The sequence below is a fragment of the Halocola ammonii genome (assembly GCF_049334165.1).
Taxonomy (GTDB): Bacteria; Bacteroidota; Bacteroidia; order Flavobacteriales_D; family Sanyastnellaceae; genus JBEGHD01.
The window spans coordinates 403,700-461,370 of the sequence record NZ_JBEGHD010000001.1; the positions used below are offsets into that span (position 1 = coordinate 403,700).

The 57,671-nt window shown below is 45.4% G+C and carries 44 protein-coding genes (2 of these 44 running past the window's edge); 27 read left to right on the plus strand and 17 right to left on the minus strand.

Annotation, left to right across the window (positions count from 1 at the left end; translation table 11 throughout):
- The 7 genes from ABHV44_RS01625 to ABHV44_RS01655 all read right to left on the minus strand — a co-directional run.
- A protein-coding gene (locus ABHV44_RS01625; RefSeq protein WP_459072891.1) for a peroxiredoxin family protein crosses the window boundary here: on the minus strand, nt 1-744 show its 5' portion. Its footprint begins 372 nt before the window's first position; the window shows 744 of its 1,116 coding nt (coding positions 1-744); it begins with the start codon at nt 742-744; its stop codon lies off the left edge, out of view.
- Between the two features lie 209 nt (nt 745-953).
- Entirely contained in the window at nt 954-2,507 is a 1,554-nt protein-coding gene (gene amaB, locus ABHV44_RS01630; protein WP_459072892.1) for an L-piperidine-6-carboxylate dehydrogenase, read from the minus strand.
- A 576-nt stretch (nt 2,508-3,083) separates the two neighbouring features.
- On the minus strand, nt 3,084-4,955 hold the full coding sequence (gene mnmG, locus ABHV44_RS01635) for a tRNA uridine-5-carboxymethylaminomethyl(34) synthesis enzyme MnmG (RefSeq protein WP_459072893.1): 1,872 nt from the start codon (nt 4,953-4,955) through the stop codon (nt 3,084-3,086).
- A 58-nt stretch (nt 4,956-5,013) separates the two neighbouring features.
- Entirely contained in the window at nt 5,014-5,442 is a 429-nt protein-coding gene (ybeY, locus tag ABHV44_RS01640) for an rRNA maturation RNase YbeY (RefSeq protein ID WP_459072894.1), read from the minus strand.
- A complete protein-coding gene (locus tag ABHV44_RS01645; RefSeq protein ID WP_459072895.1) occupies nt 5,443-5,880 on the minus strand; it encodes an ATP-binding protein in 438 nt (145 codons plus the stop codon).
- Nucleotides 5,881-9,273: a DUF4175 family protein gene (locus ABHV44_RS01650; protein WP_459072896.1), complete on the minus strand. Its 3,393-nt coding sequence runs from the start codon at nt 9,271-9,273 to the stop codon at nt 5,881-5,883.
- Between the two features lie 143 nt (nt 9,274-9,416).
- The gene (locus ABHV44_RS01655) at nt 9,417-11,177 is read right to left on the minus strand and encodes a T9SS type A sorting domain-containing protein (RefSeq protein ID WP_459072897.1); all 1,761 of its coding nucleotides are present in this window, start codon (nt 11,175-11,177) and stop codon (nt 9,417-9,419) included.
- Nucleotides 11,178-11,478: 301 nt separating this feature from the next.
- Here ABHV44_RS01655 and ABHV44_RS01660 point away from each other — a divergent pair, with 301 nt between their 5' ends.
- The 9 genes from ABHV44_RS01660 (at nt 11,479) to ABHV44_RS01700 (ending at nt 22,918) form a co-directional block, all read left to right on the plus strand.
- On the plus strand, nt 11,479-14,163 hold the full coding sequence (locus ABHV44_RS01660) for a T9SS type B sorting domain-containing protein (protein ID WP_459072898.1): 2,685 nt from the start codon (nt 11,479-11,481) through the stop codon (nt 14,161-14,163).
- Nucleotides 14,164-14,403: 240 nt separating this feature from the next.
- Entirely contained in the window at nt 14,404-18,153 is a 3,750-nt protein-coding gene (locus tag ABHV44_RS01665; protein ID WP_459072899.1) for a PKD domain-containing protein, read from the plus strand.
- A gap of 144 nt (nt 18,154-18,297) precedes the next feature.
- Nucleotides 18,298-18,879 (plus strand): DUF502 domain-containing protein, encoded by a 582-nt coding sequence (locus tag ABHV44_RS01670; RefSeq protein ID WP_459072900.1) that lies wholly within the window; start codon nt 18,298-18,300, stop codon nt 18,877-18,879.
- Between the two features lie 70 nt (nt 18,880-18,949).
- Nucleotides 18,950-19,648, plus strand: coding sequence for an outer membrane beta-barrel protein (locus ABHV44_RS01675; protein ID WP_459072901.1), 699 nt, complete (start codon nt 18,950-18,952; stop codon nt 19,646-19,648).
- Nucleotides 19,649-19,674: 26 nt separating this feature from the next.
- A complete protein-coding gene (locus ABHV44_RS01680) occupies nt 19,675-20,247 on the plus strand; it encodes a hypothetical protein (RefSeq protein WP_459072902.1) in 573 nt (190 codons plus the stop codon).
- Between the two features lie 77 nt (nt 20,248-20,324).
- Nucleotides 20,325-20,981, plus strand: coding sequence for a porin family protein (locus ABHV44_RS01685; RefSeq protein ID WP_459072903.1), 657 nt, complete (start codon nt 20,325-20,327; stop codon nt 20,979-20,981).
- The gene (locus ABHV44_RS01690) at nt 20,978-21,460 is read left to right on the plus strand and encodes a hypothetical protein (protein ID WP_459072904.1); all 483 of its coding nucleotides are present in this window, start codon (nt 20,978-20,980) and stop codon (nt 21,458-21,460) included. Before ABHV44_RS01685 ends, ABHV44_RS01690 begins: the two co-directional genes overlap by 4 nt.
- A gap of 448 nt (nt 21,461-21,908) precedes the next feature.
- Nucleotides 21,909-22,220 carry a hypothetical protein gene (locus ABHV44_RS01695; RefSeq protein WP_459072905.1) on the plus strand — a complete coding sequence of 104 codons (312 nt, stop codon included), beginning with the start codon at nt 21,909-21,911 and terminating at the stop codon, nt 22,218-22,220.
- Entirely contained in the window at nt 22,217-22,918 is a 702-nt protein-coding gene (locus tag ABHV44_RS01700; RefSeq protein WP_459072906.1) for an outer membrane beta-barrel protein, read from the plus strand. The genes ABHV44_RS01695 and ABHV44_RS01700 overlap by 4 nt, the downstream gene beginning before the upstream one ends.
- 67 nt (nt 22,919-22,985) lie before the next feature.
- Here ABHV44_RS01700 and glmS read toward each other — a convergent pair whose 3' ends face one another.
- Genes glmS through ABHV44_RS01715 form a run of 3 tightly spaced genes read right to left on the minus strand, consistent with a single transcriptional unit; the run spans nt 22,986 to nt 27,107 of the window.
- Nucleotides 22,986-24,830: a glutamine--fructose-6-phosphate transaminase (isomerizing) gene (gene glmS / locus ABHV44_RS01705; RefSeq protein WP_459072907.1), complete on the minus strand. Its 1,845-nt coding sequence runs from the start codon at nt 24,828-24,830 to the stop codon at nt 22,986-22,988.
- A gap of 49 nt (nt 24,831-24,879) precedes the next feature.
- Complete coding sequence (locus tag ABHV44_RS01710; protein WP_459072908.1) at nt 24,880-26,262, minus strand: DUF4270 family protein; 1,383 nt, start codon at nt 26,260-26,262, stop codon at nt 24,880-24,882.
- Nucleotides 26,263-26,276: 14 nt separating this feature from the next.
- Nucleotides 26,277-27,107, minus strand: coding sequence for a glycogen/starch synthase (locus ABHV44_RS01715; protein ID WP_459072909.1), 831 nt, complete (start codon nt 27,105-27,107; stop codon nt 26,277-26,279).
- Nucleotides 27,108-27,234: 127 nt separating this feature from the next.
- Between ABHV44_RS01715 and panC the strand changes: the two genes are divergently transcribed.
- From panC to ABHV44_RS01740, 5 genes are all read left to right on the plus strand, one after another.
- Complete coding sequence (gene panC / locus ABHV44_RS01720) at nt 27,235-28,113, plus strand: pantoate--beta-alanine ligase (RefSeq protein ID WP_459072910.1); 879 nt, start codon at nt 27,235-27,237, stop codon at nt 28,111-28,113.
- Between the two features lie 79 nt (nt 28,114-28,192).
- Nucleotides 28,193-28,396: a twin-arginine translocase TatA/TatE family subunit gene (gene tatA, locus ABHV44_RS01725; RefSeq protein WP_459072911.1), complete on the plus strand. Its 204-nt coding sequence runs from the start codon at nt 28,193-28,195 to the stop codon at nt 28,394-28,396.
- A gap of 237 nt (nt 28,397-28,633) precedes the next feature.
- Nucleotides 28,634-30,175: a lytic transglycosylase domain-containing protein gene (locus ABHV44_RS01730; protein ID WP_459072912.1), complete on the plus strand. Its 1,542-nt coding sequence runs from the start codon at nt 28,634-28,636 to the stop codon at nt 30,173-30,175.
- Nucleotides 30,176-30,179: 4 nt separating this feature from the next.
- Nucleotides 30,180-31,223, plus strand: a complete 1,044-nt coding sequence (locus ABHV44_RS01735; RefSeq protein WP_459072913.1) for a DUF4837 family protein — start codon at nt 30,180-30,182, stop codon at nt 31,221-31,223.
- 34 nt (nt 31,224-31,257) lie between these two features.
- Nucleotides 31,258-31,752, plus strand: a complete 495-nt coding sequence (locus tag ABHV44_RS01740) for an FKBP-type peptidyl-prolyl cis-trans isomerase (RefSeq protein ID WP_459072914.1) — start codon at nt 31,258-31,260, stop codon at nt 31,750-31,752.
- On the opposite strand, the gene uvrC is transcribed toward ABHV44_RS01740, so the two are convergent.
- A complete protein-coding gene (gene uvrC / locus ABHV44_RS01745; RefSeq protein ID WP_459072915.1) occupies nt 31,753-33,558 on the minus strand; it encodes an excinuclease ABC subunit UvrC in 1,806 nt (601 codons plus the stop codon).
- Nucleotides 33,559-33,795: 237 nt separating this feature from the next.
- Here uvrC and ABHV44_RS01750 point away from each other — a divergent pair, with 237 nt between their 5' ends.
- From ABHV44_RS01750 to ABHV44_RS01760, 3 genes are read left to right on the plus strand one after another with little or no spacing between them, the layout of a single operon-like run.
- A complete protein-coding gene (locus tag ABHV44_RS01750) occupies nt 33,796-34,164 on the plus strand; it encodes a response regulator (RefSeq protein ID WP_459072916.1) in 369 nt (122 codons plus the stop codon).
- A gap of 20 nt (nt 34,165-34,184) precedes the next feature.
- Nucleotides 34,185-34,889, plus strand: a complete 705-nt coding sequence (locus ABHV44_RS01755) for a sensor histidine kinase (protein WP_459072917.1) — start codon at nt 34,185-34,187, stop codon at nt 34,887-34,889.
- A 5-nt stretch (nt 34,890-34,894) separates the two neighbouring features.
- Nucleotides 34,895-37,060, plus strand: a complete 2,166-nt coding sequence (locus tag ABHV44_RS01760; RefSeq protein ID WP_459072918.1) for an ATP-binding protein — start codon at nt 34,895-34,897, stop codon at nt 37,058-37,060.
- On the opposite strand, the gene ABHV44_RS01765 is transcribed toward ABHV44_RS01760, so the two are convergent.
- On the minus strand, nt 37,057-39,321 hold the full coding sequence (locus tag ABHV44_RS01765; protein WP_459072919.1) for a DUF349 domain-containing protein: 2,265 nt from the start codon (nt 39,319-39,321) through the stop codon (nt 37,057-37,059). The two genes, ABHV44_RS01760 and ABHV44_RS01765, sit on opposite strands and share 4 nt — an antisense overlap.
- Nucleotides 39,322-39,533: 212 nt before the next feature.
- Here ABHV44_RS01765 and ABHV44_RS01770 point away from each other — a divergent pair, with 212 nt between their 5' ends.
- Entirely contained in the window at nt 39,534-40,007 is a 474-nt protein-coding gene (locus ABHV44_RS01770; RefSeq protein WP_459072920.1) for a regulatory protein RecX, read from the plus strand.
- 97 nt (nt 40,008-40,104) lie between these two features.
- Here ABHV44_RS01770 and ABHV44_RS01775 read toward each other — a convergent pair whose 3' ends face one another.
- Complete coding sequence (locus tag ABHV44_RS01775; RefSeq protein WP_459072921.1) at nt 40,105-40,878, minus strand: DUF2189 domain-containing protein; 774 nt, start codon at nt 40,876-40,878, stop codon at nt 40,105-40,107.
- A 122-nt stretch (nt 40,879-41,000) separates the two neighbouring features.
- On the opposite strand from ABHV44_RS01775, the gene prfB reads away from it, so the two are divergent.
- From prfB to ABHV44_RS01800, 5 genes are all read left to right on the plus strand, one after another.
- Nucleotides 41,001-42,105 (plus strand): peptide chain release factor 2 gene (gene prfB, locus ABHV44_RS01780; RefSeq protein WP_459072922.1). Its coding sequence is split into 2 segments (ribosomal slippage): nt 41,001-41,063 and nt 41,065-42,105, totalling 1,104 coding nucleotides; the frame shifts between segments, so codons are not numbered across the junction.
- 11 nt (nt 42,106-42,116) lie between these two features.
- Entirely contained in the window at nt 42,117-42,464 is a 348-nt protein-coding gene (gene arsC / locus ABHV44_RS01785; RefSeq protein WP_459072923.1) for an arsenate reductase (glutaredoxin), read from the plus strand.
- 10 nt (nt 42,465-42,474) lie between these two features.
- Entirely contained in the window at nt 42,475-43,872 is a 1,398-nt protein-coding gene (gene fumC, locus ABHV44_RS01790; RefSeq protein ID WP_459072924.1) for a class II fumarate hydratase, read from the plus strand.
- Nucleotides 43,873-44,352: 480 nt separating this feature from the next.
- Nucleotides 44,353-47,454, plus strand: a complete 3,102-nt coding sequence (locus ABHV44_RS01795) for an amidohydrolase family protein (protein WP_459072925.1) — start codon at nt 44,353-44,355, stop codon at nt 47,452-47,454.
- An 18-nt stretch (nt 47,455-47,472) separates the two neighbouring features.
- On the plus strand, nt 47,473-48,780 hold the full coding sequence (locus ABHV44_RS01800) for an amidohydrolase family protein (protein WP_459072926.1): 1,308 nt from the start codon (nt 47,473-47,475) through the stop codon (nt 48,778-48,780).
- 200 nt (nt 48,781-48,980) lie between these two features.
- Here the strand turns inward: ABHV44_RS01800 and trpS are convergent, their stop codons facing one another.
- Nucleotides 48,981-49,973 carry a tryptophan--tRNA ligase gene (trpS, locus tag ABHV44_RS01805; RefSeq protein WP_459072927.1) on the minus strand — a complete coding sequence of 331 codons (993 nt, stop codon included), beginning with the start codon at nt 49,971-49,973 and terminating at the stop codon, nt 48,981-48,983.
- A 115-nt stretch (nt 49,974-50,088) separates the two neighbouring features.
- On the opposite strand from trpS, the gene ABHV44_RS01810 reads away from it, so the two are divergent.
- The 3 genes from ABHV44_RS01810 (at nt 50,089) to ABHV44_RS01820 (ending at nt 53,011) form a co-directional block, all read left to right on the plus strand.
- Nucleotides 50,089-50,856: a lysophospholipid acyltransferase family protein gene (locus ABHV44_RS01810; protein WP_459072928.1), complete on the plus strand. Its 768-nt coding sequence runs from the start codon at nt 50,089-50,091 to the stop codon at nt 50,854-50,856.
- Between the two features lie 253 nt (nt 50,857-51,109).
- A complete protein-coding gene (locus ABHV44_RS01815) occupies nt 51,110-52,075 on the plus strand; it encodes a T9SS type A sorting domain-containing protein (protein WP_459072929.1) in 966 nt (321 codons plus the stop codon).
- A 12-nt stretch (nt 52,076-52,087) separates the two neighbouring features.
- Entirely contained in the window at nt 52,088-53,011 is a 924-nt protein-coding gene (locus ABHV44_RS01820) for a T9SS type A sorting domain-containing protein (protein ID WP_459072930.1), read from the plus strand.
- Nucleotides 53,012-53,319: 308 nt separating this feature from the next.
- Here the strand turns inward: ABHV44_RS01820 and lysS are convergent, their stop codons facing one another.
- Nucleotides 53,320-55,035, minus strand: coding sequence for a lysine--tRNA ligase (gene lysS / locus ABHV44_RS01825; protein ID WP_459072931.1), 1,716 nt, complete (start codon nt 55,033-55,035; stop codon nt 53,320-53,322).
- A gap of 227 nt (nt 55,036-55,262) precedes the next feature.
- Between lysS and ABHV44_RS01830 the strand changes: the two genes are divergently transcribed.
- Nucleotides 55,263-56,246 carry a bifunctional phosphoglucose/phosphomannose isomerase gene (locus ABHV44_RS01830; RefSeq protein ID WP_459072932.1) on the plus strand — a complete coding sequence of 328 codons (984 nt, stop codon included), beginning with the start codon at nt 55,263-55,265 and terminating at the stop codon, nt 56,244-56,246.
- Between the two features lie 437 nt (nt 56,247-56,683).
- Here ABHV44_RS01830 and ABHV44_RS01835 read toward each other — a convergent pair whose 3' ends face one another.
- Together ABHV44_RS01835 and ABHV44_RS01840 are read right to left on the minus strand one after the other, a co-directional pair.
- Nucleotides 56,684-56,965, minus strand: a complete 282-nt coding sequence (locus ABHV44_RS01835; protein WP_459072933.1) for a DUF3098 domain-containing protein — start codon at nt 56,963-56,965, stop codon at nt 56,684-56,686.
- A 62-nt stretch (nt 56,966-57,027) separates the two neighbouring features.
- Nucleotides 57,028-57,671: the 3' portion of a cell division protein FtsX gene (locus ABHV44_RS01840; protein ID WP_459072934.1), read on the minus strand. The gene runs 232 nt beyond the window's last position; only the last 644 of its 876 coding nucleotides appear in the window; the start codon falls outside the window, past its right edge; its stop codon occupies nt 57,028-57,030.

The following is a 57,671-nucleotide window of genomic DNA, read 5'->3' on the forward strand; positions in this document are numbered from 1 at the left end:
ATTTGGACACCAGCTTCCCATAATTTGAATTATAGTAACCTGACCCTGAAAGTCCTGGTCGTTGAAAGAGACCTCTTCGTTATTGAGATTTGTGACCGAAAACTGAATGGAGTCTGAAATCGCTTGAGTCAGGGAATCGGGGTGTGTGAGTTTTACAGAACTATTGCGCTCACCTATGAAAGTTTCCTTCCATTCTTTGCCGGCCAGGAATGTGCCTGCAACGCTATCTCGCGAAAAAAATCCTTCGAAAAAAACCAGGTGTCCACCGTCAAAAGCGCTCATCCAAAAAGTATTGTCGTCATGTTCTCCTTGAAGAAATCTTGAGTCACCCATTTGTGTGAGAAATGTTCCTGTAAATTGATTGTTGTCTCTTTTATTGAACTGACCGATTGCTGGATACGGATCGTATCCCGGAGCAAAAAAAGTGACATCGTAGCGTTTCGGATCTTGAGAGGATTCCGATTGAATTACTTCAAATGCATCTGATTCGTGGACGGCATAAAATGGAATCATGTAGTCGGGACCGGAAGTGATGCGATGCCAGCTTCCAGAAATTGAATCAGGGGTATGGATCTTTGCTTTACCGAGATTTTCAAAAACTGGCATTGCGAATTGTAAACTATCACCAGAAAAAGTGATGTCTTCCACACCAATTACTTCCAGAGAATTGTAAAAAGTCATTGAGTCATTTTCAACTTCAAAGCGAACTGGAATAGTGCCGTTTTCATGTGAAAAGTAAAGCATCCACTGACCATTTTTGAGATGTGAATTATCTGATGTTTGATCAGAATTATTCTTGGATTGGTTGTCACATGAGAGGAGTAGGAGAGCTAAACTCAATGCCAGTAGGAGAGAAGGAAATTTGAAAGACATTCGAAACGAGGGTTAGTAAATAAAAAAGGCCCATTCCAATTTTGGAACAGGCCTTAAAAGTAGGTATTTTATGCTATTCCTTACAGGTCAAATTTAATGCCCTGCGCCAATGGAATCTGGTCAGAATAGTTGATGGTGTTGGTCTGTCTGCGCATGTAAACTTTCCATGCATCAGAACCAGACTCGCGTCCACCACCGGTTTCTTTTTCTCCACCGAAAGCACCACCGATTTCAGCTCCTGAGGTACCAATGTTTACGTTGGCAATTCCCGTATCTGAACCTTCGTGAGACAAGAACATTTCAGCTTCTCTCAGGTTGGTTGTCATAATCGCTGAAGAGAGACCTTGAGGAACACCGTTTTGCTGAGCAATGGCATCGTCAAGATCAGTGTATTTCATCAAGTAGAGGATAGGTGCGAAAGTTTCGTGCTGAACGATTTCGAAATCGTTTTTAGCTTCTGCAATAGCTGGTTTTACATAGCATCCGCTCTCGTAGCCTTCGCCTTCCAGGACTCCACCTTCAACAACCATCTTTCCGCCTTCTTGCTGCACTTTCTCAATAGCATTCAGGTAGTTGTTGACTGCGTCTTTGTCGATTAGTGGACCAACGTGGTTGCTTTCGTCTAGTGGGTTACCAATTGAAAGTTGCTTGTAAGCGTCCGCTAATTTCTGTTTTACTGTGTCGTAAATAGATTCGTGAATGATGAGCCTTCTTGTAGATGTACAACGCTGACCACAAGTTCCAACTGCTCCAAACACAGCTCCAATAATTGTCATTTTCAAATTTGCATCGGGAGTGATGATGATAGCGTTGTTACCACCAAGCTCAAGAAGTGACTTACCAAATCTTTCTGCTACTGTAGTTCCAACTTTGCGACCCATTGCTGTAGATCCGGTTGCAGAAACCAAAGGAACTCTCTTATCGGTAGTGAGGAATTCTCCTACTTCGGCTCCTCCAGTAAGCATGCAAGAAATTCCTTCAGGCATGTGATTTTCAGCGAATACGTCTGCAATCATTTTTTGGCAAGCTACTGAAGTAATCGGAGTTTTTTCAGATGGCTTCCAAATGCAAACGTCTCCACAAGCCCAGGCTACGGCTGTGTTCCATGACCAAACTGCTACCGGGAAGTTGAATGCTGAAATAATTCCAACAGGACCAAGCGGGTGGTACTGTTCATACATGCGGTGATCGGGACGTTCAGAGTGCATTGTCAATCCATAGAGTTGACGAGAAAGACCAACAGAGAATTCGCAGATGTCGATCATCTCCTGAACCTCACCATAACCTTCTTGAAGTGATTTACCCATTTCGTAAGAAACGAGTCTTCCGAGAGGCTCTTTCATTTCTCTCAAGCGATCACCAATTTGACGGATAACATCACCGCGTTTTGGTGCTGGAAGTTTTCTCCAGTACTTGAATGCGTCTTGCGCAGTTGAAATTACTTTTTCGTAGTCTTCTTTTGTGGTGGTAGAAGTTTTTCCAATTGATTTACCATCCACTGGCGAGAAGGACTCAATAGGTGCTCCCGAGCCGAAGTTGTTCTTTCCGGTGGAAGTTCCGTGATTGGTCTCTTCAATGCCGAGCTTTTTCAAAGTTTCAGCAATGCTGAATTTGTCTAATACTGCTTCTGCCATTTCTTATTTTTTGTTTTTTGCAAAAGTAGCAATTCATACAGGATTGAAGGTAACCTGGGTTTAAAGAATTGAAAATCAGCCTTATTTCGGAAATGGAAAGTTTAAGTTACAGGTAATCAATCAGTTAAAATTTTGCTATAAAACCACCCAATTTTATGAGATCTAGGATTTTTGGTATAGAGATATGTTCTTTTTGGTGATCGTTGAAATTTGAGGCCCTTTTAGCGATTTTTTAAGTGAATAAAGTGATTGCTCGTTAAAAAACTATGTGATCGGATTTCTGCTCGGTACTCGGTGGTCAGAATTCGTGAATGATCTGGAACTTATTTTTCTCCTTTAAAAAGTACACTCGAATTTTTCGAGTCTGCCATCTGATCTTTGAATAAGTGCAAAGCCATTTTTTACTGAATGCGGGATGACTGTAGTTTTAAGTCCAGAGCTTATTGGTGGTTTTTATAAACGGTTAGTAGGAGGATAGCTCTTTCGAGAAATAGAAAAAGCGCGATTCAATTTCCAGAAAGAAATCGAAACGCGCTTTAATGCTTTATCGTGGTTAGAAATGTTCCACGTGGAACATTATCGTCCGAGGTAGATCAAGAGCACCGAAATATCGGATGGGTTTACACCGCTAATTCGGGATGCCTGGCCTAGAGTGGTCGGTTTTACGTTCGATAGTTTTTGAACTGCCTCAGCGGAAAGCGAAGAAAATTTGCTGTAATCGAGGTCGATCGGAAGTTGAACTTCTTCGAGACGCGAAAGCTTGTCAGCCATTTCTTTTTCCTTATCAATGTATCCAGAATATTTCATCTGAATTTCTGCCTGCTCCAAAACAATCTCTTCCTGGTCTCCGAGTGTGGATGCAAATTCTTTAAGTGAATTGCTGACTGGAAACAGGTCATCCATATTTATTTCTGGTCTTGCCAGTACGGAATGAAGTTTTACTTTTTGAGAAAGGGGAGCAGATTTTTTCTCTTCAAGAAGAGGGTTCACATCTTCCGGAGCAATGCTCTGATCTCTCAAAAAATCTTTGACCAAATTGGTTTTTTCCATCTTTTCCTGAACGCGTTTTAGACGTTCATCTGATGCCAATCCAATAGCGTGAGAAAGTGGAGTTAGTCTTTCGTCTGCATTATCCTGGCGAAGCAAAATCCTGTATTCAGCCCGCGAGGTAAACATGCGATATGGCTCTTCGGTCCCTTTATTAATAAGATCGTCAATCAATACTCCGATGTAAGCTTCAGATCTCTTCAGGATCACTGGATCTTCTTCGTTGATGTTTTTGTGTGCATTGATGCCTGCCATCAATCCCTGGCAAGCAGCTTCTTCGTATCCTGTGGTTCCGTTTATCTGTCCAGCAAAAAAGAGGTTTTTAACGAGCTTCGTTTCCAGCGTCAGCTTTAATTGGGTAGGAGGGAAGTAGTCGTATTCGATGGCATAACCTGGGCGAAACATTTTGACGTTTTCGAATCCAGGAATATGTTTGAGTGCTTCCATCTGGATTTCTTCCGGTAAGGAAGTCGAAAAACCATTTACATAAACTTCAACTGTATTCCATCCTTCCGGTTCTGCAAAAATTTGATGCCGTTCTCTTTCTGCAAAGCGTTCGATTTTGTCTTCGATTGAAGGACAATACCGTGGACCTTTTGATTGAATTCGACCATTGAACATCGGAGATCTGTCGAACCCATCTCGTAGAATTTCGTGCACAGTTGGGTTGGTATAGGTAATGAAACAGCTGCGTTGTTCTGTGAGTTTTTTACCCGGCATAAATGAGAAATGTCCCGCAGGTTCTTCACCTGGTTGCTCTACCATTTTGGAATAATCAAGTGAACGACCGTCTACTCGAGGAGGCGTTCCCGTCTTCATTCTACCAGCCTCAAAACCTAGCTTAATCAAATCAGCAGTAATGCCTGTAGATGCTCTTTCGCCCGCACGACCTCCGCCAAAGTTTTTCTCTCCAAGGTGGATCAAGCCATTTAAAAATGTCCCGTTTGTGAGCACAACACTTTTCGCTTTTACCTCGATTCCCATGGAAGTTTTTACACCAGTAATACGATCATTTTCTACTATCAATCCGGTCACCATATCTTGCCAAAAATCGACATTGGGTGTTTGCTCCAGCATCAGTCTCCATTCTTCGGCAAAGCGCATTCTATCGTTTTGCGTTCTGGGACTCCACATCGCTGGTCCTTTGGATCTGTTGAGCATTCTAAACTGGATGGCAGATCGGTCTGCTACAATGCCTGAGTAGCCTCCCATGGCATCAATTTCACGAACAATTTGGCCTTTGGCGATTCCGCCCATAGCGGGGTTGCAACTCATTTGCCCGATGGTGTTCATGTTCATGGTGATCATGAGCACTGATGATCCCATATTTGCGGCAGCAGCTGCAGCTTCGTTGCCGGCATGTCCGCCTCCAACTACGATTACGTCATATTCTTTCAGCATGAAGAATGGGGTTTTGTTCCACGTGAAACATTCGAGATGTAACTACAAGGTAGTCAATCTAAAAATCGCGCAAAGATAGGCAAAAATCCTCTTTTTGTCGCATTTCGACCTTGTCCTCCGGCTGCTTGTCAGAATAGCCAAGAAGGTGCAAAACACCGTGAATAATCACACGGTGGAGTTCATTTTCGAAAGTCGATTTGTGCGTCTTGGAATTCTCTTCAACGCGATCTACACTAATGAAAATATCACCGCTGATGGAGTCATCTTCCGAATAGTCGAAAGTGATGATATCGGTGAAAGTGTCGTGGTTGAGATGCTCTACATTGATTTTGTGAAGATAGTTGTCAGAGCAAAAAATGAAATTAAGAAACCCGATCAAATGGTTTTCTGACCGGGTTGTTTTTTCGATCCAATCGGAAACTTGTTCGGGATTGGAAAGTTGAAAGGAAATGTCTTCTGAGAAAAACTGAATGAGTTCTTCGTTCATTTAAGAGATGGCTTTAAACTCGAGTTTTACGATACGACCGTCTTCTTCAAATGAACAACCATCAGCCAAATTGCGCATCAGAAATACACCTCGTCCATTTGGCTTTTCAATGTTTTCGGGAGCGGTTGGATCGGGAAGATTGTCGTAGTCAAAACCCGGACCTTCGTCTTCAATTTCGAAATTGAGTGTTTTGTTGGTTGATGTAAATCTCACTTTCACCGATTTCTCCGGGTCTAGTTTATTGCCGTGAACGATTGCGTTGTTCACTGCTTCTGTTAGTGAGATAAGGATGTTTCCGTAATGTTCTTCACTGATTTTATATCGCTCACAAATTTCGTCTACGAGTTGTTCTGCAATGGCGATATTTTCCGTCTTCGAAGCAAAAGAAACTTCTTTTTCAGTTTCCGTCATGAGTTCCTGTTTCAGATTGTCAATCATCTATTCGGCTTCTAATTTATTAAAATATTCGTTCACCCTTTCTTTGTAGTAGGGTTTGAGACTTGGAGGCATTGTTTTGAGCAACTCAACCTCTTTTTGCTGCTGTTTCTGATACTCCAAATAATCCAAAGGGTTACTTTTCAAACTTTGATCACCGGTTAGAGATTTGCGCTTTTCATCCATTTCTCGTTCTCTTTCAGCGTTTTCCGCTTTTAGCAATCTGGAGAGAATTTCCTGCTGGCGATTCATGATCTCAGTGTCGAACTTTTTGTTGACCATGTCTTTTTCCTGCTCCTCCATTTCTTTGGCAATCTCTTTTAGGCCGTTTCCTTTACCGGAACCATCCTCGTTGAGTTCTTCAGCCATCTTTTCAATTTCCTTGCGGATAGCTGCTTGTTTGGCTGCCATTTGAGCGATTTCCTTGCTCATTCCACCACTGCCTGGTTTGGGCTTACCGTCTTTTCCTTTCTTGCCCTTGCCCATTTGCTCTTTCATTTCCTGCAGTTGCTTACTGAGGGCTTCCTGCATTTTCTTGATGTCACCGGCAGAAGGTTTTTTGCCACTGCCTCCTGGCTTCTCACAGTTTCCTTTTCCGGGCTGCTGATTGGCCATTTGCATTTGCATTTGCTGCAGAGCCTCATCCAGAAGAAGTGCCAGATTGTTGAAAGAAGTCATCACATACTGCTGGTGAGTTGTAGCTTCCGGAGTTCTCCGTTCACCGATTTCAGCGAGCGCTTTTTTCATGTTTTCGTTCACCTGGTTAATCTCGCGGTTGACGATTGACTGGATTTGAGTGACGCGTTTACTCAGTGCAAAAAGTGAGTCCTCAACCATTTTCGCATCATCCTTAAGTTTTCGCTGCTGCTGGCCGTACTTCACGTACTTTGGATCTTCAGCTTCGATGGATTTTAAATCGTCCATCAATTCTTCCTGATCGAAAGAAAGCTGGATGATGTTCTCGAGCAAATCGCGAAGCGCATCCATGTCTTCCTGCATGCTCTCGGCTTGCTGCTGCTGCATCATCATGTCCATTTTCTGAGACATCTCCTGCATTTTTTCACCTGCATTCTGCTGCGATTCGGATGCTTTGTTCTTGTTGTTTTTCTCTAGCTCTTCAGAGCTCTTTTCCATCTCCTCCTCAACCTCTTTTTGATCTTCTTCGGAGTCAGGCATAGAGTTCGGATTCTCGAGTTCTTCGTTCATCTCTTCGAGTTTCTCCAGATCTTCTTTCACCTTCTCGAATTCTTCGTTGAGTTTCTCCTGTTCTTCCTTGAGCTCTTCACTGTCGCTGTTTTTCTCTTTAGATTTTTCAGCGAGCTCCTTTTGTTTTTTACCGAGTTCGTCAAGCTCTTCGATGGTCTCTTTCATTTTTTGCTCCCACTCAAGTTGCTTGAATTGTTCGAGAGCACGGTCGAGTTCTTTCTCCACATCCTCGTTGGTGATGTTCATCTCTTCCATCTGCTTCTGGAGTTCCTCTTTGTCCATGTCCTCCATCAGCTTTTCGAGCTCCTCGTACATTTTCTTCATTTCATCGGTCATCAACTCATCAAAGAGTTTTTGCAGTTGTTCCTGCTTTTCTCTGATCGACTCTGACTGCTTTTGGAATTCAGAGCTCTTCTTGTTGTTCTGCTGGTTTTGTTTCTGAATGTTCTCAACGTTTTTCTGCAGCTCTTTTTGGCGCTTCAGCAGATCGTCAATCTTTTGCTTGTCCTGCCAGCTCAGTTCTTGCTTTTGGAGCATTTCTCTTCTGGCCTCATCGAGTTTCTTTTGAATTTCCTGAGCTTCCTTGATGTTCTTCTCGAGGTCGTCTTTCAGCTTTTCGTTTTCCTGCTCTTCTTCGCGGTCGAGTTCTTCTTCGGTAGGAACATTAAAGCTTTTGGTGGTGGTACGGCTCGCTTTGCTGCCGTTCACTCCGTCATTGTCGCGCACCTCAAAGTAGTAGTTCAACTGGTCACCCGGCTGAAGATCAACACCTTCGAGGTCCCAGTGATAGAAAAACTGATGGGCAAGAACGTTTCTTTTCACATCGAGCTGAACAGATTGAGGATCGCCAACCTTTTCACCTTCTTCATTGATTTTGAAGTAGTTAAAAGTCAGTGAGCGAAAGCCATAATCGTCTTTCACCTGACCGGTGAAGTAAAGGTGCTTTCGACTTGTAGAGTCGCGTCTTTCTTCAACTGCGATTTGCGGATACGCATCCGGAATTACATTCAGCTGGTAGACGATGCTGTCGCGATTTTTCAAAAACTCGTTGCTCGAGTGAAGCGAATAATCCTGACTTTGCGTGAAAGCGTTTTCGTAAAAGTACTCATCAGGTCTGTCGCCTTCGAGCTGAACCGTGGTGTCGGGAAAGGCAATTGAAAACTGCTCTGTGTTTTTAGTTTTAAATTTCCAAACAACCTGTGTTCCTTCTGGGATGGTGAGATCACCAGTGTTTTTGACTGTCTCGTCTTTCTTCTGCGTGTAGTCGGGATAGTCCAACTCAACTTCGAAATTCAGCAAAAGAGGTGTTGGCAGTGTGTTCAGGGTAAATTCCTGAGAGTAGAACCCTCCTCCGTAAAGTTGAAAGGGTGTGTCTTTTTGAACGTTCTTGAAGGTATGCGAGAAAGTGACGTTGTTTTTTCGTTCCAGCTTAAATCGCGATCCATTCATCACGATGTACATTTTCTCGGGAATTTCATTTCCAGACAATTCAACTTCGAGTTGAAAATCTTCATTTTCTGGAACGTCCAGGTTTTCGTTGAGTAGGGAAATGCTGTAAGGGGCTTCAGGTACGATCTCCTCGTTGAACTTAACGAGCCTTCCTGTAGATTCAGTAAGAATTGTTGGTCTGGCAAAGAGCAAAAGAATGATAAGTGAAGCTGGAATAATGGCGAACTTCAAGTACTTCTTGTTCTGCCCAAAATCGATGGCAGAAGTAAAAGGAACCGGTTTTAGATCATCAATTTTCTGATTAATCCCCGCCTCAATCAATTCTGCTCTGCCGGGGTTCATGGCTGCCTGCTCTTTGAGCTGAAGTGTGTTGAGAAGCTTATCCTTGATTTCAGTGAAGTGCGTTCCGATAATTCGCGAAGCCTGTTCGTGGCTAATGGTCTCTCCCAGACGGAAGAGTTTAAGCATTGGCCAGGCGATAAACCTAAAAAGCACTGCACCGGCAGAAAGGATGAAGAGGAAGAAAAAGACTGTTCGCACAGTCGAGTTGAATCTTCCAAAATATTCGAGCAGCACTAGTAAGATGTAAAAACCGAGCAAGATGGCAAGGCTGTAAATCACGCCTCGGATCATCTGGTTTTTGTAGTACTTCCGGATGAATTCATCCAGTTTATTTATGAGTAATTGATATCCCGTTTCCATAGTGTTTTTTCCTTCTACCTCTTTTTCAGTACAATCCACTCAAGCAACGGTTCAACCGAAGCGCCTATTGCCGAAGTCGGATCGATACAAATGATCTCAAAGATAACGAATTGTTGTGCCGCTTTGTAGGAGTTGATCTGAGCCTTCCTTCTGCTTTAAAGAAACTTAACGTTTAGAAGGGGTCAATGAATGACCACTTTTCGGTAAAACACCCCGAGTGAAGAGTGAACCCGAAGGGAGTAAACACCCTGATTGAGAGTTGGAGTGCGAATTTCAAAAATACTTTTTTGGCCCTCGTGCCTTATACTTTTTGAAAGAACCAGCGAGCCCTTTGAGTCATAAAGCCGAACCGTCAGCTTTTCGCCCAAATTGCTTTTCCACTCGAACTGAAAGTCACCATCAGATGGATTGGGAAAAACCTTCAGCCCGACAATTTCCAGGAGATTTTCTACTCCCAGAATGAAAACCTCTGAAAGCACCTCGCATCCGTAGTTGGTGGTGATTTGCACAGAGTAGTTACCCTCGGTCACCGGAGTGATGGCGTTTTCCGTTTCGCCCTCGATTGGTGTACCATCCAAAAACCACTGGTAAGAGAGAAAGCCCTCGGTCACAAAAAGCTGATTGTTTTCTTCATCGAATTGAATCTGTGGATCCGGGCACAGCACAAATTCCTCCGAAGTAGCCGAGCAGCCGTAGAGGTTTTCCACTACCGCTGTGTAAACGCCAGGGTTTTCGAGCGTGAGAACAGAATCGCTTTCTTCAGTGAGTTGCTGACCATTTAAAAACCAGTAAAAGGTCGTCAAGGTGGTGTCAGAAAAAGTAAGTGTGTTGTCGTTTTCATCAAATTGGAATTCGGCATCTGGCAAAGGGAAAACGGTTACGGTTTCTTCGTTGTAGAAACTGTTGAGGACTTCGTTTCCGACAAAAAAAGCACCTTCGGTTCCACTGTTTGAAAAATTCTGACTTCCAGAAATAGCCGAAAGTGAAACGGTTTCTATGAGATCGTCTGACGAGAGTTCATCGAAGTCGAAAAACTGGACGGTGTAAGGTGGATTATCCAGTGGCAAATCGATCCCTGTCCAGAGAAATGAATTGACGTCTTCTTCGCTAAAGGAAGTGTAGACGCTGTTGTTATCTCCATCCCGCACCACGAAGTAAGGGTCTGGGTAGTAAGGAAAGAAGTCAAACGGTTCTTCCAGATCTCCAGACCAGCCGCTGCCAATGTCGGTGAGCTGCACCGATTGAAGGATGGGCTGAACGACTTGAGTTTCCAGACTGGCGATGTGTTCGCCCGGTTCTGTGTAAAGTTGCGTTGGCGGATTCGGCAGGCTGCTCGTGTTTCCGTTTCCAAAATCCCAGAAGTAGAGCGTTTCGTTGGGTGATCCGTCAATCGTGGCTTCAAAGTTTACCCACAAACTGTCGCAGGCAGCCAGGTTATCGAATGAAAAACTGGCGTTCGAAGATTCCCCGGGCAGCACAGTGAAGGGACCTGGAAATGATTGGCTGACCTGGGACTCAATTGAACCAAAAACGATAGCAGTAGCCAGAATATTCGTTTGTGTAATGTAGTCACCGGCAACGAGCGGAGTTCCGCAAACCGTGGCGCAACCGTAGTTTTGTCCCTCATCGGGCTGATAGATTCCATCTTCATCATCCAGCGTTACCTCCAGGCCAAAAGGCAGCCCCGTGATTCCCTCAAGTAAAACTTCTGTGAGTTGCACATCCAGCCCAGACTCGGGGTCCTGAAAATTTTCCGGCAGATAAAAAGTGAGCGTTTCTTCGTAGTACTCCCCCGCAGTGGCCGGAGGAAGTATTTCTGGACAGACGGTGGGAATGTCGGACGTTTCTCCACAGTCCAAATTTGGCTCACATTGAGGACACTGGGCCTTTGCTGACAAAAAAGCAAAAAATAGCACCACTGTAAAGCCGATCCGTGTTTCCATTTTTCTTTTTGGTTGGTGTAAGAATGAAGACAAAAGGTAGCTTAAATTTAAACGAGTCAGAATTTCGGGGACTAAAATTTTGGTCAACCTTGTTCTATAGAGTAATCTAAAAATGCAAGCCAAAACTGTGACGAGAGGAAAGTAAACCTCAGCCAACAAACGGTTACCCTCCATCCCAAGCCAGGCAGAAACTTCTAATGGGATGATTTAGCACAAGGCATTGGGTTTTCAACCTTTGCGCTACTATTGTCGTGAACCTCAAAAGAATCAACCAGTTATTAGATGGATTGAAGTTGATGACATGAAGAAAATTTATCTCCGACATTTTATGGCCCTGCTGGCGACTTTCTTCTACCTGAGCATGGGGTATTCTCAAGATTACGTAGGAACAGACTTCAGGGTAGCCTATCTTAAGAACGTTAACCCCATTTTTAACACTCCGCCAAAATTTGATTTTTCTATCGAGGCTCTCGAAGATGCGCAGATCTTAATCGAATATGGAACTCCAGCCGATCCCTATTATGAGACTTTGGATCTTTTCCTTTTAGCTGGTGGCCAGGGAACGCTAACTTTTAATACTGGCGAAAGCCTCAATCAGGAAAATTTGGGAGTAGCTGAAACCAGAGTCTTTCATGTTACATCAACGGGCGACATTAGAATCAACACTGTACACAACAGGCTTTATTTTGCAGATGGCACATCGGTTTTGCCCACCAGCTCGCTGGGAACCGAGTACAGAGTGATGTCTGTCGGAAACTATTCTCAAATGCCTACTCCTTCGTTGTTTAATATCGTGGCTACTGCAAACGGCACAGAAGTGGAGGTTACTACCACTGCCGCCACATCGTTCGGTCCAGCAGGAACAACCTTTAATTTAACACTGGACGAGAACGAAGTGATTTCTATTGCTTCCGATGATGATCTCACTGGTTCGCAAGTAACTTCTTTGAATGGAAATCCAATTGCAGTTTTTGGAGGCAGGCAGAACACGGTGCTACCAGCTGGATGTTCGGCCGACAGTCATCTTTTTGATCAAATGATACCGCTGGAAGACTGGGGGACGGTGTACTCCATTGTGCCCCTTCAGAACGGAGGAGGAGACTTCGTAAGAATCTTAGCATCTGAAGACGACACGGAGGTTTTCTCAGGTTGCGACCTGATCGCTACCCTTGACGAAGGAGAAGTTTACGAAGGCTTTTTTGACGAGGCGACTTTAGTTTCTTCCAATAACCCTGTTTTGGTGGCCGCATACCTGGTTTCTCTGAGCTGCTCCAATACGAATTCGGGAGACCCCAACATGAGGATTTTACTTCCTCTGAATCAGGCCAATACCAAAATTCAGTTTCGTACAGGCCTGGATTTTCAGGGATTGGATGATGATGATCTCAAATTGCGCTATTTCCATGTTGTGATGCCATCTGACATCGCAGGGTCACTTTTTTACAATGGCACTCAGGTTGGCGGCTGGCAACCCCTTCCAAACTCCGAAATGTCATTTACCCGAATTGAAATTAATTTAATGACAGATCTGAATGTGTTGGAATCGGCTTTTCCCTTTTGGTGCGAGTTTGTGGGGATTAGCTACGCTGATGCTATAACAATGAACCTTGGCGCTTCAACCACAATGGAAGTTGAACCTCCAAACAATGTAACTGTGGATCTCGGACCAGATCAAGGCCTTTGTCCGGGAGAAACCATTGTGCTGGACCCGGGCCTGGAAGATGAAGGTGAGTGGCAGGACGGATCGGTTCAGCAAACTTTCGAGGTCACTGAACCCGGAGTTTATTCGGTCACTTTTCAAAATGCCTGCGGTGATGGCACAGATCAGGTAGAGATTTTGGAAGCCGAAGTTCCAGAGGTCGATCTTCAAGAAAACTATGATTTGTGTGATGGAGAGGAAATAGAAATCGGAGTGGAACCGGAGCCCGAATATGAGTATCTATGGAATACAAATCAAAGTACCCCTTCCATCACAGTGTCTGCTCCCGGAACTTACACCTTGGAGGTTACTACAGGCGATGGCTGCAGCCAAGAGGCGAGCACGGAGGTTCAACTTGCAGAAACGCAGGAAATCAGCATTTCAGGCCCTGATGAACTTTGTATAGGAATTCAGGACACCTTGAATGCTTCAGGACCGGTGGGCGATTTTACATGGGGTGACGGAACTTCTGGTAATTTATTGGTGATCAATGAGCCTGGTGTTTACGAGGTTACCTGGGTTGCTGATGGAGAATGCGCTGTGACTGAAGAGATTGAGGTTGAAATCGCTGATGGTCCTCTCTTGAGTTTGGAGGGCCCAGAGGGTCTTTGTGAAGGAGACACGGCTATTATTGAAGCAACAGGCGAAGAAGGCTCAATTAATTGGAGTGACGGGAGCTCCGGACAAACCCTTCAGGTGAACAATCCAGGAGTTTACAATGCAACACTAACAGCGCCATCGGGCTGCGTTACTTCAAAAAGCATTGAAATTGATCCTTTATTGACTCCGGTTTTGTCTCTTAGAGATACGGTGAAGTGTCAGGGTGATGACGCTGTGATTACTATTCAATCTTACAATTCTGACGTCTTCTGGCCTGAGTTTTCGGAAAACAACACAGCTCTTATTTCTCAGCCAGGCATCTACGAAGTTATCGGGAGCAATTCGTGCGGAACCACTTCGGGATTTGTGAATGTGGAAGACGAAGACTGCGACTGTTCCGTGTTTGTACCCAACGCCTTTTCGCCCGATTCTGACGGAATCAATGAGGTATTTAAGCCCATCTTTTCCTGCACTCCGCAAGAGTATCAGCTGAAGATTTTCGATCGATGGGGTCAACTTGTGTTTCAAACAGCCGAATTTCAAAAATCTTGGAATGGCTCTGGAAGTGCCGGTAGCGACTACTTTGCTCCCAACGGAGTTTATACCTATCAGATTGAGTACGATAATCCAAAAAGACCTGCAGAAGATTTGCAGGTTTTAACAGGGCATCTAACACTAATTCGCTGAGGACCCAATTATCTGCATTGAAGTTCTTTCCGAACTCCGAATTTTTTTTGGATTCTAACAATTGTGCAAAACGAGGAACTCAACCGATTGATAATCTGCACGGGAAAGAGTAATTTGCCTGTTTGAAAACAAGTCAGGCGCCTTTTCTGTAGCTAAGTTTAACCCAGCGTTAAAGTTGACGGCTGTCAGAAATACTAATTTTGGCGCTGCAAATTCAAATGCTCAAAAAAAAACGTACTCATGAGAAAAATTTTACCATTAATTTTATTTGCGATGTGCAGTTTTGGCCTGATGGCTCAAAACCCGCAGATCGTCATGGTAGACGCTGTGAACAATCAGCTCACCATCAAAAACTTTTCAGCAACGTCTGTAGACATCTCGTCTTATCAGCTTTGCTCAAACTTTCAATACACGTCAATTTCAGTTGCTACTATCGAATCTGGTGATCTCGATTTGGCACAGGATGAAGAAGTAACTCTGAGCTGGGCTTCAGGTTCAGCGATGGTTGAGTTTGCTTCTGATTTGGCCATTTACAACTCTTCAAGCTTTACCGACCCTTCGAGCATGCTAGACTTCGTTCAGTGGGGTGAAGGTGGTCAGGCTCGCGAGAGCGTTGCCGTTTCCGCTGGAATCTGGACTGCTGGAGAGTTTGTAGACCAGGCTTTCCCGATCGTTTACACTGGAAATGGTAACGAAAACGGCCCAGAATTCTGGGAAGCTGATACTTCTGGTGACACTCCAATTGTGATCAACGAAGTGGATGCCGATACTCCGAGTAGTGATGTTATGGAGTTTGTTGAACTTTACGGACCGAGCAATGCACCACTTGATGGCCATGTGCTAGTAATGTACAATGGGAGTAATGATCAGGTTTATGGAGTCTATGATTTAGATGGATATACACTCAACGGACAGGGGTTTTTCGTAGCAGGAAACGAAGCTGTACCAAATGTTGATCTGGTTTTTCCAAGCAATGGTCTTCAGAATGGAGCCGATGGAGTTGCACTTCACATGGGTGAACCAACAGATTTTGAAGGTGGCACAGTGACTAACACTGGGTTAGTGGATGCACTTGTTTACGGAACGGGTGACTCTGATGCCACTAGTCTTTTGGATGTTCTTACCCCAGGTCAGCCTCAAGTGGATGAATCTTCAAATGGACAATCAGACTTGGATGCCAACGCGCGCATTCCTGACGGTGGAACTCCACTTGTAACGACTTCTTACGTGCAACAAGCTCCAACTCCAGGAATGCCAAACCAACCAGCTTGTGCCGGTGGTGAGGTAGGAATCGTGAATAGCGAAGAGACTTCATTGACGCTTTGTATTGATGAAACGCTTGATGTAATCGAACTGGAAAACACCGGTGGTGGTTCTGACGACACTTACGTTTATGTTGTTACTGACGAAAACAACATCATCATCGAAGTGCTTGCAGGAGCTTCTGCAGACTTCAACGGAGACAATGCGGGAATGTGTCGCATTTGGGGTCTTTCTTACTCTGGAACACTAGATGCTTCTACTGCAGAGCCAGGCGATGATGCCACTATGGTGCAAACAGATGGCGAATGCCTGGAGCTTTCTTCAAACTTTATCGAAGTAAACAAAATCGATTGCTCAGTGCCAGTTTGCGATGGAGGAGAAGTAACTTCCGATCAGGGCAACGAAGTAATTGTTTGTCTAGATGAAACTCCAGACGAACTTAACTTCTCAACTACATCTGAAGGAGTTTCTACCGAATATGGTTACGTTGTGACTGACGAAAGCAACCTGATCGTTGAAGTTTACACTGCTGGTGTAATCGACTTCAACACTTTCGAAGAAGATGTTTACCGCGTTTGGGGTCTTTCTTACGATGGAACGCTTGACCCATCAACGATCGAAGTAGGTGATGATGCTACCATGGTAGCTACTGATGGAGAGTGTCTCGAGCTTTCTTCAAACTTCGTGACAGTTACCACTCAGCCTTGTGATGTACCAGCGGACTGCGGTATTTTCTTCTCAGAGAACATCGAAGGTGGAGGCTTGAACAAGGCTCTTGAGATTTACAACCCTACTACAGTTCCAGTTGCTATGGCAGATTACCAGTTGGTGAACTGCTCTAATGGATGCGATACTCAGGGACAGTTTGATTTTATCAATGACATTTTCGGTGTAGATGACGTTATCATGCCAGGTGATGTTTACGTAATTGCTCACCCAGATGCGGATCCGGCAATTCTCGCTGAAGCGGACATCACTTTCCAGTTCCTAGGAAACGGAGATGATGCATTCGGTCTTCAGCACATTGCTTCTGGTGAAGTTGTTGACCTCATTGGAACACTTGATGAAACACCACCAGCAGGTGGTGGTTGGACCGTTTCTGGTGTTGAAAACGCAACTCAAAACCACACAATCGTTAGAAACTTTGAGGTGACTCAAGGAACTGACGACTGGACAGTAGGTCAGGATCAGTGGGAAGTTTACGAGCAGGATGACCTTTCTTTCCTAGGTAGCCACAACGGAGCTTCTTGCGTTGCCAGCGATGCTACAGTAGTGAGCTTTGTAACTGGTGGGCAAACGGTAACGGAAGATGCCGGTGAGGTGACTTTCGATGTTGAGGTAGAAAACCCAGGAGAGTCAGAAATTACTGTAGAAATTGTACTCAACGGTGGCTCAGCTACACTTGGTGATGATTTCACGGGATCGTTCCCAATTTCACTCACTTTCCCAGCTGGTTCAACTGATCCAATCACAAGCTCTGTAACAATTACAGACGACATGATGGAAGAAGGCCTTGAAACCATCGAGCTGATGCTCAATGGTTCTGAAGAGGGTTACGAATTCGGAATTCAGATGCACACCATCACCATCGAAGCGAGCGATGTGCCTATCGATGTTTACACAATCGGTGAGGCCAGAGCCAACGATGAAGACGGTGTTCCTGAATTGATCGACACTCAAATGGAACTTCGTGGAATCGTTCACGGGTCGAACCTTAACCCAGGTGGACTACAGTTCTCATTGATTGACGAGACAGGGGCGATCACTGTATACAGCAATGAGGCACTCGGATACACAGTAACTGAGGGAGACAGCATCCATGTAGTTGGAACACTCGACCAGTTCAACGGACTTGCGCAAATTGCCGCTACCGAAGTTGAATTGATTTCTTCGGACAACGAATTGGTAGAGCCGGACCTCGTTACTGATTTGAATGAAGTGACTGAGTCTGACCTCATTCGCATCAATTGTGTTCAGCTTGTTGATCCACTAGAGTGGACCACGGGAGATGGAAACGGTGGCTTCACTGTAGAAATTAGTGATGGCGACAATACGTATTTGCTTAGAATTGATTCGGCTGTGGACCTCTACAACGAGCCTGCTCCAACCGGAACATTCAGCATTATTGGAACTGGTGGTCAGTATGATACGAGTTCCCCATACGATGAAGGTTACCAAATTTTGCCACGCTACTCGGCTGATATCTTCAACGAAATCAGTGCTTCAATTGACGCTCCGGCAACGATTGAAATTCCAGAAGGTGGTTCAGCTGATGCAGATTTCATGAGCACCGGTTCTGGAGCTTCTTACGAGTGGGACTTTGGCGATGGAAACACTTCTGACGAAGAAAACCCAACTCACACTTACGAGTATGATGTTGAAGAGCCAGCGAGCTACACAGTTTCGCTCACAGTTACCGATGCAGAAGGTATCTGCTCTGTTTCAACTTCTACTGTTGTAAATGTTGATTACGTGGTTTCTGTAGGTGAAAACGAATTTCAATTTGATGTTTATCCAAATCCATTCAAATCTGAGTTCACTATCGAATCAAACCAGTCGGTAGAAAAAGTTGTGATCTACGATGCAGTTGGTAAAATCGTTAAAACGATTAACCAAAAGTCAACTGGCAAAACAATCGTAAACATGAGTGACATGAACGCAGGAATCTACGTGATTCAGGCGCACTCAGGAGGAACTGTTAAAACAGCCCGCCTGATCAAAAAGTAATATTACCCTGTCGATAGACAGTTCTTTAAAAAATGGCCCGCTTTCGACCTCGAGAGCGGGCTTTTTTCATGTTTATTCTGGCGAGTAGCAAATCGATTTCAAGTTTGATCGCCTAACTTTACACTCATCTAAAAGCACAGAAAAATGAAAGAATCACTACCAAAACGGATCCTCAATTATTTTCTTAAAGGACTGCTCTACACGCTACCCATCACCATAGTTATCTACATGCTTTACCAGATCTTTGTCTTTCTGGATGATTTGATTCCACTAGGCGATAAGTTTCCAGGCGCAGGTGTTTTGCTGTTGCTGGTAATCATCACCTTTTTTGGAGTTCTGGGCTCTACTTTAATTGCCAAACCGATTAAGAGCTGGTTCAACAAAATCCTGGACCGGGCTCCACTTTTGAGAACCATCTACATGGCAATCAACGATTTGCTATCAGCGTTTGTGGGGCAAAAGAAATCGTTTAGTAAACCTGTGCTGGTGAAGATGTACAAAGGAACAGACATCGAAAAACTGGGTTTTGTTACCGATGAGGATCTGAGCGAACTGGGCGATAAAACCGGTAAGGTGGCCGTGTACTTTCCACACTCTTTCAATTTCTCAGGGAACCTCTACATCGTGCCCCGAGAAAATGTAACCCCCGTTCCTCGCAATGCTTCTGACATTATGAAGTACATTGTTTCGGGTGGTGTGGCCGACATTCACGAACGTGAGGATTAGGTGCAGCGTGAGCCTTTCATAACGCACTAAATAATGGGAAAACAGAAAGATTTCTCACAATTACTAAATTGTGAAAGATTCTACTACCATAGTTATGAGAATATTTGTGTTGTCCTTTTTCATTTTGCTTTCGAATTTGAGCGCTCTGGCTCAAATGGAAACCAGCGTCATTGCAGGAATCAACATGGGCACACATATTGAAAAAGGAGGCCGACAGAGCAGTGACATCTCTATTGACTACAATCCGGGTTTTAACATTGGTTTTTCCGCTGTCAACCAGGTAACTGACCAACTTTCTATCGATTGTGCCCTACTATTGGAGCAGAAAGGAGCTACTCGTGAAGAGGTGATACCACTTGCATCTTCCAGCATAATAAACACAAACGATGTAAGACTCTACTACGCTACGGTGCCACTGAGAGCTCAATTTCGCCTCGAAGTTTCGGAGGAAAACTTCTTGATCGTTGGAGCGGGCTTTTACGGGTCCATCGGGCTGCTGGGCAGAGGAGCTTACACCACTAAAACCAACGATGACGAGATCACTCGAAACTACAAGGTGGACTGGTGGAGTGGCGATGTTAGAAGCAATGATGAGTTTTCGAATCTAGACTTTGGGCTTACAGCGCAGCTAGGCTTTCAGTTTAAGAGAGTTCGCATCGAATTGAATTACGACCGAGGTATAAGAAATATCTATTCGGCTCCTACCAGACAATTGCGCAAGTACAATCAGACTTTCCGCTTGAGTTTGGGATATGAGCTAAGGCTCTGAAAATTGAACTAGAAAAGTACGCAGATATGAAGAATTTCCAGTTTTATTTCAATTTCGCTTTACTCCTGGGGGTGCTTTCAGCTCTGGCTGGTTGCGAAAAGGATGATGAAAACAAAGAGGACACAGAAGACTTATACGAAACCTATTTCGTGGGCAAGGTAAATGGCGAGAACTTTGAAACCTACGGCTATTGGAGTTGTTCGAGCATCTATGGAACCTACTATCCAGATGGCTATCTGGATTTTGAGAGTGGATTTATGACTTTTACAGCAAAAAACTGCAACACAAGCCAAAGTGTTATTATCGGAAAGGTGTCAAATCTGGAAGAAGGAGTTTTCACTTCGACTGATACTTCAGACATTGAAAGGCCCTGGTGCACTTTTGCGGATTTGGACTACGACTTTGAAACACCAGAGGGCGAATCGATAAACCTGAGTGCAAACCACCGTAAACAGATACGGCTCGAGATCACAAGGTTTGAGCAACTGGAAGACTTTGGCAACTACTATGTTGAGGGAAAGCTCGATGCCATTGTACAGGACACTGTGATCGACAGTACAATTGTCCTTTCCGATGTAAAATTCGGCTATGAGTTTTAATGACTCACCTGAGAAGGAAATTAAGTATTTCCGCGGTTTGATCACTATATTTACCTTTAACTAATACGCCTTAATCTATGAGATTTGCTTTAACTGTTCTTTTCTGTCTGAGTGTTCCGTTAATCAGTTTCGGTCAAAATTATTATCTGGCAGGTGGACTCAATGTGTCTAGCTATGTTCGCAACACTTTTGACCCTGACGGAGATGCCGTGTTCAACTTTCGCCCTGGCTTTCACCTGGGCATTATTGGAGATACTTATTTTTCTGAAAAACTGTTTGTAGAAACCGGTGTTGTCTTCAGTCAAAAAGCCTCTCGCTTGCAGGTGACGAGAACACTCACGACTTCCAAATTATACACCGATGATCGATTGACCTTGCATTACCTCGAAGTTCCACTTCGTATTGGATATGAAGTGAAGCATTTTGAGGAGGTAACTTTAATAGTGAGTGGAGGGATTTTTGGGGGAATGGCTCTTTCTGCCAGAGGCACATATGAGACCAGAATTCATGACTATGAGTTTGAAGAGCGATACAAAATTCCCTGGAACGACTTGTTTGGGAGCCAAAAGTTCAACAGCCTGGACTACGGATTAACTGCGAGTGTTGGGGCATCACACAAAGACTTTCAACTACACCTCTTATACGCAAGGAGTATGGCAAACCTGGCGCTTCCAATAGGCTTCAACCAGTGCTTTAGAATATCGTTGAGGTATCAATTAAACAACCAATTATGAAAAAGACAATAAGCCTCTTTGCTCTCTTATTCATTTTGATAGGCTGCGGAAGTGAGGAGTTCGATTATCGAGAATACTTCGAAGCGCGAGTTAATGGAAAGGAATTTCATCCAAAAGGTCAATTCTGGGTATGCACGGCCATTTCTTCAAGAGGGGGCAAGAATGGGATATTCATTGAAGCTGAGAATTGTGATACGGACGAGAGTATCATCTTAAGGAAGTCGCATCAATTATCGGAGACGGTCTACACCTCGATTGACACTGCGGAAGCTTCAAGGCCTGGTTGCACTTTCTCTAACTGGAATGATGACTTAAGCGCCAACCAAGAGCAGGAGATTCGCCTTGAAATAACCAACATAGAATATATCGAAGGCGATGATCTTTATTTCATTGAAGGTGTTTTGGATGCAGTGCTTTATGATCCAACTCTGGATAGCACTGTCGTTATTTCTGACCTTCGGTTTGGACGTAAATTTTGAACCCTACTCCACCGTCACCGACTTCGCTAAATTCCTTGGCTGGTCTACGTTGCAGCCTCGCATGAGCGCAATGTGGTAGGAGAGCAACTGGAACGTAACTACGGCTACCAGTGGCACTAGCAAGTTGTCCGTCTTAGGAATTTCGATGATGTAGTCGGCAAGTTTCGGATATTTGTTAATATTTTAACTAAATGAGTTTGTCGTTGAATTCCCTTTTAAGTATCACTTTGTTCTGTACAATAGTATTTGGGGCTTTCGTTTCATGCAATAAGGATGACGCTCAAGAGAAAAGAAATTATTTCAGAGGCCGAATCAATGGCGTACAGCTGAGACCTGGGGGAGAATTCAATTGTACAACGGTTTCGGGGACTTATTATCCTGAGGGATACTTAGACTTACAGGAGGGTTTTTTAATTATCATGTTGAGAATTGCAACAACGGAAAGGCCTTGATTTTTGGAAAGGGGGCAGATCTTTCTGTAGGAACTTTCACGTCAGCAGACCCAGATGATTTAAGTGCCCTTTCATGCAGCTTTATTGACTTTGAGAGCACCTACCTACTGCCGGACGGAGAAATACATAGATTGAATGCTAATGTTGTTGAAGAAATTCGATTAGAAATTGTGACACTAGAATTCCTCAATGAACATAACCTTGTCTACATAGAAGGGTTTCTCGATGCTGTGGTGACTGATACAATGTTAGACACCACAATTATCGTTTCAGACATTAAGTTCGGTCATAACTTTCAAATACCATGAACGAGCGAAATCAAACTGTCATAATAAACCTCAAGACTGTTACTCTGGCCTGTTTGTTCTTTGTTTCATTCTCAACCTTGGGGCAAGGCAATGGAATTGTTGGTGGGTTTAGCTATTCCAATCAAGTTGAAGTTGGCACTGCAGCATCAACAGATTTGAGAATGAGGTTTATTCCCGGTTTTCATTTGGGTTTTACAACGAGCTTGCAATATTCTGATCACTTATTTTTTGACGGAGCTTTACTATTTGAACAGAAAGGAGTGGTGAGAAATGAGATAAAAAAATTATCATCGACTTCCCTTACCATTGAAGATCGGGTCAGACTTTATTACTTGAATGTCCCGGTACGAGCTCAGTACAGGTTTTCCGTTTCCGAAAAATCAGAACTGCTTTTAGGTGCAGGAATATATGGGTCTGTAGGCACACTTGGGAGAGGAAAGTATCGGTCAGAAGTAAAGGGTGAAACGCGTGAAGTCATGTACAAAGTGGACTGGTGGGACTTTGACATTAGGAGAAACGACTACTACTGGTTGTTGGATTTTGGACTTGCAACTCAAGTGGGTGTTGTGTTCGATAACTGGAAAGTAGAAATCAATTACGACCGTGGTTTGATGGATATTTCATCATTGCAATCTGGAGACTACAAGCTTTACAACCAGAGTTTTCGTCTCAGTGTGAGTTACAAATTTGGACCGTAGTTTCTTTCAAGGCCGATGAACTCCTTTAATCTCTGAGACAACAACTTTTATTCAGGGTGTAGGTTAACTACTCCACCGTCACAGACTTGGCCAGGTTTCTCGGCTGGTCTACGTTGCAGCCTCGCATGAGCGCAATGTGGTAGGAGAGCAACTGGAACGGAACTACGGCTACCAGTGGCACTAGCAAATTGTCCGTCTTAGGGATTTCGATGGTGTAGTCGGCAAGTTTTTTAACCTGTTCATCACCGTAAGTCACAATCGCAATCACTTTCCCTTTTCGGGCTTTTACTTCCTGAATGTTGCTAACGATTTTCTCATAAGACTCATCCTGGGTGGCGATCACAAACACAGGCATATTTTCGTCAATGAGTGCAATTGGGCCGTGTTTCATCTCCGCAGCTGGATAGCCCTCAGCATGGATGTATGAAATTTCCTTGAGCTTCAGAGCTCCTTCAAGAGCCACAGGGAAGTTGTTTCCCCGTCCAAGGTAAAGAGCGTTTGCCACGTCTTTATAGATCTCAGAAATCGATTCAATCTGATCGTTCGACTCCAACACTTGCTCCACCTTGTCTGGCAACGAGTTGATTTCGGCCATCAGTCTGTAGAGGCGTTCGTTCGAAATCGTCTCACGCATCTGTGCCACAGAAAGAGCGATAAGTGATAGCACAGTGATCTGCGCAGTAAATGCTTTAGTTGAAGCAACACCAATTTCTGGCCCAGCGTGGGTATAGGCTCCGCTGTGAGTGGCACGAGAGATCGTACTGCCCACCACGTTGCAAACTCCAAAAATGTGAGCGCCTTTTTTCTTGGCGAGCTCGATAGCTGCGAGTGTATCTGCAGTTTCTCCAGACTGGGAAATCGCAATCACAATATCGTCCGGATAGATGATCGGGTTGCGATAGCGGAACTCCGAAGCGTATTCCACTTCAACCGGAATTCGCGCCACATCCTCAAACATGTACTCAGCCACGAGTCCCGCATGCCATGAAGTTCCACAAGCCACAATGATAATTCTTCGGGCGTTGATCCATCGATCTTTGTTGTCATCAATCCCGCGCATCTTGATAAAACCCTTCTGGAGGTTCATTCGCCCGCGGAAACAGTCTTTAATCGACCTCGGCTGCTCGTAGATCTCCTTGAGCATGAAGTGGTCGTAGCCGCCTTTTTCGAGCGCCTCGAGCTGCATTTCCAGCTCCTGCACATAAGGAGTTACCTTTTGGTTTTGCAGGTTCATGATTTTGAGCTCCTGGTCGCGGTTGATCACGGCAATTTCCTCATCTTCGAGGTAGATCACATTTTTGGTGTACTCCACGATTGGCGTAGCGTCAGATGCGATGTAGTAATCACCGTCTTCGCCTATTCCGATTACCAGTGGGCTACTCTTTTTAGCAGCTATCAACTGGCCTGGGTTTTCGCGATCCATCACCACAATGGCGTAGGCACCGACAACTTCGTTCAGCGAAATCCGAACGGCTTCTGCCAGGCTTACATTGGCGTGGCGATAAATGTCCTCGATGAGGTTGACCAGTACCTCGGTGTCCGTCTCACTTTGGAAAGTATGACCACGATTGATCAGCTCCTCTTTGAGTGTGCTGTAATTTTCGATAATTCCGTTGTGAATAATCGCGAGGTTGCTCTTGTTAGAAAGGTGTGGGTGAGCATTCTCATCGTTAGGCTGGCCGTGTGTAGCCCAGCGGGTGTGGCCCATGCCAATGCTACCATGATGGCTGTTTTTACCAACGTGATCTTCAAGCTCAGAAACTTTTCCCTTGCATTTGTAGACCTGAATGTCGCCTTCGTCAATCAGCGCAACACCGGCACTGTCGTATCCGCGATATTCGAGCCTGTGAAGGCCTTTTATTAGAATTGGGTAAGCTTCTTCCTTACCCAGGTACGCTACAATTCCACACATAATTTTTCAGTCGATTGTTTCAGATTAGCGAAGGTAACGAATCAGAAGTTTAATCAGTGTAAGTGAGCACCAGTCGAGGACGATTTTCTTCGTCTTCCAGACCGTTGATCACACTCCTGCGCACATCGAAAGGAACACTTGAGCGGGGTGAAGTAGTCCCAAACCTAGGGTGTTCTGCTTCCAGGTAAATGACGCTGTTTTCTACAGTCCCTTCGAATACGCCTTGTATATGCCTTGTGATATTGAATCTGTATTCGTGTTTCGTTGTATCGTAAAGCATATTTACATATTGAGCTCCTGTTGGTGCGAAGAAATCACGAATTGGCAGTTGATCTTCGCCATCATTGTAGTCGGTTAGAGGTACAACTTTAATAATAGGGAAGTACGGCTCTTCCGTTCCCTCCTCGAGGGGAATCACGAGCTCTGCGCGGTTGATAATTCGGGTTGAAGGATCCGCGTAATCCATCAGATTCGGGAATGAAATTTTTGTTCTCACACCACCTTGAGACTGAATGTAAAGTCTTTCAGCTCCAGAAATAGAATCCTGCCCATTTTGCAATGGTTGCAAGTCGGTGCCAGAATAGTCGAACTCCACATTAGTGAAGTACGCACAGTTGGAATTAATTAGGAGCTCAAACTCGAGTTCTGTCTCCGGCTCTTCGTCACCTAGATCACGGTAGTGCATGGTTATGCTCGACCTGGTGCTTGTGGGGCTAATTTCGAAGGTGTTGGCTGCTTCAGAGTTACTGCTAATTCGAATACCGTTAAAAAACTGGATAAAGTTCTCGTTGTTTTGCAGGTCTTCAGTACCGCTTGCGTCCAGAAGTACTTGAGCTAGTTCATTGGTAAGGTGAAATCTAACCCGAATAAGAGTTTGATCATCAACAACCTCAGTATCAGCTGTATCAACAGTTTGAGTTATCCAATTGGGGTCAATTAGGTTGTTGCCAGTAACCGCTAACTGAGATTCTGTAGTATAACTGGAGTCAATTGAAAGTGGTTCGGTAACTCTTTCGACCACAAAGTCTTGAGGAACAATGTCACCGTACATTTCACCTGTGAGAAGAAGCTCCATCACAACGGAATCCACGACTATGTTTGACACATCGCCAAAATCAACATTGTTCGTTGACAGTCTGAGCTGAGTGTAGGTGGAGGTCTTTACACTTCCGAATATAGGATCTACATAATTTCCAATCAGGCTTCCGAAAATACTGCTTTCATCTGTGCGAACGGGCTCCACACCCTCAGTCACCATCTGCAACGTAGTTGTGTCGGTTGTTGTGAGGTCTATGTTGTCTTCCTCTGGCTGCACGCCTATCCCGACCTCGTTTTCTGGTTTTTCGCAGCTGCTCAAAACTGTCGTTAGTGCAGTTAAAAAAAAGAGAGCGGCCAAAACTGGCCGCTGTCCCTTAAAAATACGATATGTCATTTTCATCATTTTCATCACTCTTCAACCATCACCGACTTTCCCTCCAAAATCGAATCGTAGAATTGTGAAATTTCACCTACGTAGGCATCTTCGCCTGGGAACTCGAGTGTTGGCTTGTCAGTTTTTTCAGAGAACGTCTTAAACTCAGCCGGTACATCTTCAGTACCCATGATCACCGCATCTGAGTGCTGGATGGCCAGTTTGTTGATGTTTTCAAAAGTAGGATCGGTAATTACATCCATTTGGTCTTTGTCAATCCCGTCAAATGCAATCTTGTCGATCAGGTTCTTATCTAGTGTACCCTCGAAGCCCTGGTCGTATGCTGAGTAAACCACTTTGGTATCAGCAAAATGTGGATCTTCGTTGTACATGTTTTTTACATAAAGCGGCATCAAAGCCGACATCCAGCCGTGGCAGTGGATGATGTCCGGTGCCCATCCCAGTTTCTTCACGGTTTCTAAAACTCCGCGAATGAAAAAGATTGAACGTTCGTCATTGTCTTCAAACATTTCACCTTTTTCGTCTTTCAAAACGGCTTTTCTCTGAAAGTATTCTTCGTTGTCGATAAAGTATACCTGCATGCGTGCAGTTGGGATAGAAGCTACCTTTATTATTAGTGGGTGATCAGAATCATTGATGATCATGTTCATCCCAGAGAGGCGAATAACCTCGTGGAGTTGGTGCCTTCTTTCGTTAATTTTGCCATAACGCGGCATGAAAACACGTATTTCTTTTCCTTTTTCGTGGATCCCCTGTGGCAGGTTTCTGCTGATTGAAGAGATTGGATTCTCTGGTAAGAATGGGGTTATTTCCTGGGATACATAAAGGATTCTTGCTTTATTCATAAAAGAGGAGTTGTTTAGGATACAGTTCGCACAAAAATTCAGGCAAAAATACGAAAAAAAGCCCCAGGGTTCAAGTAAAACTTTTAGCTTTGACAGCTTTTTTCAATTCGAAATGAGCCATTGAGGCATGGAAAAAATTGAGCAGATAGACATATTGCAGGAGCGGATAAGTCGCTTTAGATCAGCGGGAAAGAGGATCGGCTTCGTGCCCACCATGGGCGCTCTCCACGAGGGTCATTTATCTCTCTTAAAAAGTGCTAAAGAAAGCTGTGATGTGGTAGTCGTGAGCATCTTTGTGAACCCGACTCAGTTCAATGATCCTTCCGATTTTGAGAAATATCCCCGCGATTTGGAGCGTGACCAAAAGCGCCTCAGCGATAGTGGCTGCGATGTGCTTTTTGCCCCGAGCCGAGAGGAAATGTATCCTTGTGAATACAAAGAATCGTACGATTTTGGGAAACTGACTGAAGTGCTCGAAGCTGCTTACAGGCCCGGGCACTTTGATGGAATGGCAACCATCGTCAAACGACTACTCACTGTGGTGAAACCGGATGCTGCTTTCTTCGGAGAAAAAGACTTTCAGCAGTTGGCAATTGTCCGCTCGCTGGTAGAAAAGGAAAACCTGAAGGTCGAAATAATCGGCTGTCCAATTGTTCGCGAAGAAAGTGGCCTTGCCATGAGTTCTCGAAATGAAAGGCTTTCGGCCACCGAAAAAGAAACGGCTACAGCGCTTTCTCAAACTCTCTTTGCCATGGCTGACATGGTGGGAGAGTACTCACCTGAGGAGCTTCAGGAGTGGGGACGAAGCCAACTTGAAAACGCACATGGTTTGCGACTCGAATACCTCGCTGTTGTGGACGGCACTACTTTCAGCCAACCTCAACACTGGAGCGATGCCAGCGAGCCAAGAGCCCTTGTTGCTGCCTATGTGGGAGAGATCAGACTCATAGACAATTTGAAACTGAGCCCCGTGACTGAAAATTTTGAAGCTGTTTCAAATGCTTAAAAAAGTCGCTGTGCAGTTAAAAAATGTACCTTTGCCGCAAAATCTAATTTTATAAGTTAATCAAAGAACTAGTAGTTTTATGGGAAGCATTGGACCCTGGCAAATCGTTCTTATCGTTCTAGTTGTGCTGTTGTTGTTTGGTGGAAGAAAAATCCCCGAACTTATGAAAGGACTTGGAAAGGGAATGAAAGAATTTAAAGATGCCACAAAAGGCGATGAAGACGAGAATGGAAATTCGAACAGTTCTTCGTCTGACCGATCGAATTCAGAAAACAAGAAATAACAGCCTCCGAAGGCTTGTAAAGAAAATTGGGCACACCCGAATTTATTTTCGAGGTGTGCTTTTTTTTGTTGTACTCTCAGCGCTTTAAGGAAATCTAACGCAACGTTGATTACAACAAATCACGACTTCTTTCCGTATTTTATAGATATGTGTCCGATTGAACAGATATTTTCAATCTTGTTTTATTTTCGTGGGACACCTTTTAGGAAATAAATGACCTTTAAACACTCAAAATTCATGAAACTCCGATTTATTCCGGGAATCATTTTTTCAATCACTTTGGCCTTGCTGTCAACCGACCTCAGAGCACAGGAAGAAAGTAATGAAGACTCACTGACCATTGCTCCAGACGACCCGGTAGTTGCAATGCTGGATAGCCTGCTCTATTCGGGATACTGCAATGCGAATTGTTTTTCAGCCGACACAGGTGTTTTAAATGTCTATGGCTATGCACCCGATTCTGTTCCGGAGTTTTCGGAAGAGGTGCTTCGCCAAAGGCTGGAAGAGCTCAACAGGCTCACACCCATGGAGATCACATACAATCGTGACGTCCACAACTTCATAAACCTCTATGCCAACAAAAAGAGAATTCTCACAAGCCGTGCCCTGGGATTGAGCGAGCTGTACTTTCCGATGTTCGAAGAGCTCTTTGACAGGTACGACATTCCTTACGAAATGCGCTACCTTGCTGTAGTGGAGTCGGCACTAAACCCAAGAGCAAAATCCTGGGCCGGTGCAGTTGGAATTTGGCAGTTTATGTACTCTACAGGAAAAATGTATGACCTAAGAGTTTCATCTTACTACGATGAACGCATGGATCCTTACCAGGCTACTGAAGCTGCGTGCAAATACCTCAAATATTTGCACAGTCTTTATGATGACTGGAACCTCGCATTGGCGGCCTACAACTCAGGCCCGGGAAATGTGAACAAGGCAATTCGGAGATCTGGTGGAAAGAAAGATTTTTGGGAAATTCAAAAAAGACTTCCCAGAGAAACTCAGAGCTATGTGCCCGCATTTATTGCTGTAAACTACGTGATGCACTATGCCTCGGAGCACAACCTCTATCCGATTCCTCCGGACATGAGCTATTTTGAAACGGATACGATTTACATCACAAAGGAGTTGAAGTTCGACCAAATTGAAGCGTTCACCGATGTTTCGGAAGAAACTCTGGCGATGCTCAATCCTAGCTTTCGAAGAAACGTAATTCCGCAGGACGGCTACCGACACATTCTCAGGCTTCCGTACGATGCCGTTGGAGATTTTATTGCCAACGAGGAGGAAATCTACAAGTACAATGAAGACGAACCACAGGCCGTGGACGGTTACATCACTCGCGAGGAAATGATTTATCACCGTGTTAGAAGTGGCGATGTTTTGGGCGTAATTGCTGAAAGATACGGTGTTGGACTGAGTGAATTGCGCTCCTGGAACGGTATCCGTGGCAACATGATTAGAGCTGGAGATCGCCTGGTGATTTACAAGGAAACGAAGATAAAAGTAGAAGACGCGAGGTCAGAGGAAAAAGAAGAATCAGAAGCTACAACAGAAAATAAGACTTCTACAGAGGAGAAAACTTCAGAGAAAAACACAGTTCAAGCAGAGGTGGACGACCCTTCGCAGTTTAAGTACCACACTGTTCAGCAGGGTGATACGCTCTGGGATATTGCCAATAAATACGATGGTGTTACAGTGAATGATTTGAAGCGATTGAACGGTGCAGTCAACACCAAAAGACTTAAATTGGGTCAGAAAATTAAAATTCAAAAGATCTGACTCAATGAGCCGTACCCTTTTTCTTTTTTCAATTGCATTTTTTTCCATCACCTTATTTAGCTCCTGCGATGAGCAAGCCGCGCAAGGAAACGGTAATCGAGCTTACCTGCCATCTTACATCGGACAATCTGGCGAAGTAGCTATAATTGTCGAAACCGACCTGTGGAACGGTTCGGTTGGCGACAGTCTTAAGAAAGAGCTCAGAAGGCCCATTCCGCTAATGCCGGCATACGAGCCGATGTTCGATTTGTATCAGCATCCGCCAAGCACGTTTACCAAAACGCTCAAGCCTTTTCGGAATATCATTCACATCGATATTGCCGACAACATTAACTATAAGGATCCGCAGCTAAAAGTTGTTAAGGAGAAATACGCGAAGGATCAGCTGATGTTCAAAATTGGCGTGACTTCAAAGAAAGCGTTTCACGAGCTTTTCCAGGATAACGTAGACGAAATTATCCGCATGATAAACGAGGCTGAGGTCGAGCGTACTATCAAGTATTTCAAGCGCTTCAACAATGCTGAAGTGCGCGAGAAAATTGCCAAAGATCACAATGTCAGAGTACTGATTCCAGACAACACAGACTTGCTGGAGAACAGAGAAAATTTTGTGTGGGCTTCGCGAGATATGTCCAGGAACAAGGATGGCCGAATGCACGATGTGCAGCAGGGTATTTTGATTTATCATTATCCATACGTGGACGACAGCACATTCACTAAAGATTACTTGCTCAATGTTCGCGACTCTGTGCTGAAAGCCAATGTTCCGGGTCCGGTCGATAGCAGCTGGATGACGACCTCATACGTCTACGAGCCGGCTTATGAGCCAATTAATCTAAACGATAAATACGCGACAGAAATTCGCGGACTTTGGCGGGTTGAGAATGCTTTCATGGGTGGTCCGTTCATTTCTGTTTCGCAAGTAGATGAAAAAAGAGGCCGCGTAGTCACCGTAGAAGGATATGTTTTCGCACCCAAATTTGACAAGCGAGAATATATGCGTGAGTTAGAAGCTGTGGTGAAAAGTATTGAGTTCGAAGGAGAATGACTACTTTTGCACGCTCAAATAAACAGCTGAATTTATGAAGATTGAAAAAGGAAAACTAGTAGAGCTCGAGTACAGTCTTTTCCTGGACGGCCCTGATGGTGAGTTGGTTGAAGAGACAACGGATGATTTGCCATTCACTTTTGTTTTCAAGGTAGAGGCGATGATCGGCCGCTTTGAAGAAGAGTTGGAAGGCAAAGAGCCGGGAGATAAATTCAGCTTCGAAGTTCCGTGTGCTGAGGCGTACGGTGAAGAATCCGAAGATTTTATTGTTGAATTTCCAAAGTCTGCCTTTTTGGTAGATGGAGAGCTCGATGAGGAGGCCATTGCTGAAGGAGAAGTTGTGCCGATGACTGATGAAGAAGGCAATATGCTGGAAGGAGTCGTTGTTGAGAACAAGCTCAATTCAGTAATCATCGATTTCAATCACCCGCTTTCAGGAGAAGACCTTTATTTTGATGGAAAGGTTTTGGATGTTCGCGAACCGACAGAAGCCGAATGGCCGCACCTGAATGGCGCCAGTCAGAATTGATCACTCCGCTTCCCTAAAATGCTCCCAAACGGTCTCGGCAATTCTCTTGTTGACGGCCTGTTGCAGCTCTTCAAGAGTGGCCGTTTTCACGTTTTGAACTGTCTTAAATTTCCAAAGAAGCTGTTGTGCGGATCGAAATCCGACTCCTTTGATGTCGGTTAGCTCAGATCGTAAGGCAGCTTTGCTTCTTCTATCCCTGTGGTGCTTTAGACTAAAGCGGTGAGCTTCGTTTCGAAGCTGCTGAATCAATTTCAAAGATTCCGATTTCTTATCGATGTAGAGCGGATACTTATCACCGGGGAAATAAATCTCTTCCAACTTTTTGGCAATGCCGATAATCGTCATTTTTCCACGCAAGCCAAGATCGTCCAATGCCTTCACAGAAGCCGATAGCTGGCCTTTGCCTCCATCGATGATGATCAGTTGAGGAAAACTCTGCTCCTCATCACGAAGGCGCTTGTATCTGCGATAAACAACTTCGTACATCGAGGCAAAATCATCCGGACCTACAACGGTTTTGATGTTGTACTTCCGATAATCTTTTTTACTTGGCTTTGCTTGTTTGAATACCACACAAGCCGAAGCCGGATTAGTTCCCTGAATGTTGGAGTTGTCAAAGCATTCGATGTGTACAGGTAAGTCTTTCATTCGCAAATCCTCCTGAAGAGTGCGCATAATTCTTTGCTGATGCTCCTCGGGGTTCACCAGCGACTGTTGCTTGTGCTTGTCGCGCATGTAGTAAGTGGCGTTGCGCTGGCTCAGCTCAAGGAGCTTTTTCTTGTCGCCTCGTTGGGGGACGTGAAAGTAAACTCCCGGTAAATCGATTTGTGGTTCGAAAGGAACGTAAACCTCTGAAGACTGGCTGTTAAACCGGCTGCGCATCTCCACAATTGCATACTCCAGCATTTCCTCATCCGTTTCTTCCAGCTTCTTCTTAATCTCCGAAGTGTGCCCCTGAACAATTGTTCCGTTGTTGATCCGCATGTAGTTCACGTAGCCACTTTTGTGATCGCTCACGATGCTGAAAACATCCACATTGTGAATGTTGGGGTTGACGATCGTGCTTTTTGCCTGGAAACGCTGCAGCACATCCAGCTTGTCTTTTAGCTTTTGGGCATCTTCAAACTCGTACTTTTCAGAGTGCTCGGCCATTCTGGACTTAAGCTCGCGAATGAGTTCGGAGAGATCTCCGCGAATAATTTTTCGAATTGCCGCAATGTTTTCGTTGTGATCTTTTTCGGTTTGTTTGCCTTCGCAAGGGCCGAGGCAGTTTCCCAGGTGATATTCGAGGCAGACCTTAAACTTTCCTGCTTCTACGTTTTCTTTGCTCAGGTTGTACTTGCACGTGCGGATTGGATAAAGCTGGCGGACCAGGCCGAGGATCGTATTCATCATCTTCACCGAAGCATATGGACCGTAGTATTCCGAACCATCCTTAATCACATTTCTCGTGGAGAAAACTCTGGGAAACCGCTCTTTTTTGATGACAATCCACGGATAGGTTTTGTCATCCTTCAGCATCACATTGTAGCGCGGCTGGTGTTTTTTTATTAGGCTGTTTTCCAGCAACAGAGCATCGAGCTCGGTGTCGACCACAATGTATTTGATGTCGGAGATTTTTCTTACCATCAACCTCGTGCGCCCACTCTCGTAGCGGTTTTTATTGAAATAAGAAGAAACCCTGTTTTTCAGATTTTTGGCTTTGCCCACGTAGAGCAACCGGCCATCTTTGTCGAAATGCTGATAAACACCGGGCTTCTTAGGCAGGCGCTTTAAGATTGATTGTATGTTTTCTGGAGTTTCCAAGGCTGGTTTCAAAGAAAACAAAAAACCATCAGTGGAGGTTTGGTAATTTCTGAGTAAATCGGTTGTGACTGAGAATGAAGTGAATAATAATCCTTTGAATGCGGAATCCTCGATTTTTGTAACTATTTTGGAGGAAAGCTGTAAGAATAATCCTACAACCGATAGCGTGTGGCTCTTACTCCTTGTAGCAAAAGGAAGAATAGCTTTACAGTTGAAAGACAGACAATTATATTAACGATGAAAAAACGAATCCTCCTAATTGACGATGAGGTGATCACCCTCAAAACAACCAAGATGCTCCTCGGGCAGCGCGGGTTTGAAGTGGAGGCAGCTCAGAATACTTCAGAAGCAATTTCTGTTTTGACTTCTACCAAAATCGACATGATTCTGCTCGACATTTCTATGCCGACCATAAGTGGATTCGATTTCATTAAATTGATGAAAGCCCTGAGAATAGATGTTCCAGTAGTTTTTCTTTCAAACCACACTGACGAATACACTCGAAAAATGGCCGAATCGGAAGGTGTGAAACGCTGCATCAACAAAGGCGAAGAGTTTCAAATGCTGCCTCAGATTGTGGAAGAGCTCCTCGCTCAGGAAAAATAAACCGAAAACGATTCTTCACTTTGACAAAACAAGATAGCCAGAAACTAGCCACCCCTCAATCTGAGTTCGATAAATTTGTTTACGCTGTTTCCCACGATTTGCAAGAACCTCTGCGCGGAATCAGTGCATTTTTAAAGTTGCTCGATCAAAAATACTCTGATCAGCTCGATGAGCAGGCAAAAACTTACATCAACTTTACGCTCGAGAATGCCGAGAAAATGCGTCAAATGATCTACGCCCTGGTAGATCTATCGAGAGTGGCTAGAAACACAGATGAAGCTGAAAAAATTGACCTCAATGAATTGGCCAACAATGTGTGGCTGATGTTTGCTAATGCTCCTGCAGCAACTGGAGCTGAATTCACAGCGGAAAACTTGCCGACTGTGAAAGGCAGTTTGTCACAAATGGTCCAGCTGCTTCAAATATTGCTTCAAAATGCTGTTGATAACAAGGGCGAAGATCCGCTGCGCATACACCTGAAAAGCGAAGAAGAGAAAGATTTCTTCAAACTATCTGTTAGAGACAACGGCCAGGGCATTCCAGAGGCATATCGCGAAGGTATTTTTGAGATTTTTAGAAAAGCAGATCCCAAAAGCGAAAAGGCCGGAGCAGGGCTCACCATTGCCCGCGCCATTGTGGAAAAACACGGTGGAAAGATTTCACTAACTTCGAGCGAAGGCGAGGGAACAACTGTGTACTTTACCTGGCCAAAAGAAAGCAGTTAGATTAAATGGATTTTCACAAAGTCAAGATCCTCGTTGTTGAGGATAGCATTCAGGATTTTCTCATTTTCAAAGAGCTCATTAGTCAAATTCGAGAGTTCTTCGTGGAGCTCGATCATGCTTCAGACATGGCCGAATCGCTCGACCTGATCGGCAAATCACACTACGACATTATCTTTTTGGATCTTTATCTGCCCGATAGTCAGGGTGTAGATTCTTTCCAACGATTGAGCAAGCTAGTGGCAAGTACACCAGTTGTTATTCTTTCTGGCCTCAGCGATAAAAGTGTGGCCCGCGACATTGTGAAAATGGGAGCCCAGGATTTTCTCGTTAAAAATGAGTTTGATGGCAAGCTCCTGGAGAAGGCCATAACGTACAGTATCGAGCGGAAGAAATACCAGGAGATCTTGCAGAAAAGCGAAATGCGCTACCGTACAACTTTCGAATCGGTGGGCGTTGCAATTGGTGAATACGACTACAGTGAACTAAAGCTTTTTCTCGAAAAAAGGCGACAAGCGGGCGTGACGGATATCCTAAAGGACTTGTCACTTACGCTTACCAACGCGATGGACTATCGCGACATGATACAGGTGGAAAACGTCAACAACGAAGTGCTTCACCTTTTTGAAACGAAAAGCCTTGCCGACTTTAAGAAAAACGTGAACCTGATTTATACGCAAGACTCGGTTAGCCATCTCGAAAGACTCATTCTTGCGATCTGGAACAACGAAGACTACTACGAGAAGGAGACTACCTACAAAACCATGTCGGGCAAGGTCGTACAGGTTTTGAACCGCATGAAATTGCTCGGAAATGATTCGGGCTACTACAGAGCTTTGATTAGCGTGGTGAACATTTCGAGGCTGAAGCAAACGGAGCAGGAAGTGAGAGACCAAAGCAAGCTGTTGCAGGCAGTTTCAGAGTCTGCAGCGGCAATGTTGAGCTCCGATGATTTTGACGATGGAATCGACCTGGCACTTTCGCGAATTCGGGAAGGGATGAATGCAGCTGCGGTTGTTTTTTATTCGGGCACTGAGTCAAACGAAGACGAACTGAAAAGACTTTCACTTCAGATTTCCGACAAGGATTTGAAATCGTACATCCCGGAAAAATGGGATGTGAAAAACACTCCAAAACCGCTTGATGAAGGAACTGGGGCAAATTTTTCAAAAGGGAAAAACCGAAAGATTGACCAGCTCTTTCTAACAAACTCGTTTCTGCATGTCTCGATGGCGCCTGTGGTGATCTCCAACAAAACCTGGGGAATGATGGCCGTGCTAAGAGAGAAGGACGAAGCCTTCACGTCTTTCGAAAGTGAAAGTCTGCTGACTGTAGCGCGAAACCTTGGAGCGGCTTTCTCGCGACATGAAGCCCGCCAGGAACTCGAAGAGCTCAACGAAGAGCTTGAACAGCGCGTGAAAGACAGAACAGAGCAGCTAGAAAGCACCAACAAAGAATTGGAGTCTTTTAGCTACTCGGTTTCTCACGATTTGCGCGCTCCACTGCGTGCCATCAATGGGTTTACCAGTGTGCTTGCAGAAGAGTATGAGTCTGTTTTTGACGATCAGGGGAAGCACTTTTTGAAAAATATCCAACGAGGCGCTGAAGACATGTCGAGCCTAATAGAAGACTTGCTTCAGTTCTCCAGACTGGGCCGCAAACCCATTCAGATGTCGCCAATTAATATGGATACGCTTGTGAAAGACGCGGTGGAAATGATGCAATCTCACCAACCCGACAAAGAAATAATATTGGATGTGAAGGAGCTTGAGCTCTGCAAGGGAGATCAGTCAATGATACGCCAGGTTGTTACCAATTTTATAGGTAACTCGGTGAAATACTCCCACAGCGACAAACCGGTGAAGATTACGGTTGGCTCCCAAAAAAAGGATGACTTTGTGGAGTACTACATCTCCGACAACGGAGTAGGGTTCGACATGAAATACGTTGACAAAATCTTCGGAGTGTTTCAGCGACTACACCAGGACACGCAGTTCGAAGGGACAGGTGTGGGGCTGGCCATCGTGCAGCGAATTGTCACCCGCCACGGAGGCCATGTGCGAGCGGAGAGTGAAGTCGACAAAGGAGCCACTTTTTATTTCTCTCTTCCTGCCATCGGCAGCGATCCTATGCTCATAGAAGGTGATGAACAGAAAATGGAGCAGAGTGCTTAGGGCAACAGGTCCAGTTTCTGCTTAATCTCATCAATTTCTTTTCTGGACTTATCGATTTTTCTCTCGTATTCTTTGCGGAAAGAACTGGCTCCATCACCACTGAGAAACTCCATGTTGTTCTCGTACTGAATCATACGTTGCTTTAAGCGGTCGATTTTGTCGTGAAGGAGTCTTTTCTCTTTTCTTACCAGGTGATCCGAGTCGGGCGATTCACTGATAGAGTCAACACGTTGTTTGTAGCTCAACATGGTCTTTTCCTTCTTGTCGAGGTCTAGCTTGTCGTACTTCTCATCCAGCGCTTTGTTGTAGCGATCGTAAACCTCCTGAAGGTTTTTCTTCGGCACAAAACCAATCTCGTTGAAGCGTTGCGAAAAATCTTTCATCATGGCGATGTCTTTTTCCTTCTCGCCAGTGAGTTCTGCTTTTTCGATTTCCGCGATCAGATCGTTTTTCTTCTTCAAGTTTTCTTCCTGACGTTCGTCCATTCCACTGAAGAAGTCTTTCTTGCGGTTAAAGAAAGTGTCGCAAGCTGCGCGGAATCGCTGCCAGAGCTGTTGCTCATCGCGCTGAGCGGCAGCACCAACTTCCTTCCATTGCTTTTGCAGGTCGATGAGTTGCTTGGTAGTGTTTTTCCAATCTTCGCTGTCTTTTACTTCTTCGGCTTTGGAAACGAGCTTTTCTTTTTTCTGCTTGTGAACGTCTTGCTCAGCACGTCTTTTGTCGTAAAATTCGCGCTTGTTGTCAAAGAAAGTATCGCAGAGTCCGCGGAATTCTTTCCAGATAGTTTCGTTGTGTTCGCGAGGTGCAAAACCAATGGTTTTCCACTCTTTCTGCAGGCCAATCACCTCGTCAGTTTTCTTCTTCCAGGTCCCGTGGTTTTTGATTTCCAGAGAGAGAAGTTCTTCCATTTTTTTCACCAGAGCCTGCTTCTTAACAAGATTCTCTTCGTGTTCCTCGTGAAGCTTGTCGTAGTGCTTCTGAATTTCCTCAAAAATCTCGCGACAAGTACCGAAAAACTCATCGGCCATTTCCTTGTAGGTCTCGCGAGGCGATGGACCCAGATCCATCCACTGTCGCTGATAAGTCTTCACCAGGCGCTCACGTTCTTTGATCGACTTGAGGTCTTTCACCTTCTTTACCTGATCAATGAGGTCCTGCTTGCGCTTTTCATTGATGTGAAGGTCGTGTTCCTTCAGCTGTTTGTAGATGTCTACGTTGTAGTAGAATTCGTCTTTTAGCTTGTGGAAGGCGTCTTGTACATCGCGGTACTGATCACCGGGGATGTGTCCAATTTCATTCCACTTGTCCTGCAGTTCGTTGAAAACTGAAAACAGCTTGCCGATGTTCTCCTCCTCTTTCACAAGGGCTTCGAGTTCACTAAGCACCTTCTTCTTCTCCTGGAGATTGCGCTCGCGCTCGGCTTTAACGCGCTGGTCGTGCTCTTTGATTTTGTCATTCACCTGATCGAGCAGCTGTTCAAATTCCTGGTCTAGAGGATTTACTTGCGGGAAAAATTCATCTTCTTCATCGTGCTCCTCGGCCTCCCACGCTTTTTTCTGCTCGGCTATTTCCGCTTTTGTGAAGTCCTTAAAAGTGCGTTTGATTTCGCGCATCTCTTTGCGAATGGCTGGAGCTTCTTCGGTTGCCAACATTTCTCTCAGTTGAGAAATCAGCTCTTCTTTATCCTTTGGATCAGGACGTTCCGTGGGTTCTTTTTTGGCCTCAGTTTCTTTCTTTTCTTCGGTAGCTTCGCTGTGTTGTGCGGGCTTCTTTTCTTCGTCTGAAACATCGCTTTCACTGACCAGCTGCGGTTCCTCGTCTTTCTCCGATTCTATCTGATCGTGCTCGTCTACTATTGGGTCCGCAGCGTTTTTGTTGTCAGGTTCGTCTTCAGTCTTCACCGCCTTTGGTGCTTCTGCCTTAGCTGGAGCTTTCACTTCCTGCTTTGGCTCCTCTACTTCTTTACCGTCTGAAACATCGCTTTCACTCAGGAGCTCCTTGTCTTGCTCATTTTCCGAACTGTTGTGCTCGTGCTCTTCCACCATTGCGGTCTCAGTGTTATTCTCTTGTTTCACGCCAACGATTTCACCGTCAGTCTTTTCCCGATACTGCTTCAGAAGAGCGGAAAAGGTTTCGTTCAGAGAGTCGTCTCCCTCGGCATTTTCAAATTCCTTAGCCAATTGGTCAACCTGTGCACTGGCTTTTTCAGGAGATTCGTTTTCGAGGATAGATTTCAGTTTTTCGATGATTTCAGACTTCATCACTTTTGATTTAAGGAGTTTTGTAGATCTCAGCTTGTCTGCAAAAATAAGAATTTCGTCAAGCGACTGAGCTTTGCGAAGGCGACTGTTTTGGCCACTTTCTTTGGAGGCTGAAAAACGGAACTCAAGTTGAAAATGTTTCTGTTAGTCACTGATTTTTTCCAATCTTTAACACACGTCTAACTCTTCGATTAGAAAACTATTTTTGCCTCATGGCTAAACGCCCGAGAAAATACCCGCCACTGGAAACTTACCAGCGCATCAAAAAATGGTGTGACCTGCGCGAAAGATGCCAGAGTGAAGTTCGCTCAAAGCTTTACGACTGGGGGCTCTACAGCGATGAGGTAGAAAATCTGATTGCCAAACTCATTAGCGATAATTACCTTGACGAGTCGCGTTTTGCCAGCGCGTATGTTTCTGGTAAATACCGCATTAAACACTGGGGGAAAAATAGAATTGTTCGTGAGTTGAAACAACGAGACATCTCGAGTTACAACATAAACGCAGCTCTTAAGGAGATTGATGAAGACGAGTATTTGCGAATTCTCGACTATCTGATTGAAAAGAAAGTGGAACAGGTGGAAGGCGGCAAGAGCGAGTTTGAGCGCAACGGTAAAATCGCACGTTTCTTAATCAACCGCGGATTTGAACCCGATTTGGTCTGGCAGAAAATCAACAGCGACTAATCCAAAGCTCTGAATCGGATCTGCGCAGTCTGGGATTTGATGCTTGTATTTTGGAAGTTGTGGTTTGCTTTTTGAAACTTTAAAAGTTGCCAGTGTGTCAAATCTCTGCCTGCTTTTTCAAAACTTCGGCCTCTTCGCTGCTGCGGTCATCCAGACCAACAATCTTTTCATAGGCGGCAAAGTAGATCAGATATTGCAAACTCATGGTTACGAAAATGCCGATTCCAAATGCAATAATGCCGGCCTCTGCGATGAATCCCGCAACTATCGACAGCAGCAAGAACCACCAGAAATTCTTCATTACCACTTTTCTACTCGCCTCCATTGCAGGCCACGAGCGCATTTTTCCGATAACGATAAACGGCATAGCCAATAAATAAACCGTTGCGACAAAGATGGCCAGCACAAAAAACAGAAGATAACCGAATGGAAGGAAAATAATGAATATCTCACTGATGAGTGCAGTGCTCAAAATGTTCCCCACAATCAATATAACTGCGGGAACCAAAAAGAAGGCGATGAGAATCAGGTAATGCACCAGCAACTCTTTGAAGTACTGAAATCCACCAAAAAAATCTCCGAACTCGTGATCTTCTCCACGGGCAATCTTATTGGCTACTACAATGTAGCCCGCCATGAGAGGTCCACCAAGTAGCAAAGGTCCCACAAGTGTGAAAATGGAAAAGAAGATTATCACTGCAGAAAGCAAGGCATAGAGTGAAAAGCCCACGATGTCTTTTTGCCAAATGGCAAATGCTCTTTCTATCGCATAAGCGAAGTCAAATTCGTAGCCATTGTCTATCAAATCTCTCAGAGAGCGTTTGTCTTCAGAGTTATGATTTTCTTCTGAGTTGTCGAGGATCTCGTTCATTTTTATAATTCTAAAATCAGGTTAACGATCTATTGGAATGGAAAAGTAGGAATATCTCCCGGATGAAAAGATATGAAAGTGGCGAGTGGTAGAATTACGTGGTAAATTTTACTTTTGCGGGCATGACATCAAAAGAGCAAGTTAGCGAACTTAGTGGGCGCCTGGAAGCGCTAAGGGGGTATCTTTGACATCGACAGCAAGTTGATGCAAATCAAAGAAGAAGAGAAAAAAACTCAGGACCCTGGGTTTTGGGACGACCCCGACAAGGCAGAGACAGTGATGAAGCAGATTCGCAATAAAAAAGTGTGGACTGAAGCTTATGACGCTGCAAAAACTGCCATTGATGAGTTGGGCGTTCTCTACGAATTTTATCAGGAAGACGAAGCTTCACCGGAAGATGTTGACGCGGCCTACACAGCAGCACTCGAAAAGATTGAAGACCTCGAGTTTAAAAACATGCTTTCTGCTGAGGAAGACAGCATGGACGCAGTGATGCAAATCACGGCTGGTGCCGGAGGCACGGAGAGCTGCGACTGGGCAGGAATGCTCATGCGGATGTACATCATGTACGGTGAAAAAGCCGGCTACAAAGTTTCGGAGCTCGAAATGCAGGAAGGCGATGTGGCCGGAGTAAAGCAGGTCACGCTGGAGTTTTCCGGAGAGTTTGCTTTTGGAATGCTCAAAGGCGAAAACGGAGTGCACCGACTGGTTCGCATTTCACCATTCGACAGCAACGCGAGAAGGCACACCTCTTTTGTGTCAGTTTACGTCTACCCGCTGGCCGATGATTCCATCGAAATTGATGTTAATCCCGGAGAGATTTCCTGGGAGACGTTCCGATCGGGTGGTGCCGGTGGACAAAACGTGAACAAGGTAGAAACCGGGGTGAGACTTCGTCACAAGCCCACTGGAATTGTGATCGACAACACCGAAACGCGCTCCCAGCTCAAGAACAAGGAGAAGGCGATGAAGCTGCTCAAGTCTCAGCTTTACGAAATTGAGCTGGCCAAAAAGCACGAAGCCCGGGATGAAATTGAAGCAGGAAAGAAAAAAATCGAGTGGGGGTCGCAAATTCGCAACTACGTGATGCAGCCCTACAAACTCGTGAAAGACGTCCGCACCGGTCACGAAACATCCAACGTGGATGCCGTGATGGATGGCGACATCGAGGGCTTCTTGAAAGCCTACCTGATGGGCCAGGGAAGTGGAGCGGAAACACAAGAATAAAAACGAAAATTATGAGCGACTACACCATTTTTCACAATCCGAGATGCAAAAAGAGCCGCGATACGCTGGCCATTTTGAAAGACGAAAATGTGGATCCCGAAATCGTGGAGTATCTCAAAACACCTCCTTCGGAAAAAGAGCTGGAAACCATTTTGGCGAAGCTCAACTTGGGACCACAAGACATTATCCGCAAAGGAGAAACCATTTTCAAAGAGAAGTTTAAAGGCAAAAATTTCACAAACGGAGAATGGATCACGATTTTGGTAGAAAACCCAAAACTCATCGAACGACCTATTGTTGTGAAAGGAAACAAGGCCGTGATCGGCCGTCCACCTGAGAATGTGAAAGAATTGATTTAAAAAGACAATCATGGAATACCGCATCGAAAAAGACACCATTGGCGAGGTGAAAGTGCCTGCCGAAAAATACTGGGGCGCACAGACGGAGCGCTCTCGCAACAACTTTAAAATCGGCCATCCGGCCAGCATGCCACTCGAAATTGTTCGTGGTTTTGCTTACCTGAAAAAAGCCGCAGCCATCACCAATTGTGAGCTTGGCGTGCTCGAAGAGGAAAAGAAAAACCTCATCGGAAAAGTTTGTGACGAAATCCTGGAGGGAAAACTCGATGACCAGTTTCCGCTTGTGATCTGGCAAACGGGCTCTGGAACGCAGAGCAACATGAACGTCAATGAGGTGGTGGCCAATCGCGCCCACGAAATTGACGGTGGTAAACTCGGTGAGGGCGAAAGAAAAATTCACCCGAATGATGACGTCAACAAATCGCAGTCGAGCAACGACACCTTCCCAACCGGGATGCACATCGCCTGCTACAAGATGGTTGTGGAAACGACCATTCCCGGAGTGAAACAACTTCGCGACTCTCTTCAGAAGAAATCAGAAGAGATGAAAGAAGTCGTGAAAATCGGCCGAACGCACTTTATGGACGCTACGCCACTTACGCTCGGACAGGAGTTTTCAGGATATGTTTCTCAACTCGACCACGGATTGAAAGCGCTTGACAACACACTCGATCACCTTTCTGAAATAGCCCTTGGTGGAACAGCCGTAGGGACTGGAATCAACACGCCAAAAGGCTACGCCAAAAAAGTGGCTGAGACCATTGCTGACCTCACCGGATTGCCATTTAGAACAGCTGAAAATAAATTCGAAGCACTTGCCGCCCACGATGCCATCGTTGAAGCGCACGGTGCGCTGAAGCAAATTGCTGTAGCACTCTACAAAATTGGAAACGACATTCGCATGCTCGCTTCCGGACCGCGTTCGGGAATTGGTGAAATCACCATTCCAGCCAACGAGCCCGGATCTTCAATCATGCCCGGAAAGGTGAATCCAACACAATGCGAGGCGATCACCATGGTGGCTTCTCAGGTGATTGGAAACGATGCGGCAATTACATTTGGAGGAACTCAGGGTCAGTTTGAACTGAATGTCTACAAGCCTGTGATGGCAGCCAACTTCCTCGAGTCGGCCAGACTGATTGGCGATGCCTGCGTTTCATTCACCGAAAACTGTGTAGATGGAATCGAAGCAAACAAGCCACGCATCAATGAATTGTTGAACAACTCACTGATGTTGGTAACTGCGCTCAACACGAAGATCGGCTACGAGAAGGCAGCAAAAATTGCGAAGACGGCCCACGAAAACGGAACAACTCTGAAAGAAGAAGCGGTAAACCTCGGCTTCCTCACCGAAGAGCAGTTCGAAGAGTGGGTGGATCCTAGTAAGATGATCGGAGAACAAGAATAATTTCCTGTGTGCTGGCCGGTTGTTGAGCTCAGTCGAAACAGTGGGTAGATCCGATGAAAATGATTGGGGAGTAGGTGCTTGGGGGATTCGGGTAATTTAGGGATTGAGGAACTGAGGTGATTTAGTGACTCAGGTTGATCGCGCCTTTGAAATTTGTGATTTGGTGCTTGGGTTTTTAGAGATAAAGTGGCAACAAGGTTGAAATAAAGTTGTGGGCCAGTTCATCTTACTCACACTTCCAACTATGTGCCTCTTCCCGCAGTTGTAAAGTCTACTGTTTCTATGTGGTTTTAACTTAGCTGCTGGAAATAGTGACAGGACTTTTGGCTTGAGTTTGCTCGACAGAACGAAGTCATTGAGGAGTTAAGGTTATTTAGGATTGAGTTTGCCAGAGCTTTTGTCTTTTGGAATTTGGAATTTCTGACCATTGCCCATTGCTAACCCCCTTTCCTTAATTTTAACACGCTTATTTTTGCGACAATGAAAAACCTGATTTTGACTTTTGGCTTTTGCGCTGCTTTGTTTCAGCTTTTTGGCCAAACGACCTACCCCAACCTTCACACTCGCTCAAAGGATGTGGTGTACACCGCGATCACGAATGCCACCATCCAGGTAGATCCTGAAACGAAGATTGAAGGTGGAACGCTCCTCATGGCTGGCGACAGCATCGTGGCTGTTGGCAAAACCGTGAAGATTCCCAAAAACACTGAAGTGATCGACCTGAAGGGTAAGTTTATTTATCCGGCTTTCATCGACCTTTATTCCCAATACGGAATTTCGAAAGTTGAGAAGAAAAAGCGCTCGCCACGGCCGCAGTACGAATCTGAAAAAGAAGGCGCATTCGCCTGGAACCAAGCTATCAAACCTGAGGTTGACGCATCTTCGATGTTTACCTTCGATGAGTCAGAAGCGAAGTCTTTTCGCAAAATCGGTTTTGGAGCAGTGCTCACTCATCAGCAAGATGGGATTGTCCGTGGTACTTCAGCTCTTGTTACCCTCGGTGAAAACGAAAACCTAAACCTCATTCGCCCGAAAGCTGCGGCTCAGTATTCTTTCAGTAAAGGTGTATCGCAACAGGCTTATCCGAGTTCGCTAATGGGGGCGATTGCACTTTTGCGCCAGACGTTTTACGATGCGCAGTGGTACTCCTCTCCGCTCAACACCGAAGAGAAAAACCTGTCACTGAATGCGTTTAACTCTTCAATGGAGTTGCCACAAATTTTGGAGAGCTACGACAAGTTTGAGTTGCTCACTGCAGATCGCGTTGGCGATGAGTTCGACACGCAATTTATTCTGGTTGGAAATGGAGACGAATACCAGCGACTGGAGGAAATCAAAGCAACGGAAGCGTCACTGATCATTCCGCTTGAGTTTCCAAAGCCCTACGATGTTTCCGATCCGTTTTTGGCCCGCATGGTTTCTCTCGAAGAAATGAAGCACTGGGAGCTGGCACCAAAGAATCCGGCTTTTCTCGAAGAAGCAGAGATAGAATTCGCCTTCACCACACATGGACTCGACAAGAAAGACAAGTTTCTCGAAAACCTTCGGAAAGCAGTCGAGTACGGACTTTCAGAGAAAACTGCGCTGGCCGCTCTCACGACCGTTCCCGCTGGGTTGATCAACTCTACAGATGAGGTTGGATCACTCGAAGCGGGCAAACTGGCAAACTTTATCGTCACATCAGGAGATATTTTCAAAAAGGAAACGAAGATTCACGAAAACTGGGTTCAGGGTCAACCATTCGTTGTCGAAGCGAGCGATGACCTCGAGGTTTCCGGGAAATACAACCTCAACCTGAAAGGCCAGCCTTTTCCTTTTTCAGTAGAGAAAAAAGGAGATGACAAGTACGAGGCTTTCATTCAGAAAATTGAAAAAAACGCTGAAGGAGAAAGCGACACTACCAAAGTGAAAGTCAACTTCCAGCGCGAGAATCAACTGCTGACGATGTACTTCCAGCTCGACACCGATCAGTTTCCAGGAATTACAAGGCTCGGTGGAAACATCACCAGCAAGAGCCGCATCTGGGAAGGAAAAGGGGAAACCGCTGACGGCCGCTGGTTTGACTGGGCAGCCATCAAGCAAAGTGCTGAGCCTGATTCGACAACTGCAAGTTCCGACTCTACCGAAACGGAAACTTTGGAACTCGGAAACGTGATTTATCCCTTTGTAGCCTATGGTCGCGACAGCATGCCCGAGGAGAGTGAAAACCTCTGGATCAGAAACGCCACCATTTGGACTTGCGACTCAATCGGCACTATCGAAAACGGAGAGATGCTGGTTCGCAATGGGAAAATCGTTGCCGTTGGCCAATCGCTCAGTCCGAATTCCATTTTCCCAAAAGAACAAATCGACTGGCAACAAGTCGATGCCCGTGACAAGCACATCACACCCGGAATCATCGATGAACACTCGCACATAGCCATCAGGCGAGGAGTGAATGAGTCGGGCGAGGCGGTTACCTCGGAAGTGCGAATTGGCGATGCGATCAACGCAGACGACATCAACATTTACCGACAGCTGGCAGGTGGGGTCACTACTTCACAACTGCTCCATGGTTCTGCCAACCCAATTGGCGGTCAGAGTGCCATCATCAAGCTGCGCTGGGGAATGGCGCCCGAAGAAATGAAATTCGACAGTGCTGCTCCGTTCATCAAATTTGCCCTCGGGGAAAATGTGAAACAATCCAACTGGGGAGATTACTACCGAGTGCGTTTTCCACAGACCAGAATGGGCGTGGAGCAGACATTCTACGATGCTTTCATCGCGGCCAGCGAATACGGAAACGAGTGGAGCGAGTACGAGAGCAAACTCGAAAACAGAACCTGGATAGACAAATTGCGCAAACGCTCACCGCAAGTTCCAAGGAGAGACCTGGAACTGGAAGCACTTTGGGAAATCCTGAACAGCGAGCGATTTATAACCTGCCACAGCTACATGCAGCACGAGATCAACATGCTGATGCACGTTGCCGATTCGATGGGCTTCACTGTGAACACGTTTACCCACATTTTGGAGGGCTACAAACTGGCCGACAAAATGGAAGAGCACGGAGCTGCGGGATCTACTTTCAGCGACTGGTGGGCTTACAAATTTGAGGTGAACGATGCAATTCCGTTCAACGGGGCATTGATGTGGCAACAAGGCGTTCTCACAGCCTTTAACTCCGATGATGCAGAAATGGCGAGAAGACTCAATCAGGAGGCTGCCAAGGCCGTGAAATACGGTGGTGTGCCCGAAGAAGAGGCGCTAAAGTTCGTCACGCTGAATCCAGCTAAAATGCTCCACATCGACAAATGGGTGGGAAGCTTAAAGGAGGGCAAAGATGCCGACTTCGTGATTTGGAGCGGACACCCGCTTTCGGTTTATTCTAAAGCGGAAAAGACCTACATCGAAGGCACTTGCTACTACGACAGATCGGAAGAATCGGCCGAGGCCAAGGCGATTGCTCAGGAGCGTGCCAGATTGATTCAAAAAATGCTGGATGCCAAAAAGAACGGAGCGGAAACGCAAAAGCCGAAAGCTGAAAAAGACAAGCACTATCACTGCGATACCTACCACGATGAAGGTGGAGTGCAGCGATAGTTTTAATAAGAATTCACAATGAAAAATTTTCTTTCTATAACTCTTCTTTTGCTCGTTTCTCTGGTGCCGGCTGATTTGTCTGCGCAGCGCCCAACCCCTGCACCTGCGCAGTCTGAGTCAATTTTGATCCTCGGGGCCACAGCCCATGTGGGAAATGGCGAAAAGATGGAACGTAGCGCCATCGGTTTCGAAAACGGCAAAATCACCTACGTGGGCTACGAAAGTCAGGTAGACGTGAAAATGTGGGATCGTGTGATCGATGCTCACGGCAAGGATCTCTACCCAGGCTTTATCGCTCCCAACAACACTTTGGGTTTGGTAGAAATCGGGGCGGTGAGGGCTACGCGAGACCAACGAGAAGTTGGAGATTTCAATCCTCACATTCGATCGATCATCGCCTACAACACAGATTCGAAAATCACTCCAACCATCAGAACCAACGGAGTTTTAATGGGACAAATCACTCCACGAGGAAATGTGGTGAGTGGAACTTCTTCTGTCGTGCATTTCGATGCCTGGAATTGGGAAGACGCAGTTGTGAAAATGGATGATGGTATTCATCTCAACTGGCCGCGGGTTTATGAAAAAGAAGAAGAGAAAGGCCCGAAAGTGGAGCTGAAGGTAAAAGACGACTATGCAGAGGAGAAGCGCGAAATCATTGCCTTTTTCGACAAGGCCAGAGCTTACTCTAAGTTGGACAGTCCAAAAGAAACCGATCTTCGGTTCGAAGCGATGCGCGAGATTTTCAGCGGAGAAAAGAACCTATACATCCACGCCCACGATGTGAAACAAATTACTGAGGCCGTCAACTTCATGAGAAATCAGAACATTCCCAAGCGCGTGATCGTTGGCGGCTACGATGCTCATCTGGTTGGCGACATGCTTCGCGACAACAACGTGTCGGTGATGATTCGCAGAACCCACGAGCTGCCGAGATTTCGCGGAGACGACATCAACTTGCCGTACCGTTTACCTAAGCTTTTGGCCGATGAAGGCGTGATGTTTTGCTTCGATAGCTCAGGGGGAATGGAACAAATGCAGGCGCGAAACCTTCCCTTTTGGGCGGGCACTGCTGTAGCCTTTGGTCTGACCTACGAACAGGCTGTTCAGGCACTAACGCTGAACACCGCCAAGATCCTCGGAGTGGACGATCGCTGCGGATCGATTGCTGAAGGCAAAGACGCTACAATTTTCATTTCGGAAGGAGATGCACTCGACATGCGAACCAACGATGTGACCTTCGCCTTTATCCAGGGACGTGAAATTGCCCTCACCAATCACCAGATTCAGCTCTACGAGCAGTACAAAGAGAAATACGAGCGTTAGCCCATGGTTGAAACTGTGGGCTTTTGTTTTGATCGTGGATTTTGAATTCATCCAACGATCAGTAACGCCTAATCGACCTTAACGGTGTCGCACCTTTGCGTGCTTGGCGCCTTCGCGAGATAATACCATAATGTCGTCCCTTTGGGACTTTGCTGAAACAACGCGTCAATTGGCTACCAAAATGCCGCTCCTCTGGAGCTTCATCCTCCAAAACCACCTTCCAGATACCCAACTTTAACCCTCACTCTGTCGAGGACTTTTCTGGCTGTTTCACGGGCTTTTTGTGCTCCGTGCTGCAGATGCAAATCGATTTCTTCGGGGTGCGACATGTACTCATTAAAGCTCTCTCGTTCCTCGTGGAAATTGTCAACAATCGCTCCGAGTAAATCCTTTTTGGCGTGGCCCCAGCCGTAGCCACCAGCCCGGAGTTTGCTGGCCATTTCTTCTACCTGCTCTTCTGTGGCAACGAGTTTGTAAATCTGGTAAACAGCCGATGAGTCCGGATCCTTTGGCTCTTCCAACGGTGTCGCATCGGTAACGATCTGCTTATTAATCACCTTTTTCAGCTCCTTTTCACTGGCAAAAATGTTAAGGGTGTTTCCGCGCGATTTGCTCATTTTATGACCGTCTGTGCCGGGAACGTACATCGTTTCTTCTCTGAGCATTTCCTTTGGAAGCACGAGCGTTTCACCCATTTTGTGGTTAAATCGTGAAGCGACATCCCGAGTCATTTCCAGGTGTTGGAGTTGGTCTTTTCCCACAGGCACCAGGTCGGCATCATACAAAAGAATATCCGCGGCCATCAGCATCGGGTAGGTGAAAAGTCCTGCATTCACATCCTCCAGTCTGTCCTGCTTGTCTTTGAAAGAATGCGCGAGTGTCAGCCGCTGGTAGGGGAAAAAGCAGCTCAGGTACCACGAGAGCTCAGCCGTTTCGGGAACATCGCTCTGACGGTAAAACACGGTTTTGTTTGTGTCCAGTCCAAAAGCCAACCAGGCAGCAGCCACGGCATAGGTGTTTCTTCTCAGCTCACTGCCATCTTTAATTTGCGTGAGCGAGTGCATGTCGGCAATAAAAAGAAACGACTCATTCGACTGGTCGTTGGCCATTTTGATTGCCGGTCTGATCGCCCCCAAAATATTTCCGAGGTGCGGTGTTCCTGTACTTTGAATTCCTGTGAGTATCCGTGCCATCGTGCTGTTTTGTTTTTTTGACTTCGCCTTCAAAAGTAGAAAAACCGAATGTGATTTAAATACCGATCGGCCTTCGCTGTAGTTTTTATTTTAGCTTTACTTTCCCCGCGTTGTCGTGAAGCTTCTCAGAGTCATCATATCGCCATTTTTCCTGATCTACAAACTGTGGATTGGCCTGTGGTTTTGGCTTACTCTGCTGCTGCTTTACCCTTTTTTCAGAATTCTTATTTCTCGTAAAAAATGGTTTCCGAAAGTCTTTTGGCTCAAGCGGTTTTGGTCCAAAATGCTGCAGGTGATTTTCTTTTGTCCGGTGAAGTCGCGATTCAAAGCCGAACTTCCCGAGCCGCCCTACATCATCTGCTCGAACCACAGCAGCTACCTTGACACGGTTTTTTTCTTCAGCGTTTTCAGCGACTACTTTTTGTTTATCGGCAAAGGTGAATTGCTGAAGTGGCCGCTTTTCAGGTTGTTCTTTAGGCGGATGGACATTCCCGTGAATCGCGAAAACTTTCGTCACGCCTACGGTGCTTTGCAAAAAGCCTATGAAGCGCTGGATGAAGGAAGTTGCGTGGCGGTATATCCAGAGGGAACGATTCCGCTGGACGCCCCGCGGATGCAGGCGTTTAAGAAAGGAGCTTTCAAAATGGCCATCGACAAGCAAGTGCCGATTGTGCCAATTACCTGGCAGCAGAACTACAAAATTTTGGGTGAGCCGACCAGACTCTTTAGCCGATCGCATCCGGCTCTGGTGAAGGCCGTGGTTCACAAGCCAATCGAAACCAAAGGGTTGGCCGAAAAGGATTTGAATGATTTACGAAGAAGAGTTTTTCAAACAATTGATTCGGCTTTACCCGAGAAGTTTCAAAAAACTTCTCGAAAATAAATTCCTGCGAACAATCCCCACTGTCTGCGAGTTAATCAACCACTGTAATGCGTCAACTGGCGCATATATGGTTAAATCGTTGATCAAATCAATATCGATGCGAGAGCATCAGAAAAGGCAGGCGTAAACGGCTTGCCTTTTTTTGTTTTTAGGGTAGATGAGGTTTTAGCTGTATGCATTTTTGACCGGAACTAAAACTTTTAGCGAGTGATGATTTAGCTATCTTTTCATCGTAAACTAAATACTTGACATCATGAAAACCTCTACCCTGCTGTTTTCCTTTCTTTTTCTCGTATCGTATTTTTGTCAATCCCAAAGTGAGTGGGCGCCAGTTGGAGCTCAGTGGCACTACGAAAGCAAGTTCGTGAGCTTTTCCAACGGTGATGAATATTACGCTCCTATGCTTTTTACAGTCACAGCCGACACAACTGTAAATGGACAAACTTGCAGCAAGGTTGTGCAAACCCTTGGGGATTGTTGCTCTAACCTTTCGTCAGCAAATCTGGAAACGGATGAAGGGCTCACCTTTCTCACCTACGCTGAAAATGACTCGATTTACTTCTACGATTATCACAATGAATCATTCAAGTTGGTAATGGACCTCGGGATGCAAGTTGGTGATACACTGACCTACACCTTATTTTCGACAATTGGAGGCGAGAATCCTTACGAGGTCGAAGCTGAACTGATAGTGCTCGATGAAGGAGAGGTTATGGTCAACGGAAATGAACTTAGACAACTCACAGTTTCAGCACCAACCTTCACAGGTGTAGAATCAATCACTTTCACAGAAACGTTGGGTTTTAGCCACTTTTTCCTGGTCATCCCAGAAGTGTTATCCGGTTTTTGTGATGGGGAATACCCAAACCGATTGCGTTGCTACAACTCTCCAAACTTTGGAATGTATGAGGCTGTGGAATACGAGTGCGACACATCCTTTGTGATCACCGACATCTCTGAAATTGACTCTCCCAGAATTAGCGTTTATCCGAATCCGGCTGATGAATCGATTAGTTTAGAGATCGAAAACTTACCTACCGGAGATCAACTAGATGTGTCAATTCTGGACCTTCAGGGAAGAGAGGTGAAATCCGCAACACTCAGGCAAAACCAAAACTCTCTTTCGATCGACAGTTCGGACTTGCCCAATGGAACTTACTTTTTGAGTTTGAAAACCGGAGCTATTGAAAGGACTCAGAAAATCATTGTTCAACACTAAACTTTACTAGCTATGAGACTATTTTTTACTTTGCTCATTTCACTTCTCGCGCTCAACGCCTCATCACAAGATTTTTGGGAGGTACCACCCGAGGGCTCTGTTTACACTTACTACGAGACATTTTGGGGTCAGGATGCTCCTCCGCTGCATTACACCTGGGAAGGAACTGTTACTGCAGACGGACACACCTGGCGTGAGCTTTTCGCTCCTTATTCGCCAAATGATACAGACGGTCCGACTCATCTGATCAGAGCTCAGGACGGAATTTGGTTCCTTAAAACTCCGGAATGGAGCAGTTCAGAACTAGCTGAGTATCCTCTTTACGACTGGAATGCAGAAGAAGGAGATACCATCATGTCAGCTTCACTTGATCAATTGGACCTTGGCATCGTGCGTCTTAAAGTTGACAGTATCCACCTTCAGACCTTCCTGGATGGATCCGAAAGGAAAGTCTTTCACCTCTCTAATATTGATTTTGATGTGAATCAAGAGATAATGTGGATCGAGGGAATTGGAATGATAAATGACCATTTTCAAAACGCAGCGGGAACGTCAATAGCAGATGCCGGGTCCAGATTAATTTGTGCTCATTTTGATTTGATGTGGGTCTATGAAGCAGAGTTTTCTGAGAACATACCGAAGTACAATGAATGTGATTGGGTACCTATTTCTGTGGATGAAAAGAATCAGACTACTTTCTCTATTCATCCCAACCCAGCCGATCAAAGCATCCACCTCGACTTTGAAAACCCGCAAAAAACAGAATCGCTGCAAATCTCGATTTTCGACCTGCAGGGACGCGAAGTCAAAAGTGTCCAAATCACCACTGTGGGTGAAGCTGAAATTTCTGTAGATGAAATCCCAAACGGTGTTTACCTTCTCAAACTCTCAGGTGATCAATTTTCTCACACGCAAAGATTGGTGGTGAGGCATTAAGAAACGGGCCTTGAGATTTGTCTTAATGATCTAAATCTGGGTGTCATTTTACCAGTAGATGTGATTGTTGTTTTTGCTTTTTTCCTTGATGAAAAAAGAAAGAAAAAAATCAAGGCTGTGACCTCTACTCAAAATTTTGCTTCATCTCAACTAACTTCGACCGAGTGATCCTGTCGGCTTCTCGGTCTGCGTAAGTTTCGATTTTGAAAAATTTTTGCGCGAGCTCAAGGCCGGTCCCCAATCATGCTGCGGCCTTTGAGTGAACTTGATCAACCTATGAGCTCACAAAACGCAAGGAGGAATAAAGGCTAGTCCTCTCCAACCCATTCTTTCACATCCTCTAGCTGAACGGCCGGGATGTCGAGTTTGTTCTTTTTGCGGAAGCCGTTGAGCTTTTGGTGGATTGCTGTCGCTTTGGTTTTCTTCAATTCGCCAACAGTATCAAATCCGGCATCAACCATGTGCTCTGCCCACTCACCTGGAACACCAATTTTCTCAAAATCAGCCGGTGTGGCTGCCTGCTCAAATTTTTCCGGACGCATCTGAGGGAAAAACAGCACTTCCTGAATAGACTCATTATCGGTCAAAAGCATTACCAGTCGGTCGATCCCGATTCCCATTCCACTTGTTGGCGGCATTCCGTACTCGAGTGCACGCAAGAAATCCTGGTCGATAAACATCGCCTCGTCATCGCCTTTTTCAGAGAGCTTTAGCTGCTCCTCAAATCGCTCGCGCTGATCGATCGGATCGTTCAACTCAGAGTAGGCGTTGGCCACTTCTTTCCCGTTTACCATCAGCTCAAATCGCTCCGTAAACTCGGGGTTGTCGCGGTGCGTTTTACACAGCGGAGACATTTCTTTTGGGTAGTCGGTGATGAAAGTCGGCTCGATGTAGTTCGGCTCGCATTTCTCGCCAAAAATCTCATCGATCAACTTTCCTTTACCCATGCTCGGGTCGTGCTCAATTTTTAGCTTGTCGCAAGCCTGGCGGAGCTCATCTTCGCTGATACCGGCAATGTCAACTCCTGTGTGTTCGAGAATCGAATCGCGCATGGTCACGCGCTGAAATGGCGCCTGGAAATTTATTTCTTTGTTACCGAGCTTCACTGTTGTGGTGCCGTGCAATTCGGTGCAAACGCGCTCCAGCATCTCCTCAGTGAAGTTCATCATCCACTTGTAGTCTTTGTAGGCTACGTAGATCTCCATTACTGTAAACTCCGGGTTATGGGTTTTGTCCATTCCCTCGTTTCGGAAGTCTTTGCTGAATTCATAAACGCCTTCAAAACCGCCAACAATCAGTCGCTTGAGGTAGAGCTCATTGGCGATTCGGAGATAGAGCGGAATGTCGAGTGCGTTGTGGTGAGTCACAAATGGACGCGCTGCAGCTCCCCCTGGGATTGGCTGCAGGATGGGCGTTTCCACTTCGAAGTATCCTTTTTCGTTGAAGAAATTGCGCATCGTGTTCATCACCTTTGTGCGGGCAATGAAAGTTTCCTTCACTTTGTCGTTTACCACTAGATCAACATAGCGCATGCGGTGACGAAGCTCCGGATCCGTGAACGAGTCGTAGCGCTTTCCTTCAGCATCTTTTTTCACAACCGGCAGTGGGCGCAGCGTTTTGCTAAGCACGGTAAGTTCGGTGACTTTCACTGAAATTTCCCCAACCTGAGTTTTGAAGAGCTCGCCCTTTACTCCGATAAAATCACCGTAGTCGAGCAGTTTTTTGAAAACCGTGTTGTACATGGTTTTGTCCTCTCCGGGGCACAGCTCATCGCGGTTCACGTAAATCTGCACGCGACCCGAAGCGTCCATCAACTCGGCAAAAGACGCCTTTCCCATTATCCTGCGGTTCATCAACCTTCCGGCAAGTACCACTTCCTTTCCTTCTTCGTACTTTTCCTTGACTTCGGCAGCTTTGGCAGATGTTTCAAACTCGGCAGCCGGGTAAGGATCGATACCCAAATCGCGAAGCTGCTTCAGCGCCTCGCGTCTCATGCGTTCCTGATCAGAAAGGGAAAGACTCATAATTCTCTGTTTGTTAGCCGCATTAATCAGCGGCAGATTTTAAAAAATAAGGGTGCAAAGATATTAAATAGAGCGACCTGAAATAGCGATGTAAAATGATATCTTCACGGCCGAACGCACAAAAACAGAGAATAATTCTACTTTTGTGAGCGCGTGCGATTGGCGGCTTTGCCTGCCGAAGATCACACGGGAGCAAAACAATTTTCTAAAGCAAGTACTTTTCAGCGATGAAGCAACTCATTGAGCAATTTCCAAAACATATTCAGCACGCCCTTGAAATTGGGCAAAAGGCGAACTTCAATACAGCCAAGAAGCAGGTGGAGAACGTTGTGATCACTGGTCTTGGTGGTTCGGGAATTGGCGGAAAAATCGTTTCTCAGCTCGTGAGCAAGGAAGCCAACGTGCCGATTTTGGTAAACAACGATTACACGCTTCCGGGATTTGTGAATGAGAAGTCGCTTGTGATTGTGTCGAGCTACTCGGGGAATACCGAAGAGACGCTGACAGCCATGCGCACAGCCCTCGATCGCGGAGCGGAAGTGGCTTGCATTACTTCAGGTGGAGAAGTGCTCGAAATGGCCGGAAAAGAGAACCTCGATCACGTGGTGATTCCCGGTGGAAATCCTCCGCGAGCCATGTTTGGCTATTCAGCCGTGCAGCAGTTTTTCATCCTCAACGCCTACGGAGTGATTCCGTCCAACCACATCGATGAGCTCTCTGCAGCATCGGATTTGCTGACGACAAACAAAGAGGCGATTAAAGAAAAAGCAGGCGAAATCGTGAAGGCTTTTGACGGACGCACTCCAGTAATTTATATTGAGTCACACCTCGAGGGAGTGGCCGTTCGCTGGAGACAACAGCTCAACGAAAACTCGAAGATACTCTGCTGGCATCACGTTTTCCCAGAAATGAACCACAACGAGCTCGTTGGCTGGAAAGGCGGCAGCAATCAGCTTTCAGTTTTGATGCTTCGCACAAAGGATGATCAAAAGAGAAACGCATTCCGAATGGACGTTTGCAAACCGATTTTCGAAGGGAAGTGTGATCGCGTAAATGAACTTTGGGCCGAGGGAGAATCTGCCGTAGAGCGTGCTTTCTACCTGATTTACGTTGGCGACTGGGTTTCTCAACTCATGGCCGAAAAGCGCGAAGTTGATCCGGTAGAGATTGAGGTAATCGAGTATCTAAAGGGCGAACTCTCCAAAGTCTAGTCGGCCGAATTTTAAAGCCCGCTGGCTGCGTTACTCGAACTTCAAAACATCCTCACTTACAGTAGTAAGCTGCGGTGTTTTTCATTTCGAAAGCCTTGCCATCAAACTTTCTAATTCAGCCTTGGTTGAAAGGTTTCAATTTTCAATTGGATGTTATTCTAGTGAATTTTGTTGTAGACAGGGAGTTCTAACCGGCTGTTAATAAAGCTCGCTGGCTGCGTTATAAGAGCTTCAACATTCCTCATTTACTAGCGTAAACTGCGGCATTATTCAGTCCGAAAGCCTTACCATCAAACCTTCTAACTTAGCCTTGGGTGAAGGATCTACAATTTCAATCTGTTTGTTTCTCGTTGATGAAGCTGGTTGAAACTGAGGCGACACGCGAATGGAGTAGACTCGGAATTTGAGATTTGAAATTTGTTTTTTGGAGCTTGCGACTATGCCTGCTGCTCAGCTTCTTCACCCTTCTTTCCCTTGGGTTTTTTCATGATGGCGTACATCACAAAAAAGTAGCCGAAAAGCACAACGATTGGTGCGAGTGTTATTCTGCGGAAGCTGAAAATTTCTTCGCTAAATTCTTCCGGATCCTTGCTGCCACCGCCACTCATGAGAATGAACCCAAGTACGATGATGCAAATAGCAATGATGAGCATAATGTAGTTTTCGCGTCCAAAGGCGAATTCCTGCATCGGTTTTTTGGGTGACTTCTCGTTTTTCATAATCGTTGGGTTGTCTCGAACAAAGATAAATTTTCTGTGGAATGCACAAGTCGCAGTTGAGCTCAATAAAGCTGATCCTGACGCAAACGGATGTATTTTCCAACGGCCATGCTCGTAGAAATCCATGAAATCAAAATGGCCAAAAGGAAGATGACTCCGAAGAGCTGACCGAAAGTTTCGATGTCCTGAAACTTAAAGAAATCGGGGAAAAAGCTGCGACTGAAGTAGATTAGAGCGACTATCAAAGCCAATGCAATGATACCCGCAATAAGTCCGTGCCAGATGCCCTGCCAGATAAATGGCCGCACAATGAAGCCCCTGGTTGCGCCTACCAGCTGCATACTTTTTATTAAGAATCTTTTAGAAAAAATGGCTAATCGGATAGTGTTATTGATGAGCGCCACGGCAACCAAAAGAAGCACAATGCTGATTATCCCAAGAATCAAACTGAACTTTCGGATGTTCTTGTCGATATTTTCAAAAAGCACCTTTTGGTAAACCACTTCTTTCACTTCAGCCTGATGGATGATATCTTGTTCGATCCACTGGAGACTGTCGGGCTGGGCGTAGCTACTGTTGAGCTTCAGGTCGATGCTTGCGGGAATTGGATTGAATCCGAGGAAGTCGACAAATTCTTTACCGAGTTCCTGTTCCATTTCGCGAGCAGCTTCTTCCTGAGTGATGTGCGTAGCGGCCCGGGTGTATT

Bases quoted from the DNA above. Each gene is read 5' to 3' on its own strand.
- ABHV44_RS01820 (WP_459072930.1), top strand. From the start codon at position 52,088: ATGAGACTATTTTTTACTTTGCTCATTTCACTTCTCGCGCTCAACGCC.
- amaB (WP_459072892.1), bottom strand. From the start codon at position 2,507: ATGGCAGAAGCAGTATTAGACAAATTCAGCATTGCTGAAACTTTGAAA.
- ABHV44_RS01830 (WP_459072932.1), top strand. From the start codon at position 55,263: ATGAAGCAACTCATTGAGCAATTTCCAAAACATATTCAGCACGCCCTT.
- arsC (WP_459072923.1), top strand. From the start codon at position 42,117: ATGAGCGACTACACCATTTTTCACAATCCGAGATGCAAAAAGAGCCGC.
- ABHV44_RS01750 (WP_459072916.1), top strand. From the start codon at position 33,796: ATGAAAAAACGAATCCTCCTAATTGACGATGAGGTGATCACCCTCAAA.
- ABHV44_RS01770 (WP_459072920.1), top strand. From the start codon at position 39,534: ATGGCTAAACGCCCGAGAAAATACCCGCCACTGGAAACTTACCAGCGC.
- ABHV44_RS01765 (WP_459072919.1), bottom strand. From the start codon at position 39,321: ATGAAGTCTGAAATCATCGAAAAACTGAAATCTATCCTCGAAAACGAA.
- fumC (WP_459072924.1), top strand. From the start codon at position 42,475: ATGGAATACCGCATCGAAAAAGACACCATTGGCGAGGTGAAAGTGCCT.
- ABHV44_RS01685 (WP_459072903.1), top strand. From the start codon at position 20,325: ATGAGATTTGCTTTAACTGTTCTTTTCTGTCTGAGTGTTCCGTTAATC.
- ABHV44_RS01655 (WP_459072897.1), bottom strand. From the start codon at position 11,177: ATGGAAACACGGATCGGCTTTACAGTGGTGCTATTTTTTGCTTTTTTG.
- trpS (WP_459072927.1), bottom strand. From the start codon at position 49,973: ATGGCACGGATACTCACAGGAATTCAAAGTACAGGAACACCGCACCTC.
- ABHV44_RS01775 (WP_459072921.1), bottom strand. From the start codon at position 40,878: ATGAACGAGATCCTCGACAACTCAGAAGAAAATCATAACTCTGAAGAC.
- ABHV44_RS01835 (WP_459072933.1), bottom strand. From the start codon at position 56,965: ATGAAAAACGAGAAGTCACCCAAAAAACCGATGCAGGAATTCGCCTTT.
- ABHV44_RS01670 (WP_459072900.1), top strand. From the start codon at position 18,298: ATGAAAGAATCACTACCAAAACGGATCCTCAATTATTTTCTTAAAGGA.
- tatA (WP_459072911.1), top strand. From the start codon at position 28,193: ATGGGAAGCATTGGACCCTGGCAAATCGTTCTTATCGTTCTAGTTGTG.
- ABHV44_RS01800 (WP_459072926.1), top strand. From the start codon at position 47,473: ATGAAAAATTTTCTTTCTATAACTCTTCTTTTGCTCGTTTCTCTGGTG.
- ybeY (WP_459072894.1), bottom strand. From the start codon at position 5,442: ATGAACGAAGAACTCATTCAGTTTTTCTCAGAAGACATTTCCTTTCAA.
- ABHV44_RS01645 (WP_459072895.1), bottom strand. From the start codon at position 5,880: ATGATTGACAATCTGAAACAGGAACTCATGACGGAAACTGAAAAAGAA.
- ABHV44_RS01815 (WP_459072929.1), top strand. From the start codon at position 51,110: ATGAAAACCTCTACCCTGCTGTTTTCCTTTCTTTTTCTCGTATCGTAT.
- ABHV44_RS01795 (WP_459072925.1), top strand. From the start codon at position 44,353: ATGAAAAACCTGATTTTGACTTTTGGCTTTTGCGCTGCTTTGTTTCAG.
- ABHV44_RS01690 (WP_459072904.1), top strand. From the start codon at position 20,978: ATGAAAAAGACAATAAGCCTCTTTGCTCTCTTATTCATTTTGATAGGC.
- lysS (WP_459072931.1), bottom strand. From the start codon at position 55,035: ATGAGTCTTTCCCTTTCTGATCAGGAACGCATGAGACGCGAGGCGCTG.
- ABHV44_RS01680 (WP_459072902.1), top strand. From the start codon at position 19,675: ATGAAGAATTTCCAGTTTTATTTCAATTTCGCTTTACTCCTGGGGGTG.
- mnmG (WP_459072893.1), bottom strand. From the start codon at position 4,955: ATGCTGAAAGAATATGACGTAATCGTAGTTGGAGGCGGACATGCCGGC.
- ABHV44_RS01715 (WP_459072909.1), bottom strand. From the start codon at position 27,107: ATGAATAAAGCAAGAATCCTTTATGTATCCCAGGAAATAACCCCATTC.
- ABHV44_RS01735 (WP_459072913.1), top strand. From the start codon at position 30,180: ATGAGCCGTACCCTTTTTCTTTTTTCAATTGCATTTTTTTCCATCACC.
- panC (WP_459072910.1), top strand. From the start codon at position 27,235: ATGGAAAAAATTGAGCAGATAGACATATTGCAGGAGCGGATAAGTCGC.
- ABHV44_RS01710 (WP_459072908.1), bottom strand. From the start codon at position 26,262: ATGACATATCGTATTTTTAAGGGACAGCGGCCAGTTTTGGCCGCTCTC.
- ABHV44_RS01660 (WP_459072898.1), top strand. From the start codon at position 11,479: ATGAAGAAAATTTATCTCCGACATTTTATGGCCCTGCTGGCGACTTTC.
- glmS (WP_459072907.1), bottom strand. From the start codon at position 24,830: ATGTGTGGAATTGTAGCGTACCTGGGTAAGGAAGAAGCTTACCCAATT.
- ABHV44_RS01700 (WP_459072906.1), top strand. From the start codon at position 22,217: ATGAACGAGCGAAATCAAACTGTCATAATAAACCTCAAGACTGTTACT.
- ABHV44_RS01730 (WP_459072912.1), top strand. From the start codon at position 28,634: ATGAAACTCCGATTTATTCCGGGAATCATTTTTTCAATCACTTTGGCC.
- ABHV44_RS01665 (WP_459072899.1), top strand. From the start codon at position 14,404: ATGAGAAAAATTTTACCATTAATTTTATTTGCGATGTGCAGTTTTGGC.
- ABHV44_RS01740 (WP_459072914.1), top strand. From the start codon at position 31,258: ATGAAGATTGAAAAAGGAAAACTAGTAGAGCTCGAGTACAGTCTTTTC.
- ABHV44_RS01760 (WP_459072918.1), top strand. From the start codon at position 34,895: ATGGATTTTCACAAAGTCAAGATCCTCGTTGTTGAGGATAGCATTCAG.